This window comes from Sphingomonas sp., assembly GCF_042096255.1.
Taxonomy (GTDB): Bacteria; Pseudomonadota; Alphaproteobacteria; order Sphingomonadales; family Sphingomonadaceae; genus Sphingomonas.
Map to the genome: position 1 here is coordinate 1 of NZ_JBELLZ010000017.1, position 50,460 is coordinate 50,460.

The 50,460-nt window shown below is 68.4% G+C and carries 39 protein-coding genes and 1 pseudogene; 19 read left to right on the forward strand and 21 right to left on the reverse strand.

The features are described 5' to 3' along the window. On the reverse strand, positions 1-821 hold an 821-nt coding region (locus ACFDTH_RS05295), incomplete at its 3' end, for a sugar kinase (protein ID WP_375286465.1). Between the two features lie 106 nt (positions 822-927). On the opposite strand from ACFDTH_RS05295, the gene ACFDTH_RS05300 reads away from it, so the two are divergent. The 4 genes from ACFDTH_RS05300 to ACFDTH_RS05315 are packed head-to-tail and all read left to right on the forward strand — an operon-like array spanning position 928 to position 5,121. Then, a complete protein-coding gene (locus ACFDTH_RS05300) occupies positions 928-2,061 on the forward strand; it encodes a fumarylacetoacetate hydrolase family protein (RefSeq protein WP_375286466.1) in 1,134 nt (377 codons plus the stop codon). 5 nt (positions 2,062-2,066) lie between these two features. Next, positions 2,067-2,810, forward strand: a complete 744-nt coding sequence (locus tag ACFDTH_RS05305; RefSeq protein ID WP_375286504.1) for an SDR family NAD(P)-dependent oxidoreductase — start codon at positions 2,067-2,069, stop codon at positions 2,808-2,810. 1 nt (position 2,811) lies between these two features. Further along, positions 2,812-3,666, forward strand: coding sequence for an SMP-30/gluconolactonase/LRE family protein (locus tag ACFDTH_RS05310; RefSeq protein WP_375286467.1), 855 nt, complete (start codon positions 2,812-2,814; stop codon positions 3,664-3,666). A 33-nt stretch (positions 3,667-3,699) separates the two neighbouring features. Further along, entirely contained in the window at positions 3,700-5,121 is a 1,422-nt protein-coding gene (locus tag ACFDTH_RS05315) for a sugar porter family MFS transporter (protein ID WP_375286468.1), read from the forward strand. A gap of 4 nt (positions 5,122-5,125) precedes the next feature. Here ACFDTH_RS05315 and ACFDTH_RS05320 read toward each other — a convergent pair whose 3' ends face one another. Then, entirely contained in the window at positions 5,126-6,217 is a 1,092-nt protein-coding gene (locus ACFDTH_RS05320) for a LacI family DNA-binding transcriptional regulator (RefSeq protein ID WP_375286469.1), read from the reverse strand. A gap of 65 nt (positions 6,218-6,282) precedes the next feature. Between ACFDTH_RS05320 and ACFDTH_RS05325 the strand changes: the two genes are divergently transcribed. Continuing rightward, positions 6,283-7,092 carry a ThuA domain-containing protein gene (locus ACFDTH_RS05325; protein ID WP_375286470.1) on the forward strand — a complete coding sequence of 270 codons (810 nt, stop codon included), beginning with the start codon at positions 6,283-6,285 and terminating at the stop codon, positions 7,090-7,092. A gap of 3 nt (positions 7,093-7,095) precedes the next feature. Here ACFDTH_RS05325 and ACFDTH_RS05330 read toward each other — a convergent pair whose 3' ends face one another. Then, complete coding sequence (locus tag ACFDTH_RS05330) at positions 7,096-9,195, reverse strand: alpha-glucuronidase family glycosyl hydrolase (RefSeq protein WP_375286471.1); 2,100 nt, start codon at positions 9,193-9,195, stop codon at positions 7,096-7,098. A 129-nt stretch (positions 9,196-9,324) separates the two neighbouring features. On the opposite strand from ACFDTH_RS05330, the gene ACFDTH_RS05335 reads away from it, so the two are divergent. The 6 genes from ACFDTH_RS05335 to ACFDTH_RS05360 are packed head-to-tail and all read left to right on the forward strand — an operon-like array spanning position 9,325 to position 18,316. Continuing rightward, on the forward strand, positions 9,325-11,733 hold the full coding sequence (locus ACFDTH_RS05335) for a glycoside hydrolase family 3 N-terminal domain-containing protein (RefSeq protein WP_375286472.1): 2,409 nt from the start codon (positions 9,325-9,327) through the stop codon (positions 11,731-11,733). Positions 11,734-11,741: 8 nt separating this feature from the next. Next, entirely contained in the window at positions 11,742-12,953 is a 1,212-nt protein-coding gene (gene manD / locus ACFDTH_RS05340; RefSeq protein WP_375286473.1) for a D-mannonate dehydratase ManD, read from the forward strand. Next, positions 12,950-14,272: an MFS transporter gene (locus tag ACFDTH_RS05345; protein WP_375286474.1), complete on the forward strand. Its 1,323-nt coding sequence runs from the start codon at positions 12,950-12,952 to the stop codon at positions 14,270-14,272. Before manD ends, ACFDTH_RS05345 begins: the two co-directional genes overlap by 4 nt. Further along, positions 14,269-15,681 (forward strand): glucuronate isomerase, encoded by a 1,413-nt coding sequence (gene uxaC / locus ACFDTH_RS05350; RefSeq protein WP_375286475.1) that lies wholly within the window; start codon positions 14,269-14,271, stop codon positions 15,679-15,681. Before ACFDTH_RS05345 ends, uxaC begins: the two co-directional genes overlap by 4 nt. After that, a complete protein-coding gene (locus tag ACFDTH_RS05355; protein ID WP_375286505.1) occupies positions 15,669-17,114 on the forward strand; it encodes a mannitol dehydrogenase family protein in 1,446 nt (481 codons plus the stop codon). The genes uxaC and ACFDTH_RS05355 overlap by 13 nt, the downstream gene beginning before the upstream one ends. Beyond that, positions 17,111-18,316 carry an SGNH/GDSL hydrolase family protein gene (locus tag ACFDTH_RS05360; protein ID WP_375286476.1) on the forward strand — a complete coding sequence of 402 codons (1,206 nt, stop codon included), beginning with the start codon at positions 17,111-17,113 and terminating at the stop codon, positions 18,314-18,316. Before ACFDTH_RS05355 ends, ACFDTH_RS05360 begins: the two co-directional genes overlap by 4 nt. Positions 18,317-18,443: 127 nt before the next feature. On the opposite strand, the gene xylA is transcribed toward ACFDTH_RS05360, so the two are convergent. The 7 genes from xylA to ACFDTH_RS05395 form a co-directional block, all read right to left on the reverse strand. Then, entirely contained in the window at positions 18,444-19,754 is a 1,311-nt protein-coding gene (gene xylA, locus ACFDTH_RS05365) for a xylose isomerase (RefSeq protein WP_375286477.1), read from the reverse strand. Between the two features lie 14 nt (positions 19,755-19,768). Further along, positions 19,769-21,217: a xylulokinase gene (xylB, locus tag ACFDTH_RS05370; RefSeq protein WP_375286478.1), complete on the reverse strand. Its 1,449-nt coding sequence runs from the start codon at positions 21,215-21,217 to the stop codon at positions 19,769-19,771. Between the two features lie 6 nt (positions 21,218-21,223). Next, the gene (locus tag ACFDTH_RS05375) at positions 21,224-22,303 is read right to left on the reverse strand and encodes a glycoside hydrolase family 43 protein (protein WP_375286479.1); all 1,080 of its coding nucleotides are present in this window, start codon (positions 22,301-22,303) and stop codon (positions 21,224-21,226) included. An 82-nt stretch (positions 22,304-22,385) separates the two neighbouring features. Beyond that, positions 22,386-24,947 carry a glycosyl hydrolase 115 family protein gene (locus tag ACFDTH_RS05380; protein WP_375286480.1) on the reverse strand — a complete coding sequence of 854 codons (2,562 nt, stop codon included), beginning with the start codon at positions 24,945-24,947 and terminating at the stop codon, positions 22,386-22,388. 86 nt (positions 24,948-25,033) lie between these two features. Next, positions 25,034-28,213 (reverse strand): TonB-dependent receptor, encoded by a 3,180-nt coding sequence (locus tag ACFDTH_RS05385; RefSeq protein WP_375286481.1) that lies wholly within the window; start codon positions 28,211-28,213, stop codon positions 25,034-25,036. Between the two features lie 545 nt (positions 28,214-28,758). Beyond that, the gene (locus ACFDTH_RS05390; RefSeq protein ID WP_375286482.1) at positions 28,759-29,013 is read right to left on the reverse strand and encodes an SWIB/MDM2 domain-containing protein; all 255 of its coding nucleotides are present in this window, start codon (positions 29,011-29,013) and stop codon (positions 28,759-28,761) included. Between the two features lie 127 nt (positions 29,014-29,140). Then, the gene (locus ACFDTH_RS05395) at positions 29,141-32,107 is read right to left on the reverse strand and encodes a TonB-dependent receptor (RefSeq protein WP_375286483.1); all 2,967 of its coding nucleotides are present in this window, start codon (positions 32,105-32,107) and stop codon (positions 29,141-29,143) included. Between the two features lie 208 nt (positions 32,108-32,315). Here ACFDTH_RS05395 and folE point away from each other — a divergent pair, with 208 nt between their 5' ends. The 3 genes from folE to ACFDTH_RS05410 are packed head-to-tail and all read left to right on the forward strand — an operon-like array spanning position 32,316 to position 34,029. Beyond that, complete coding sequence (gene folE, locus ACFDTH_RS05400) at positions 32,316-32,948, forward strand: GTP cyclohydrolase I FolE (RefSeq protein ID WP_375286484.1); 633 nt, start codon at positions 32,316-32,318, stop codon at positions 32,946-32,948. Next, complete coding sequence (locus ACFDTH_RS05405) at positions 32,945-33,685, forward strand: SDR family oxidoreductase (RefSeq protein WP_375286485.1); 741 nt, start codon at positions 32,945-32,947, stop codon at positions 33,683-33,685. Before folE ends, ACFDTH_RS05405 begins: the two co-directional genes overlap by 4 nt. Continuing rightward, on the forward strand, positions 33,685-34,029 hold the full coding sequence (locus ACFDTH_RS05410) for a dihydroneopterin aldolase (protein WP_375286486.1): 345 nt from the start codon (positions 33,685-33,687) through the stop codon (positions 34,027-34,029). The genes ACFDTH_RS05405 and ACFDTH_RS05410 overlap by 1 nt, the downstream gene beginning before the upstream one ends. A 44-nt stretch (positions 34,030-34,073) precedes the next feature. On the opposite strand, the gene leuA is transcribed toward ACFDTH_RS05410, so the two are convergent. Further along, positions 34,074-35,729, reverse strand: coding sequence for a 2-isopropylmalate synthase (leuA, locus tag ACFDTH_RS05415; protein WP_375286487.1), 1,656 nt, complete (start codon positions 35,727-35,729; stop codon positions 34,074-34,076). Positions 35,730-35,957: 228 nt separating this feature from the next. Here leuA and ACFDTH_RS05420 point away from each other — a divergent pair, with 228 nt between their 5' ends. Further along, a complete protein-coding gene (locus ACFDTH_RS05420; protein ID WP_375286488.1) occupies positions 35,958-36,353 on the forward strand; it encodes a BLUF domain-containing protein in 396 nt (131 codons plus the stop codon). A gap of 265 nt (positions 36,354-36,618) precedes the next feature. Here ACFDTH_RS05420 and ACFDTH_RS05425 read toward each other — a convergent pair whose 3' ends face one another. From ACFDTH_RS05425 to miaA, 7 genes are all read right to left on the reverse strand, one after another. After that, positions 36,619-37,248, reverse strand: a complete 630-nt coding sequence (locus ACFDTH_RS05425; RefSeq protein WP_375286490.1) for a YceI family protein — start codon at positions 37,246-37,248, stop codon at positions 36,619-36,621. Positions 37,249-37,328: 80 nt separating this feature from the next. Next, positions 37,329-38,081, reverse strand: coding sequence for a hypothetical protein (locus ACFDTH_RS05430; RefSeq protein ID WP_375286491.1), 753 nt, complete (start codon positions 38,079-38,081; stop codon positions 37,329-37,331). A 38-nt stretch (positions 38,082-38,119) separates the two neighbouring features. Beyond that, on the reverse strand, positions 38,120-39,700 hold the full coding sequence (locus tag ACFDTH_RS05435; protein WP_375286493.1) for a calcium-binding protein: 1,581 nt from the start codon (positions 39,698-39,700) through the stop codon (positions 38,120-38,122). Positions 39,701-39,823: 123 nt separating this feature from the next. Beyond that, a complete protein-coding gene (gene ilvC, locus ACFDTH_RS05440) occupies positions 39,824-40,843 on the reverse strand; it encodes a ketol-acid reductoisomerase (RefSeq protein ID WP_375286494.1) in 1,020 nt (339 codons plus the stop codon). 78 nt (positions 40,844-40,921) lie between these two features. Continuing rightward, positions 40,922-41,437, reverse strand: coding sequence for an acetolactate synthase small subunit (gene ilvN / locus ACFDTH_RS05445; protein WP_375286495.1), 516 nt, complete (start codon positions 41,435-41,437; stop codon positions 40,922-40,924). Between the two features lie 142 nt (positions 41,438-41,579). Beyond that, positions 41,580-43,325, reverse strand: a complete 1,746-nt coding sequence (locus ACFDTH_RS05450) for an acetolactate synthase 3 large subunit (protein WP_375286496.1) — start codon at positions 43,323-43,325, stop codon at positions 41,580-41,582. A gap of 57 nt (positions 43,326-43,382) precedes the next feature. Beyond that, positions 43,383-44,291 (reverse strand): tRNA (adenosine(37)-N6)-dimethylallyltransferase MiaA, encoded by a 909-nt coding sequence (gene miaA / locus ACFDTH_RS05455; protein ID WP_375286498.1) that lies wholly within the window; start codon positions 44,289-44,291, stop codon positions 43,383-43,385. Positions 44,292-44,425: 134 nt separating this feature from the next. Here miaA and serB point away from each other — a divergent pair, with 134 nt between their 5' ends. Then, positions 44,426-45,304 (forward strand): phosphoserine phosphatase SerB, encoded by an 879-nt coding sequence (serB, locus tag ACFDTH_RS05460; RefSeq protein ID WP_375286499.1) that lies wholly within the window; start codon positions 44,426-44,428, stop codon positions 45,302-45,304. 128 nt (positions 45,305-45,432) lie between these two features. Here the strand turns inward: serB and ACFDTH_RS05465 are convergent, their stop codons facing one another. Then, positions 45,433-46,404, reverse strand: coding sequence for an SPOR domain-containing protein (locus ACFDTH_RS05465; protein WP_375286500.1), 972 nt, complete (start codon positions 46,402-46,404; stop codon positions 45,433-45,435). A gap of 133 nt (positions 46,405-46,537) precedes the next feature. On the opposite strand from ACFDTH_RS05465, the gene ACFDTH_RS05470 reads away from it, so the two are divergent. The 3 genes from ACFDTH_RS05470 to ACFDTH_RS05480 are packed head-to-tail and all read left to right on the forward strand — an operon-like array spanning position 46,538 to position 48,980. Beyond that, on the forward strand, positions 46,538-47,254 hold the full coding sequence (locus ACFDTH_RS05470) for an AAA family ATPase (protein WP_375286501.1): 717 nt from the start codon (positions 46,538-46,540) through the stop codon (positions 47,252-47,254). A gap of 2 nt (positions 47,255-47,256) precedes the next feature. After that, complete coding sequence (locus ACFDTH_RS05475; RefSeq protein ID WP_375286506.1) at positions 47,257-47,694, forward strand: hypothetical protein; 438 nt, start codon at positions 47,257-47,259, stop codon at positions 47,692-47,694. Positions 47,695-47,696: 2 nt separating this feature from the next. Beyond that, positions 47,697-48,980, forward strand: coding sequence for a tetratricopeptide repeat protein (locus ACFDTH_RS05480; protein WP_375286502.1), 1,284 nt, complete (start codon positions 47,697-47,699; stop codon positions 48,978-48,980). 19 nt (positions 48,981-48,999) lie between these two features. Here ACFDTH_RS05480 and ACFDTH_RS05485 read toward each other — a convergent pair whose 3' ends face one another. Together ACFDTH_RS05485 and pyrB are read right to left on the reverse strand one after the other, a co-directional pair. Further along, the gene (locus ACFDTH_RS05485; protein ID WP_375286503.1) at positions 49,000-50,196 is read right to left on the reverse strand and encodes a dihydroorotase family protein; all 1,197 of its coding nucleotides are present in this window, start codon (positions 50,194-50,196) and stop codon (positions 49,000-49,002) included. Then, positions 50,193-50,460: pseudogene (gene pyrB / locus ACFDTH_RS05490) on the reverse strand (aspartate carbamoyltransferase catalytic subunit); the annotation flags it as partial. The gene ACFDTH_RS05485 and the pseudogene pyrB, both read right to left, overlap by 4 nt.

A 50,460-nucleotide genomic window follows, 5' to 3' on the forward strand; every position in this document is an offset into this window, starting at 1 on the left:
ATCCGGTCGATGATGTCGGCAATGTCGAGCGCCTCGGTTTCGAAGGCCTGCTTGGGCATGTCGACCCGCGCCGACAGACTGTTGTGCCGCGCATGGATCGCCTGCCGCGCGGTGGAGGCGATGTGCGCCAGTTGCGGGAAGCGCGCGAACGCCGCTTCCGCCGCCTCCCGCCGCCGCTCGGGCCCGTCGCCGCCGAAGTCGCGGCCGAGCATCAGCGCGATGTCGCGATGGTTGCCGAACAGCAGGTCGGCGCCCGCGACATGGTCGCACAGGATTGGCGCCGGATCGGGGCACCAGCGCGCCCACATCGAGGCGCGGAAGTTGCCGTCGAACGACACCCGCACTCCCGCGGCGCGAGCCGCCGCGATCGCGGCGAGGCTCACCCGCGCCGCCTCCGGCCCGATCGCGGGGATGATCCCAGAAAGGTGCAGCCAGGACGCCCCTTCCAGCAGCGCCGGCCAGTCATAGGCCTCCGCCGGCATGCGCGCGAACAGGCTGTCCAGCCGGTCATAGACGATCGCCGACGCGCGCAGCCCCGCGCCGGGCGTGAGGTAATAGAGGCCCAGCCGCCCATCGCCGCGGACGATGCGGGACACGTCCACGCCGTGCCGCCGTAACCCGTCCCGCGCAGCATCGCCGACTTGGCCGTGAGGGAGGGCCGAGAGCATCGCGCTGGGCACGCCCAGCCGGGCGAGCGCCACCGCGACATTGGCTTCCGCTCCGCCGAAATTGGCATCGAGCCGGGGTTCGTGGAACAGCGGCGCGCCGCCGGGCGCCGAGAGCCTGAGCAGGATCTCACCAAAGCAAAGCACATGCCTCATGGCGATCCCGTCCTCCCCTGTTTCCGCTTTGTTGCGCGCGCCCTTGACAAGCGGCGCAGTTGCATGCTGGTAGCGCTATCAAACACGGTTGTCGAGGGGAGGGATCATGAAGGGCTCGCCAGGCGGGGCAGCATCGGCGCTGCCTGCCGATTGGGAGCGCGGCGCCTTTGTCGGCCGCCTGCGCACGAATGCGGGGCCGAGCCCGGTCCTGCTGGTCGGCGGCATCCTCCACGACATGACGGCGGTGGTACCCACGGTGTCGCACCTCGTCGAGCGCGGCGACTTCTCGGGCGCGGGCGGCACGCCGCTCGGCCGCTTCGATCCTGAAGCGCACCAGCTGCTCAGCCCGGTCGACCTGCAATGCGTCAAGGCCTGCGGCGTTACCTTTGCGGTGTCCGCAATCGAGCGGGTGATCGAGGAGCGCGCGCGCGGCGACTGGTCCGCGGCGGCGGCAATCCGCGAGCGGCTGGAAGATCGGATGGGCGGCTCGATCCGATCGGTGGTGCCCGGCTCGGCCGAGGCGGCGGCTCTCAAGGCGGCGTTGATCGAGGACGGGCTGTGGTCGCAATATCTGGAGGTCGCGATCGGTCCGGATGCGGAGGTGTTCACCAAGGCGCCGGTGCTGGCGACGATGGGACCGGATGCGGAGATCGGCATCCGCTCCGATTCGAGCTGGAACAATCCGGAGCCGGAAATCGCGCTGCTGGTCGACAGCCGCGGCAAGGCGGTCGGCGCCACCCTTGGCAACGACGTGAACCTGCGTGATTTCGAGGGTCGCTCGGCGCTGCTGCTCGGCAAGGCCAAGGACAACAATGCGTCCTGCTCGCTTGGCCCGTTGGTGCGGCTGTTCGACGACACGTTCACGATCGACGACGTGCGCCGCGCCGAGGTGTCGCTGACCATCCGCGGCGAGGACGGCTATCTGCTGGAAGGTGCCAGCAACATGGCGGAGATCAGCCGCGATCCGCTGGAGCTGGTCCGACAGACGCTGAGTGAGCATCAATATCCCGACGGCTTCGTGCTGTTCCTCGGCACCCTGTTCGCGCCGGTGCAGGATCGCGACGAGCCGGGGCGGGGATTCACCCACAAGATCGGCGACACCGTGGCGATCGCAAGCGAACGGCTCGGCACGCTCGCCAACCGCGTCGTCACCTCGCGAGACGCGGCGTCGTGGGAGACGGGCATCGCCGCGCTGATCGCAAATCTGGGCGGCCGCGGCCTGCTGGGAGCCACCAAGTGACCTCGATGCACGCGCGATACCCCAGCCTTGCCGGCAAGAGGGTGCTGATCACCGGTGGCGCGAGCGGCATCGGCGCCGGGCTGGTGGAGGCGTTCGCGGCTCAGGGCGCGCGCGTCGCCTTTCTCGACATTGATGGCGAGGCGGGTGAGGCGCTGGCCGCGCGGACCGAAGGCACGCGCTTCCTGCGCTGCGACCTGCGCGAGGTGGAGACGCTGCGGGGGTGCATCTCGACCGTTTCGAGCGAGCTCGGCGGGATCGACGTGCTGGTCAACAATGCCGCCAGCGACGATCGGCACACGATCGACGAGGTGACGCCCGATTATTGGGACGAGCGGATGGCGACCAACCTGCGCCACCTGTTCTTCGCCGCTCAGGCGGTGGCACCGGGCATGCGCGCCTCCGGTGGCGGGGCGATCATCAACCTCGGCTCGATCAGCTGGCATCTCGGCCTGCCCGAGCTGACCCTCTACCAGACCGCCAAGGCGGGCATCGAGGGGCTGACCCGCAGCCTGGCGCGCGAGTTGGGGCGGGACGCGATCCGCGTCACCACCATCGTCCCCGGCAACGTGCAGACGCCGCGGCAGCAGCAATGGTACACGCCCGAGGGCGAGGCGCAGATCGTCGCCGAGCAATGCCTGGACGGGCGCATCCAGCCGGCCGACATCGCCGCGATGGCGCTGTTCCTCGCCTCGGACGATGCGCAGATGTGCACCGGCCACGCCTATTTCGTCGATGCGGGCTGGCGCTGAGATGACCGCCGATCCGGTCCTCCCGGTCGGCGCGATGCTGGGCGAGGGGCCGGTGTGGACCGGCGACGCGCTGTGGTTCGTCGACATCAAGGGCCGGCTGGTCCACCGCTTCGATCCGGTCACCGGCGATGCCAGGCAGTGGAGCGCGCCGGACCAGGTCGGCTGGGTGCTGCCGTCAACGGCCGGGGACATGATCGCCGGCGTGAAGACGGGGCTGCACCGCTTCGATCCCGCGACGGGCGCCTTCACACCGTTCCACGATCCCGAGCCGTCACTGACCGGCAACCGGCTCAACGACGCCGCGACCGACCGGCACGGTCGCCTCTGGTTCGGCAGCATGGACGATGCCGAGACCGAGGCGACCGGGCGGCTCTACCGGCATGACGGCAGCTGCGAAGACAGCGGGCTGGCGCCGGTGGTCATCACCAACGGCCCGGCGATCGCCGCCGACGCGCGGACACTCTATCACACCGATACGCTCGGCAAGACGATCTGGCGTGTACCCGTGAACGACGACGGCAGTCTCGGCGCGCCTGAGCGACACATCGTCATCGACGGCGAGGGTTATCCCGACGGGTCGGTTACGGACGCGGAAGGCTGCCTCTGGGTGGCGCTGTTCGGCGGCTGGGGCGTGCGGCGCTACGATCCGGCGGGCACGCTGATGGTGACCGTCCGCTTCCCGGTGGCCAACGTCACCAAGATGGCGTTCGGCGGCGAGGGCCTGCGCACGGCCTATGCGACCACCGCGCGCAAGGGGCTCGATGCGGCGGCGCTGGCGGCCCAGCCGCATGCCGGCGACCTGTTCGCCTTCGATCCGGGCGTCGCGGGGCTGTCCGTCACGCCGGCAAGGGTCTAACGACAACAAACTACGATCGGGAGAAGGGTGGCAATGGCAACGGCGGCAACGGCCGGCAGCGATCAGGTCAACATGCGGTTCATCGCCGGCATCGTCAGCGTGGCGACGATCGGCGGCTTCATGTTCGGCTATGATTCGGGCGTGATCAACGGCACGCAGAAGGGGCTGGAAAGCGCGTTCGACCTCGGCAAGCTCGGCATCGGCGTCAATGTCGGCGCAATCCTGGTCGGCTCGGCGATCGGCGCGTTCGGCGCGGGGCGGCTGGCCGACATCATGGGCCGGCGCGGCGTGATGATGCTGGCGGCGGTGCTGTTCCTGGTAAGCGCCCTGCTGGCAGGCGCAGCGGGCTCCTCGGCGGTGTTCATCGTCGCGCGCATTCTGGGCGGCCTGGGCGTCGGCGCGGCGAGCGTGATCTCGCCGGTCTATATTTCCGAAGTCACCCCGGCCGGCATCCGCGGCCGCCTGTCGAGCATCCAGCAGGTGATGATCATCACCGGCCTGACCGGCGCGTTCGTGGCGAACTTCGTCCTCGCGCGTTTCGCTGGCGAATCGACCGCACCCTTGTGGCTCGATTTCCCTGCCTGGCGCTGGATGTTCTGGCTGCAGGCGATCCCCGCGGCGATCTACCTCATCGCCCTGCTCGGCATTCCGGAAAGCCCGCGCTACCTGGTCGCGCGCGGCCGGGACGAGGAGGCGCGCGGCGTGCTCCAGCGGCTGTTCGGCGCCGCCGCGGCCGACCGCAAGGTCGCGGAGATCCGCGCCAGCCTGGCGAGCGACCTGCATCGCCCCAAGCTGTCGGATCTGGTCGACAAGGTCTCGGGCAAAGTGCGCCCGATCGTCTGGGCGGGCATCGGCCTCGCCGTGTTCCAGCAACTCGTCGGCATCAACGTCGTCTTCTATTATGGCGCGACGCTCTGGGAGGCGGTTGGCTTCACCGAGGACAATGCGCTCCAGATCAACATCCTCTCGGGCGTGCTCTCGATCGGCGCCTGCCTCGTCACCATGGCGGTGGTGGACCGTGTCGGGCGCAAGCCGCTGCTGCTGATCGGCTCGGCGGGCATGGCGATGACGCTGGCGGTGGTCGCCTGGGCCTTCTCCACCGCGGTTACCGGTGTCGACGGCGGCGTCTCTCTGCCCGGCAACAACGGCCTGATCGCACTGGTCGCCGCCAACCTGTACGTCGTCTTCTTCAACGTGTCCTGGGGCCCGGTGATGTGGGTGATGCTGGGCGAGATGTTCCCCAACCAGATCCGCGGCTCCGGCCTGGCGGTGGCGGGCTTCGCGCAGTGGATCGCCAATGCGGCGGTGTCGGTGAGCTTCCCCGCGCTGGCGGTGTCGCCCGGCCTGGCGGTCACCTACACCGGCTATGCGGCGTTCGCGGCGATCTCGTTCTTCTTCGTCAAGGCGTTGGTCAACGAGACCAGCGGGCGCGAGCTGGAGGACATGCAGGGCTGATCGGTCAGCGCCCGTTCCGCGCCGGTGGCCGCCGGCGCGGGGCGGCGTCCGACTGGCGGCGGATCAGCTCGTAGTCGGCAAGGAGGTGCTTCTGCTCGACGCCCTCACCGGTCGCGTTATGCGCGCGGATCTGCCGCACCAGCAGGTCCACCGCGGTGCGCGACATCTCGGTCACCGGCTGGCGAATGGTCGTCAGCTCGGGCCAGATGGTGGTCGCCAGCGCAGTATCGTCGAAGCCGCAGACGGTGAGGTCGCCCGGCACGTCCAGCCCCTTGCGATGCGCCACCGCCACCGTTGCCGCCGCCATGTCGTCGTTGGAGGCGAAGATGGCGGACGGCGGGGCGGGAAGTTCGAGCAACCGGTCCGCGGCGTCGAGCCCGGAGCGATAGGTGAACAGCCCTTCCACCACCAGCTCGGCATCGAAGTCGATGCCCATGTCGTCCAGCGCCGCGCGATACCCCTCCACCCGCTCGCCGCTGGCGGTCTGGTTCGGGTTGCCGGTGATCAGCCCGATGCGGACATGGCCGAGCGCGCCGAGGTGCCGGGTCATGTCGTAGGCAGCGCGCCGGTCGTCGATGCTGACCGACAGGGCCCAGTCCGGCGCACGGCCGGTCGCCACCGCCACCACGGGCACGCCGCGTCCTTCCAGCGCCGCCAGGATGCGGGGCGAGTCGCTCAGCGGCGGCGGCAGGACGATGCCGTGGATGCGCCCGCGCAGCAGATGCTCGATCGCCGGCACGCCGTCTGCGTCGAGCACGTCTTCCTCGTCGCATTTCTCCACCACCAGCTGCACGTTGCTGCGGCTGGCCTGCTCCAGCCCGCCGACCAGGAACTCGCTAAGATAGGCGAACGACGGGTTGGCGTGGAGCAGCCCGATGCGGATCTCCTCGCCGCCCGCCAGCGTACGTGCGGCGGTGCTGGGCGCGTAATTGAGCTCGGCGATCGCCGCCTCGACGCGCAGCCGCGTTTCCTCGCGCACGGTGTTCTGGCCGTTGATCACGCGGCTGACCGTCATCGGCGACACGCCTGCGCGCTCCGCGACGTCGCTGATCGTGGGCATGTTGCGCTGGCGCCGCGCGCCGCGGGGATCCTTCATGCAAGTCCTTTCGCGCCGATGCTTAAGGCGCGGCACCGCGATGCGGCAAGATTGGGAGAGAGAAGATGATCACGTTGATGACGGTGGCGCTGATGGCGGCGCAGGCGGTGCCCTATGTCAAGAACCCGCGCAACTGGCCCACCCCGGTGATGGACCAGGTGGCGCCGGCGATTCCGCCGCTGCGCAAGGGGGCGGTGCTGGTCCTGTCGAAGACCAATGGCTTTCGCGATCCCGACCAGATCGTCGCCGCCACAAGCGCGGTGCAAGAGATCGCCCGCGAGGGCGGACGCGACGTCTTCGCCACCGAGAATGCGGCGGTGATGAACCCGCGCGATCTCGCCCGCTTCCGCGTGGTGGTGCTCAACTCCACCAGCGGCACGATCTTCACCGAGGCGCAGCGCGCCGCCCTCCGCGCCTGGATCGAGCGTGGCGGCGGCGTGGTGCTGCTCCACGGCGCGGGCGGGGACCATCGCTACGATTGGGCCTGGTATCGAGACACGTTGCTCGGCGCGCAGTTCATCGGCCACACCTCCACGCCCGATCAGTTCCAGCAGGGCGACATCCACGTCGAGGCGCCCGACCATCCCGCCATGCAGGGCCTGCCGAAGGTCTGGCAGCGCGTGGAGGAATGGTATGCCTTCGATCGCGTGCCGATTGGCGCCGGCACCCGCATCCTGGCGACGCTGGACGAGGGCAGCTACCGCCCCGCGCCCGAGCAGAGAATGGGCCGCCACCCGATCGTCTGGACGCGCTGCGTCGCCAAGGGCCGGGCGATCTTCTCCGCGCTCGGCCATCGCGCCGAAAGCTATGCCGAGCCGCTCCACCGCCGGCTGATCGGCAATGCGATCCGCTGGGCGGCGGGGCGGCATTGCTGAGGATCAGTGCGGGTTGCCGGGAGCGAAGGGGAAGCTCTGCGCCTTGTACCAGGCGAGATCGTGCCCGGGCGGCGCGACTCCGGCGGGCAGGGGCAGGCCGTTGACCGACATCCAATAGGCGAGGCTCGCGTCGCGCCACCAGCGCGCTTCGCGCTCCTGCACCGCCAGCAGCGACGCGGTCTTCTGCCAGCGCTCGGCATCCACCTTGGGTTTGAGCGCATCCCAGCGGCGGCGCAGGTCGCTCACCGTGGCGACACCGCGATCGTAACGCGCGACCAGCTCGGCCCAGAGCGTCCGGCCGGTCTTCAGGCGATAGTCCCAGGGAAGGTGGTGGAACCACAGCAATTCGGCGACCGGCGTCGTCTCCGGCCTCGCATAAAGCCGCGCCACCGCCGGCGCATATTGCGCGACCGCGTTGCTGCCGGTCTTCGTGCGGTCGAAGCCGATACCGTTCCTGTCGGCACGATGATAATAGACCGGGTTCCATTCGGGCCGCTGGAGATCGGCCACCCACGGCCCTGGCCCGTAATGATGCCCGGTCGCCATCAGATGGGCGAGGCCGAGCGGGCCGGTATAGTCCACCACCGCCTCGCGCGATTCCATCATCATCGCGGTGATCTGGTCGAGCAGCGCGGGATCGGTGCCGAAGGTCTGCGCCGCCCATTCGCGCGCCACCGCTTCGGCGGACAGCGCAGGGTCCCACGCCATCCGCCCGAACACGTACCAATTCGCCTGGTTGAAGGTCGATCCGCTCCAGTCGCGGTCGTCGCCGATGTTGGCGACGCCGGCCATGCCGCTCAATTTGTGCCGCTCGGCCGCGCCGGTGACCACGCCCGCCACCGTCTCCCGGCCGACCCCGGTCTTCGCGTCCAGCACCTCCTCGAACAAAGGCCCGAGATAGGCGAGGTGGCTGGCGAAACCGAGATATTCCTTGGTGATTTGGAACTCCATCATCAACGGTGTCTTGGGCATGGCGCCGAACAGCGGATGGAAGGGCTCGCGCGGCTGGAAGTCGATCGCGCCGTTCTTCACCTGGACGATGACATTGTCGGCGAAGCTGCCGTCGAGCGGCTTGAACTCGGTATAGGCCTGCTTGGCGCGATCGTCAGGGTCGGTGTCGGCATAGACGAAGGCGCGCCACATCACGATGCCGCCATGCGGCTTCACCGCGGCGGCGAGCATGTTGGCGCCGTCAGCATGGCTGGCGTTGTAATCGCGCGGGCCTGGCTGCCCCTCGCTGTTCGCCTTGACGAGAAAGCCGCCGAAGTCGGGGATGGCGCGGTAGATCTCGTCTGCCTTGGCCTTCCACCAGGCGGCGACCTGTGGATCGCGCGGGTCGGCGGTCTTGAGCCCGCCGATCTCGATGGGGGCGGAGAAGCGCGCGGAGAGATAAACCTTGATGCCATAGGGGCGCAGCACGTCCGCCACCGCCGCTGCCTTGGCGATATACGGCGCGGTCAGGCTGTCGGCCTTGGCGTTGACGTTGTTGAGCACGGTGCCGTTGATGCCGATCGAGGCATTGGCGCGGGCGTAATCGGTGTAGCGCGGGTCCCGGACGTCGGGCAGGTTCCACCAGTCCCAGATCGAATGGCCGGCATAGCCGCGCTCCACCCGGCCATCGAGGTTGTCCCAATGGTTGAGGACGCGCAGCTGCACCGCCGGCGCCGAGGTGAGGTCGACGCTGGCGGCGGTCCCGCCGGTTGCGAGGTGGCGCAGCAGCGCGAAGGCGCCGTAGAGCAGGCCGCGATCGCCGTTGCCGGTCACCAACGTGACGCTGCGCCCGCCGATCGTGGCGCGGCGCACCAGATAGCCTTCGTCGCCTAGCGTGGCGGTCGGCAGGCGCAGGCGCGCGACCTCGGGATCGGCCGCAGCGGCGAGCAGCACGGGGCCGGCGTCCGCCGGAAGCGCGCGGCGCAGTTCGGCGGCGGCGGTGGCGAGGACGGGTGTCTCGCCGCGAACGGTGACATCAACCGAAGACGCCGGCGCAGCCTGGCGCATCCACAGCGCATAGCCGTCTTCCGCCAGCGCCGCGGGCGTGGCCAGCACGCCGATCGAGACGCTCGCCAGCAGGGCCATGGCCCGGATCGCAACGCGCGCTTTCATCCTCTTCCCCTTATACCGTTCTGCGCTCGTCGGGTTGACAACCCGCAAGCCGCTTGTGCATGTTACCGCTATCACGACGACGGCATCGACAGCAATGCCGCGCACACTGTTTAGGCGGAGGAGCTGAGGATGCGCGACGATCGGGCTGCAAAGGGTGCAGCGAAACTGTCGCGCCGGCATCTGCTCCGCTCCGCCGGCATCGTCTCCACGCTCGCCTTCCTGCCCGCCGGTCTGCGCGCCGCGGCCGCTCCCGCCATCTACAAGGACGCGCGCGCGCCGATCGACCTGCGTGTCCGCGACCTGCTGGCGCGCATGACGCTGGACGAGAAGGTCGCGCAGCTTACCACGCTGTCGCGGCGCAAGCGCGAGGTGATGACCGACGCGCTCGCCTTCGATCCGGCCAAGGCGGATGCGGCGCACCCGCACGGCATCGGCCAGATCGCGCGGCCGTCCGATCGCGGCGGCGCGGCGACTGCCAACGATGCCGCCGCCGACAGCACCGGGCGCTGGCGCAAGCCGGCCGACACGATCGCCTTCGTCAACGCCGCACAGAAGTGGGCGCGCGAGCGCACCCGTCTCGGGATCCCGATCCTGTTCCACGAGGAGGCGCTCCACGGCTATATGGCGCCGGAGGCCACTAGTTTCCCGCAGGCGATCGCGCTCGCCGGCAGCTTCGATCGCGACCTGATGCAGCGGGTCAGCGCGGTGATCGGCCGCGAGGTGCGCGCGCACGGCACCGTGCTGGCGCTTTCGCCCGTGGTCGATATCGCCCGCGACCCGCGCTGGGGCCGGATCGAGGAGACGTTCGGCGAAGACAGCTATCTGTGCGGCGAGATGGGCGTCGCCGCCGTGCGCGGCCTCCAGGGCAACAGCAAGATGCTTCAGCCCGGCAAGGTCTTCGCCACGCTCAAGCACATGACCGGCCACGGCCAGCCCGAGAGCGGGGTCAACGTCGCCCCCGCACCGCTCGCCGAGCGCGAGCTGCGCGAGCGCTTCTTTCCGCCGTTCCGCAAGGTGGTGAAGGAAACCGGCATCGCTGCGGTGATGCCGTCCTACAATGAGATCGACGGCGTGCCGAGCCACGCCAACCGCTGGCTGCTGAGCGACGTGCTGCGCGGCGAATGGGGCTTCGACGGCGCAATCGTTAGCGACTATGCCGCGATCGGCGAACTGGCGACCTTCCACAAGATCGCGCCCGATCTGGGCGGCGCGGCGCATCTGGCGCTGCTCGCCGGTGTCGACTGCGACCTACCCGATGGCGAGGCTTATATGGGCCTCGCCGACCAGGTCCGTGCCGGCAAGGTGCCCGTTTCGCTGATTGATGCCGCCTGCGCGCGCATGCTTATCATGAAGTTCCGTGCCGGGCTGTTCGAGGCGGGGCCGGTCGACCCGCGCGCGGCGGCACGACTGACCGCCAATGCCGAGGCGCTGGCGCTGGCGCGCGACTCCGCGGCCAAGGCGATCACTTTGCTCACCAACGACGGCACGCTGCCGCTCGCGGCGGGCGCGCACAAAAGGGTGGCGGTGATCGGTCCGAACGCGGCGGTGGCGCGGCTGGGCGGCTATTCCTCGATCCCGAAGAACCCGGTGTCGCTGCTCGATGGCGTGCGCGCGCGCCTCGCCGGCAAGGCGGAGGTGGTGCATGCGCAGGGCGTGTTCATCACCCAGAGCGAGGATCGCGGCGCCAATGAGGTGCTGCTCGCCGATCCCGCCCGCAACCGCCAGCTGATCGCCGAGGCGGTGGATGTGGCCAAGGCCGCCGACCTGATCCTGCTGGCGATCGGCGATACCGAGCAGACCAGCCGCGAGGGCTATGCCAAGAACCACCTCGGCGACCGCGCGAGTCTCGATCTCCTCGGCGAGCAGAATGCGCTATTCGCCGCGATGAAGGCGACCGGCAAGCCGGTGGTGGTGGTGGCGATCAACGGCCGTCCGCCGTCCTGGCCCACCGTCGCGGCAGAGGCGAACGCGCTGCTGGAATGCTGGTACATGGGGCAGGAGGGCGGCCACGCCATGGCCGCCGCGCTGTTCGGCGACGTCAATCCCGGCGGCAAGCTGGCGGTCAGCGTCGCGCGGCATGTCGGCCAGCTGCCGGTGTTCTATGATGCCAAGCCTTCGGCGCGGCGCGGCTATCTGTTCGAGGGCACGGAACCGCTGTTCCCGTTCGGCTTCGGGCTCAGCTACACGAAGTTCGAGTTGGGCAAGCCGCGCCTGTCCGCGCCGAAGATCGGCGTCGCCGGCAGCGTCACGGTGGAGGTGGACGTCGCCAATGTCGGCCAGCGCGCCGGTGACGAGGTGGTCCAGCTCTACATCCGCGACCAGGTCGCCTCTGTGACTCAGCCGCTCAAGGCGCTCAGGGGGTTCGAACGGGTGACGCTTGCTCCGGGCGAGCGCCGCACTGTCAAGTTCACGCTCAACCCCGATGCCTTCACCATCTGGAACGATGAGATGCGCGAGGTAGTCGAGCCCGGCCTGTTCGACATCATGACCGGCGCGGACAGCCGCACCCTCCAGACCGCCACGCTAGAGATCGCCTGAGGAGCCCGATGCCCAAGATCGTTTCAGCCCGTGTCATCGTCACCTGCCCGGGGCGCAACTTCGTCACGCTCAAGATCGAGTGCGACGACGGCACCACCGGCATCGGCGATGCCACGCTCAACGGCCGCGAGCTGGCGGTGGCGAGCTACCTCTCCGATCATGTCGTGCCCTGTCTGATCGGACGCGACGCGCACCGGATCGAGGATATCTGGCAGTATCTCTACAAGGGCGCCTATTGGCGGCGCGGACCGGTGACGATGACCGCGATCGCCGCGGTCGATACCGCTTTGTGGGACATCAAGGGCAAGCTCGCCGGGCTGCCGGTCTATCAGTTGCTCGGCGGGGCGAGCCGCGAGGGCGTGATGGTCTATGGCCACGCCAATGGCGTCTCGATCCAGGATACGATCGACGTCGCGCTCGATTACCAGCAGCAGGGCTACAGGGCGATCCGCCTCCAGTGCGGCGTGCCCGGCATGGCCAGCACCTATGGCGTCGGCAAGGACCGCTATTTCTACGAGCCGGCCGACGCCAACCTGCCGACCGAGAATGTCTGGAACACGGCGAAGTATCTGCGCGTGGTGCCCGAGCTGTTCGCCGCCGCGCGCGAGGCGTTGGGCTGGGACGTCCATCTGCTCCACGACATCCACCATCGCTTGACCCCGATCGAGGCGGGGCGGCTGGGCCGTGATCTCGAACCCTATCGACCGTTCTGGCTGGAAGATGCGACGCCCGCGGAGAACCAGGAAGCCTTCCGCCTGATTCGCCAGCACACCACCGCGCCGCTGGCGGTGGGGGAGATCTTCAACTCGATCTGGGACGCCAAAGACCTGATCCAGAACCAGCTGATCGACTATATCCGCGCCACCGTGGTCCATGCCGGCGGCATCACCCACCTGCGCCGCATCGCCGCGCTGGCCGACCTCTACCAGATCCGCACCGGCTGCCATGGGGCAACCGACCTGTCCCCAGTGTGCATGGCCGCGGCGCTGCACTTCGACCTGTCGGTGCCCAACTTCGGCGTGCAGGAATATATGCGCCACACCGATGAGACCGACGCGGTCTTCCCGCACAGCTACACCTTCGCCGATGGTATGATGCACCCCGGCGACGCGCCCGGGCTGGGGGTCGACATCGACGAAGACCTCGCCGCCAAATACCCGTATCAACGCGCCTTCCTGCCGGTGAACCGGCTGGAAGACGGCACGATGTACAACTGGTGAGCCGGCTCGGAGACGTCGCGGCGGAGGCGAACGAGGCCGCCATCCATGCCGTGGAGAAGCCCCGCGGCCGTGTGCGCTGGATCGTCTGCGGGCTGCTGTTCGCTGCGGTGGTGCTGTCCTACATCGACCGGCTGGTGCTGGGCGTGCTCAAGCCGCAGCTCACCGCCCTCTATGGATGGACCAACCAGGGCTATGGCGACGTCACCGGCTATTTTCAGGTCTGCTACGGCCTGGGCTTTCTCGGCTTCGGCTGGCTGATCGACCGGTATGGCGCGCGCGTGGGTTACCTGATCGCGATGGGTACCTGGACCGCGGGTCATTTCGCGCAGACCCTGGTCACCAGCACCACCGGCTTCGCCATCGCCCGCATCCCGCTGGCGCTGGGCGAGGCGGGGACCTACCCTTCCGCGCTCGCCGCCGCCTCGCAATGGTTCCCCAAGAAAGAGCGCGCGCTGGCGATCGGCATCTTCAACGCCGGCGCCAATGTGGGTGCGATCGTCACGCCTTTGCTGGTGTCGTTCCTGGTCGCGGGACTGCTGCTCGACTGGCGCTGGGCGTTCATCATCACCGGTCTGTTCAACCTCGTCTGGCTGGCGGCGTGGTGGGTCTTCTACCGCAAGCCCGCAGAGCATCCGCGCCTCACCCCCGAGGAGCGCGCCTATATCGAGGCGGAGCCGGTGGAGGAGGTGGGCCGCGCCGGCTTCGGCCGCGTGCTCCGCTATCGACAGACCTGGGCATATATGGCGGCGCGCTTCCTGATCGACCCGGTGTGGTGGACCTTCCTGTTCTGGCTGCCGGATTTCTTCAGCAAGCAATATGGCTATGACCTCAAGAGCTTCGGTCCGCCGCTGGTGTTGATCTACATCCTGGCAGACGTGGGCGCGATCGTCGGCGGCTGGTACAGCTCGCACCTCTTGAAGCGCGGCGTTGCCACCGGCCGCGCCCGCAAGCGGGCGATGTTCTTCTGCGCGCTGTTCGCGCTGCCGGTGATGTTCGCCGGGCAGGCGAGCAACATCTGGATCGCGGTGGCGCTGATCGGCATGGCCTGCGCGGCGCACCAGGGCTTCTCGACCAACGTCTTCGCGCTGCCCGGCGACTCTTTCCCGCGCTATGCGCAAGGCACGCTGATCGGGCTGGGCGGGTTCGCTGGCGCCGTCGGGGGCTTCATCGCCTCCAAGTCGTTGGGCGTGCTGCTCGACACGGTGGGCAGCTACGGACCGTTCTTCGTCGCCTGCGGGCTCGCCTATCTGGTCGCGCTGCTCGTCACCCACCTGATCAACCCACGCTACGCCGACGTGAAGATGAGCCCCCCCGCATGACCAAACCGCTGACCCTCCACCCCGACCGGCTGTTCCCCGCCGATCCGGGTACGCGCGCGATCGCGCGGGCGCTGTATGCGGGGGTCAAGGACCTGCCGATCGTCAGCCCGCACGGCCACACCGATCCGGCCTGGTTCGCGCGCAACGAGCCGTTCAGCGATGCCGCCAGCCTGCTGATCGTCCCCGATCACTACGCCTTCCGCATGCTGATGAGCCAAAGCGTGCCGCTCGACGCGCTCGGCGTGCCGACGGTGAACGGCAGCCCGACCGAGACCGATCCGCGCGCGATCTGGCGTACCTTTGCCGCGCACTACCACCTGTTCCGCGGCACGCCGACGCGGATGTGGCTCGACTGGGTCTTCGCCGAGTGTTTCGGCATCGACGTGCGGCTGGAGACGGCGACCGCTGACCATTACTATGACGTGATCGAGGCGGCGCTGAAGACCGAGGCCTTCCGCCCGCGCGCTTTGTTCGAGCGGTTCGGCATCGAGGTGATCGCCACCACCGAAAGCCCGCTCGACCCGCTCGACCATCATCGCGCGATCCGCGAGAGCGGGTGGAGCGGCCGGGTGGTGACCGCCTATCGCCCCGATCCGGTGGTCGATCCCGAAACGGACGGCTTCGCGGCGAACGTCCGCCGCTTCGGCGACTCTGCGGGCACGGACGTGTCGACCTGGGACGGCTATCTCGCCGCGCATCGCTTCCACCGCGCGCGCTTCCGCGCGGCGGGGGCGACCTCGACCGACCACGGCCATCCCTCCGCCGCCACCGCCAATCTGTCGCGCGAGGATGCCGCGGCGCTCTACGCGCGCGTCCTCGCCGGCGCGACGCCCGCCGATGCCGAGCTGTTCCGCGCCCAGATGCTCACCGAGATGGCCGGCATGTCGGTGGAGGACGGGATGGTGATGCAGTTGCATCCCGCCGTCTACCGCAGCCACAATGCCGAGGTGCTGGCGCGCTTCGGCCGCGACAAGGGCGGCGACATCCCGCTGCCCGGCGAGTTCGTCCGCGCCTTGAAGCCGCTGCTCGATCGATACGGCAATGATCCCCGGCTGACCCTCATCCTCTTCACGCTCGACGAGGATGTCTATGCGCGCGAGCTGGCGCCGATGGCGGGACATTATCCGGCGTTGCGGCTGGGCCCGCCCTGGTGGTTCCACGACAGCCCGGAGGGCATGCGCCGCTTCCGCGAGCGGATGACCGAGACCGCCGGCTTCTACAACACGGTGGGGTTCAACGACGACACCCGCGCCTTCCTGTCGATCCCGGCGCGGCACGATGTGGCGCGGCGGATGGACTGTGCTTTCCTTGCCGGGCTGGTCGCCGACCATCGCCTCGAAGAGGACGAGGCGCATGAGGTGGCGCGCGCGCTGGCCTATGATCTCGTCAAGGCGGCATACCGGTTGTGAGACTCTCCGCCGCCACGCTCGACCGGCTGCCCGCCAATGTCGCGGTGCCGCGTTATGACCGCGACGCGGTGCGGCGCGGCGTCGTCCATCTCGGCATCGGCGCCTTTCACCGCGCCCACCAGGCGGCGATCTTCGAGGCGGCGCTCGCTTCGGGCGACCTGCGCTGGGGCGTCACCGGCGTGTCGCTGCGCTCGGCGGGCGTGCGCGACCAGATGGCGCCGCAGGACGGGCTCTACACGTTGCTGGTGCGCGACGGGGAGGGCGAGCGCACACAGGTGATCGGCGCGGTGAGGGAGGTGTTGGTCGCGCCCGAGGACCCTGCCGCGGTGGTCGCCGCGCTGGCCTCGCCGGACACGCACCTGGTCACGCTGACGATCACCGAGAAGGGCTACAAGCTCGATCGCGCCGGCGGCGGCCTGCTGCGCGATGATCCCGACGTGGCGCATGACCTTGCCTCGCTGGAGGCTCCGCGTACTGCCGCGGGCTTCCTTGTCCCCGGGCTTGCTGCACGCCGCGCCGCCGGGCTGGCGCCGTTCACCGCCTTGTCCTGCGACAACCTGCCGGACAACGGCGCCTTGCTGCGCGACGCGGTGCTGGCGATGGCGCAGGCGCATGATCCAGCGCTCGCGGAATGGATTGCGGCGGAGGGGGCGTTCCCGGCGACCATGGTCGACCGGATCGTCCCCGCCACCACCGACGCCGATGTCGCGGTGCTCGCCGCACGGCTGGGCGTCCAGGATCGCGCGATGGTGAAGACCGAGCCGTTCCTGCAATGGGTGGTCGAGAACCGCTTCTGCGGGCCGCGCCCGGACCTTGCCGCCTTCGGCGTCCAGCTCACCGATGCGGTCGCGCCCTGGGAGGATGCGAAGCTGCGCCTGCTCAACGGCGCGCATTCGGCGATCGCCTATCTCGGCGGGCTCGCCGGCGATACCTATGTGCATGAGTTCGTCGGGAGGCCGGAGGGCAGGGCGTTGGTCGAGGCGCTGTGGGAAGAGGCAGCGGAGACGCTCGATCCGCCCGCCGGGCTCGATGTGCCTGCCTATCGCCGCGCGCTGATGGCGCGCTTCGCCAATCCCGCGCTCCAGCACCGTACGCGCCAGATCGCCATGGATGGCTCGCAGAAGCTGCCCCAACGGCTGATCGCGCCGATGGCCGAGCGGCGCGCGCGGGGGCTCCCGGTCGAGGCGCTGGCGCTCGCGGTCGCCGCCTGGATGCGCTGGCAGGCAGGGGTGACCGATCTCGGTGAGCATTTCACCATCGACGATCCGATCGCCGCGCGGCTCGCCGAGGCAGGCGGCGTCGACGATTATCTTGCCCTGCTCGGCGCCGATCTCGACCGCCGCGCCCGCGGCACGATCGCCGAGCATTTCGCCGCGCTCGAACGCGGCAGCGCGCGCGCCGCGATCGAGCGGCTGATCGGGGTGCGGGCATGATCCGGTGGCTGCTCGTGAGCGCTGCCCTAATGTCGGCGACGCCGGTGCTGGCGCAGACCTGCCCGTGGCGCGCCGCTTGGGGTTCGTCGCAGTTGAAGCCCGACGCTGCCAATGCGCTGCCCGCCGGGGCGCTGACCGACACGACGCTGCGTCAGATCGTCCGCCTGTCGATCGCCGGCAAACGGCTGCGGGTGCGCGTCTCCAATGCGTTTGGCGATACGCCACTCCATATCACCGCCGCGACCCTGGCCCGTTCCGCCAGCAACAGCACCGCGCGGATTGCGGACGGCAGCCTGCGCTCGCTGCGCTTCGCCGGCCAAGCGGGGGCGGTGATCCCGTCGGGCGCGGATTGGCTGAGCGATCCGGTCGACCTGCCGGTCGCCGCGTTCGGCGACATGGCGGTCAGCCTCCATGTCGCGCAGGTGCCCGCTTCGCAAACCGCGCACCCGGGTTCGCGCGCCACCTCCTGGGTCGTCCGCGGCGATGCGACCGCCGCGGCGGATCTGCCCGCCGCGACTCCGATCGAACGTTGGTACCTCCTCTCCGGCATCGAGGTGGAGAGCTGTGCCGCCCGCGACGGCGTGGTCGTGCTCGGCGACTCGATCACCGACGGCCGCGGTTCGACCACCGATGGCAATGATCGCTGGACTGACGTGCTCGCGCGCCGGCTGGGCGGGCGGGCGGCGGTGATCAACCAGGGGATCGGCGGCAATCGCGTGCTGCTCGACGGGCTGGGCCCGAGCGCGATGGCGCGGCTCGACCGCGACGTGCTGGCGCTGCCCGGCGTCGGCCACCTCATCGTGCTGGAGGGCGTCAACGACCTCGGCACGCTCGGCCGCGACCGGCAGCCGAGCGCGGCCGAGTATCGCGACCTCGTGGCGCGGCTGACCGGTGCCTATGCCCAGATCGTCGCCCGCGCGCGTGCCCGCGGCCTCAAGGTGCATGGCGCGACGATCCTGCCCTTCGCCAGCAACGAATATTACCATCCCGGTGCTGATGCCGAGGCGGCGCGGCAGGCGATCAACGCCTGGATCCGCACGCCGGGGCATTTCGATAGCGTGATCGATCTCGATCGGGTGACGCGCGATCCGAAGCGGCCGGATCGCCTGCTGCCGGCGTACGATACCGGCGACGGGTTGCATCCGAACCCGGCGGGATTCCGCGCGATGGCCGAAGCGGTGCCGCTCGAAGCGTTGCGATAGAAATCGCCGGACGCCCCTCACCCGTTCACCCTGAGCGAAGTCGAAGGGCAAGCGCAACGCGTGCCAGGTGCTTCGACTTCGCTCAGCACGAACGGTTGAGGTGAGCCGCGCTGGAGTAGCGGCTCGCTCAGATGAACCGGTTGATCAGATTCTCCAGCCGCTCCTGCCGGCCCGAGCGCGGCTTGGGATCGATCGCCTGCTCCACCGCCAGATCGGCGATCCCGGCCAGGTCGAGCCCGGCCAGCTTGCCGCCGAAGTCGCCCGTCCAGCCCGCGTAACGCTCGCTCCGCGCCGCATCCAGCCGGCCGTCCTCGATCAGCGCCGCGGCGTTGAGCAGGCCCTTCGCCACCACGTCGATGCCGCCGACATGGCCGTGGAACAGGTCCACCGCGTCCATGGACTGGCGGCGCACCTTGGCGTCGAAGTTGAACCCGCCGGTGGTGAAGCCGCCCGCGCGCAGGATCTCCAGCATCGCCAGCGTCAGTTCCTCGACCGAGTTGGGGAATTGGTCGGTGTCCCAGCCGTTCTGCGGGTCGCCGCGGTTCGCGTCGATCGAGCCGAAGATGCCGAGCGCGCCGGCGGTGGCGATCTCATGCTCGAAGGTGTGGCCCGACAAGGTGGCGTGGTTCGCCTCGATGTTGACGCGCACGTCGTCCTCGAGGCCGTAGCGCTTGAGGAAGCCGTACACCGTCGCGGTGTCGAAGTCGTACTGGTGCTTGGTCGGCTCGTGCGGCTTCGGCTCGATCAGGATGGTGCCGGTGAAGCCGATCTTGTGCTTGTGCTCGACCACCAGGCTCAGGAAGCGGCCGAAATTGTCGAGTTCGCGCTTGAGGTCGGTGTTGAGCAGGGTCTCATAGCCCTCGCGGCCGCCCCACAGCACGTAGTTCGCGCCGCCCAGCCGGTGGGTCGCCTCCAGCGCGTCGCGGACCTGCATCGCGGCAAAGGCATAGACTTCGGGATCGGGGTTGGTCGCGGCGCCGGCGGCGTAGCGCGGGTGGCTGAACGCGTTGGCGGTGCCCCACAGCAATTTGCGGCCCGAGGAGGCCTGCAGCTTCTCCAGATGCTCCACCGCCTCGGCGAAGAAGCGGCGATGTTCGGCGACCGAGGTCGCGTCGGCCATCACGTCGACGTCGTGGAAGGTGTAGAAGGGGATATCGAGCTTCTGGAAGAAGTCGAACGCGACCTCACGCTTGCTCGCCGCCGCGGCGCTGTCGTTCGCGCCCTGGTGCCACGGGCGATTGAAGGTGCCGCCGCCGAAGACGTCGCTGCCCGGCCAGACGAAGGTGTGCCAGAAGCAGGCGGCGAAGCGGAGGTGGTCCTCCATGCGCTTGCCCAGCACCACCCGGTCCTTGTCGTAGAACCGGTAAGCGAGTTCGTTGTCGGTTTCGGGCCCCTCGTAGCGGATTGTGGGAATGTCGGCGAAGAAGTCGGCGGACATGGGAATGGTCCTTCTTACAGGGTCTTGGGGGTGATGCGGGGATAGAAGTTCCGGAAGGCGGCGAGCTTGGGGGCGAGGCGTGCGGCCACCTGCGCATCCGGTGCGATCCGGTGCGACACGGGTGGGGCGACGCAGACCTCGGCGGGCGTGCCGCCATCAACGGCGAGTTGCGCCAGCCGCGCGGCGCCTAGCGCGGGGCCGACCTCGCCGCCTTGCAGATAGACCAGTTCGGCATCGAGCGCCGCCGCCAGCGTCTCGCCCCAATAGCGGGACCGCGCCCCGCCGCCGATCACTGAGAGTGAGGACACGGACGTGCCCGCCTCGCGCAGCACCGCCAGCCCGTCGGCCAGCGCGAAGGCGACGCCCTCCAGCACCGCCTGCGCCAGCCGCTCGGGCGTCGTGTCATTGTCGAGCCGCAGGAAACCGGCGCGGACCTCGGCGTCGTTGTGCGGCGTCCGCTCGCCGGAGAGATAGGGCAGGAAGATCTCCGGCCCGCTCGCCGGCCCGGCGCTTTCCGCCTTGGCGAACAGCTCCGCCGGCCCGCTGGCGCCGATCAGCCGCGCGACCCAGTCGATGCAAGCGGCGGCAGACAGGTGGACCGCCATCTGGTGCCACAGGCCGGGCACACAATGGCAGAAGGCGTGCACCGCGCGGGCCGGATTGGGCCGGAAGTCCTGCGTCGCGACGAAGATCACGCCCGAGGTGCCGAGCGACAGCAAGGCATTGCCGTCGCGGACCACGCCGATGCCCGCGGCGCCCGCGGCATTGTCGCCGCCGCCGCCCGCGACCGGCACGCGCGCCATGCCCCAGGCTTCCGCCACTTCGGCGCGCAGCGTGCCGGTGACGTCGGTGCCCTCAACCGCGCGCGGCATGTGGTCGCGGGTCAGCCCGGTGGCAGCGAGCAGCGTGTCGCTCCAGTCGCGCGCGCCGGTGTCGAGCCACAGGGTGCCCGCGGCGTCCGACACGTCCGAGGCCTTCTCGCCGGTCATCCGCAGCCGGACATGGTCCTTGGGCAGCAGCACGGTGCGGGTGGCGGCGAACACTTTCGGCTCGTGCTTGCGGACCCACAACAGCTTCGGCGCGGTGAAGCCGGGCATGGCGATATTGCCGGAAACGCCGCGCAGCTCGGGCGCCGCCCCCTCCAGCTCAGCGCATTCCACATGCGAGCGCCCGTCGTTCCACAAGATCGCCGGGCGGAGCGGGCGATCGTCGGCGCCGAGAAGGGTGGCGCCGTGCATCTGCCCGGCGACGCCGATCCCGCGCACGGCGCGGCGCACAGCCGGGTCGATCGCCTGCACCGCAGCGTTCGTGGCGGTCCACCACGCTTCGGGCTCCTGCTCGGACCAGAGCGGGTACGGGCGCTGCACGGTGAGGGCGGCGGTGCCCTGCGCCACCACCGCGCCATGCTCGTCCAGGACGACCGCCTTGACGCCAGAGGTGCCGATATCGATGCCGAGGAACATGCGCGCCTACTTCACGAACGGGTCAATGGTGCGGATCGTGCCGTCCGGGTTGTAGAACAGCTCGGTCACCTTCACGTTGCGCAGCCGCGTGTTGCCTTTGGAGAGCTGACTGTCCGCATAGAACAGCCACCAGCGGCCGTTATGCTCGACGATTGAATGGTGCGTCGTCCAGCCCAAGACCGGCAGCAGCACATGCCCTTTGTAGGTAAATGGGCCGTAGGGGCTTTCGCCGATCGCATAGTTCAGAAAGTGCGTGTCGCCCGTGGAATAGCTGAAATAGTACTTGCCCTTGTACTTGTGCATCCAAGCTGCTTCGAAGAACCGGCGCTCGGTGTCGCCACCCAGGATCGGCTTGCCTGCCTCGTCGAGGATCACGACGTCACGCGGCGTCTCGGCGAACTCCAGCATGTCGCCCGTCATCGCCGCCACCTTGGGCATCAGCGCCGGCTTGTCGGGGGCCTGAAGATCGGTTTTCGAACCGTTCGGATCATAGGTGCCGGTCACATTGCGCTGGAGCTGCCCACCCCAGATGCCGCCGAAATACATGTAGCTCTTGCCGTCGGTGTCGGTGAACACCGCCGGGTCGATCGAGAAGCTGCCCTTGATCGGCTGCGGCTGCGCCTTGAACGGGCCGACCGGCGACTTGGAAGTGGCGACGCCGATGCGGAACGCGCCCTGGCGATCCTTGGCGGGGAAGTAGAGATAATAGGTGCCGTTCTTGTAGGCCGCATCGGGCGCCCACATCTGCCGGTCGGCCCAGGGCACGTCCTTCACGTCGAGCGCGACCGGGTGGAGCGTCACTTTGCCGCCGACCTTGTCCATGCTGATCACCCGATAATCGCGCATCTCGAAATGCGCGCCCAGATCGTCTTCGGGGGTTGGTCCGTCGATGTCATGGCTGGGATAGACGTAGATTTTGCCGTTGAAGACGTGTGCGGACGGGTCTGCAGTGTAGATCTCCGTCACCAGCGGCTGGGACAGGAAGCGGCGGCCATCGGGCGCGCGGGGCTCTTCCTTCACAGGTGCGGTGGCGCCGGTCAGCGCCACAAGGGCTGTGCCAAGGGCAAAGGTGGCGATCCGTTTCATGTGCCTCTCCTGCGTATCGCGGTTCGTCGCCGCCATCATAAGGGAGCGCTACCATCCCGGGATGGGGGAGCACAAGCGCTCGCTAGCGGCGTGCGGGCGCGCCGAGATAGGCTTTCGGCAACGCCCCGGTGCCGATCGCCAGTCGTTGCAGCACGACATTGTCGTCGATCCGCCAGACCTTGAGGACGTGCCGGCCCGCCGGAGTGCCGGGGAAGCGCGCCTGAAGGACGCGGGCATTGTCTTCCACCGCCCGGTTCCAGTCCTTCTGCGCCTGGAGCGGGCTGTCGGTCGGCGCGGGGATCAGGCTGTCGGTCAGCACCTGCACCGGGCCATCGTCGAGCGACACGCCGATGCGAAGCTGGTTCTTGCCCGACACGTCGAGCGTCGGCACCAGGGTCAACCAGGCGGAGACATCGCCGCCGGCGGGAAGCGTCACATCATATTCGAGCCGCACGGCGTCGCGTTCGGTGGTGGCGGGACGGCCCTGCGGCAATGCGGTGACCGCGCCCTTGGTCCGGCCGAGATTGGGGATTACGCGCCAGTGCAGCCCGGCGCCGTCCACCGCGCGCGCATAATCCGGCGCCTCGATGCCGACGATCGTCGATGCCGGCGCGGCCGTGGGCACCGGCCTGGCGACCGCCGTGGCGGGCACGCGCGTCACCGGCGGCATCACCTGCGCCTCGGGCTGCTGCCAGTTAGTGTAGCCGATGTGGATCTGGCTCATCATGCCATCCCACTTGCCTCCGTTCGCGGCGTGATAGGCGGCGGTGAGCTCCGCATCGCGCCGGAACGCCGCTTCGGCCTGGTCGGCATAGCCGTTGGCGCGCGGATCGTTGGCCGCGGCGAGACGACGGTTCCAGGCGACCGCCCGGTGCAGCCGATACAGGTTCGCCATCGCCGCGATCGGATGTTCGACCAGCTGGAGATAGGCGTCGCGGCCGTCGGCTGGCAGCGCCGCCTTGACGCGGGCCATGTCACCTTCCAGCCTCGACCATTCGCCGACGAAGGCATCGAACTCCTCGGGCGTAAACGTAGCAGCGTCGATCAGCTCCGGCTTCCGCCGTGCGGCATATTGGCTGTAGCGTGTGACCAACTCGGCGATCGCATTCGCCTGCGCCGGCCCGAAGGTCGCGCCCGCCCAGTCGGCGGGAAAGCGCGTCATCGCCTCCAGCGTCATCGCCTCCGGGTCCCAGGCCTGCTTCATGAAAAAACTGAGCGGGAACTCCATCGGCTTGATGTCGCCGACGTTGACGATCCACAGCGCCCGCGCGCCCTTCGCCCAGGCGAGGTCCATCTGCTGCCAGGTCTTTTCCATTTGGCTGGTGTTGAGCCACTTGTAGTTGCGCGGGCCGCCGACATAGTCAAAGTGGTAATAGACGCCGTAACCGCCTCTGCGATCGAGGTCGGCGGTTGGCAGGCGGCGGATCTGGCCCCAATTGTCGTCGGAGAACAGCAGGGTAACGTCGTCCGGCACGCGCATGCCGTGGTCGTAATAGTCCTGCACTTCCTTGTAGAGCGCCCAGACTTGCGGCGTCTGCTCGGCGGGCCTGCCGGTGACATCGGCGATGATCTTGCGCTGGTCGGCAACGATCCGCTCCAGCAGCTCGGTCGCGGTACCCTCCGCCATCGCCTCGTCGCCGTCGCCGCGCATGCCGAGTGTGACGACGTTCTCGTACGGCGTGCCGTCGCCTTTGCCCATCATCCGCTCGATCCCGCCGCGCCAGAAGGTGCGCAGGTTGGCGGCGTTGCTGGCGTAATCCCACTTGCCGCCGGTCACCCCCTTGTCGGTATTGCGGTGCCATTCGGCATGCGCGCGGGTCATCGGCTCATGGTGGGAGGTGCCCATGACTACGCCCGTCGCATCGGCAAGCACCATGTTCTGCGGGTCGTCGGCGTTGAACGCCTGCGGCTCCCACATCGCGGGCCACAGGTAATTGCCCTTCATCCGCAGCAGCAGGTCGAAGACGTGGGCGTACATCTGGTGGTTGAAGCCGCCGAACCGCTTCTTGGCCCAGCTGTTGAGGGCAGGGGCCTCGTCGTTGATGAAGAAGCCGCGGTATTTCACCTTGGGCTGGTCGCGGCGCGCTCCGGCGGTGACGAACAGGTCTGTGCGGCGTGTGACCGGCACGTCGGCGAACCAGTGCCAGGGGGAGACGCCCATCTTCTCGGACAGGTCATAGGCACCGAATACCGCGCCGCGGCGATCCGCGCCGACGATCACCAGCGCGCGCTCGACGCCGGGATAGGGACGGTCGACGACGATCTGGCGATAGGCCTCCCACTGGCCGGCGAGGTCGGCGACCGCGATCTTGCCGCGGCGGACGAGATCATCGATCGCGGCGCTATGGCCTGCGACGCCGATCACGACCAGCGGTCCCGATGGCGCGGTGATGGCTGTCGCGCGGGAAGCGGGCTGGCCGCTGATCCGCGCGAGGTCAGCCGCAAAGCCGTCCGCGGCATGGCGCACCGCCGGATCGGCCTCTTCATCCACCAGCACCGTGGCGGGGCGGCCGGAGCGGACCAGCGCGAAGCTGCCGGGCTGTTCCGACGAACACATAGTCACCGCGCCCGGACAGGTCGGCGCAGCATAAGCAGCAGCAGGAAGCGTGAGCACGAGTGCGGCAGCGATGCGGAAGATGTTCATGTCCGTCCCCTTCGGGCAAAAAAAGGGGGCCGGCCGTAAAACGACCAGCCCCGTTAAGAGGACCCACGAAAGGCCCCAGAGGGACTTTAGAACCGACCCCGGATGCCGACCAGGACGGTACGGCCGGGATTATATTCGTTGAAGGTCGCGTTCTCGAACTGGAAGTAGCTGCTCTGCGCTTCCTTGGTGATGTTGATCACGTTCACCACCAGGGTCGGCAGGTAATCATTCTTGAAAATCTTCGCGAGATCGACGTTGCCGGAGAAATCGAGCTGGTTGTAGTCGCGTCCGAAGATCGCCGCCTGCGGGATGCCGTTCTGGTTCAGGCCCGACCCCTGCGAACCTTCATTGAAGGTCTGGGTCAGCCGCAGCGAAAGGCCGTTACCCTCGTAGTAGCCGGTCAGCGTGTAGGTGGTCGGCGCGACGCCGATCGCCACAGCCGGCGCACCCTGGCCCTCGCCCTTCTGGTCGATCAGCGTCAGGTTACCCTGGAAGCCGAATCCCTCGACGCCGATATACTTGGTGATGAAGTCGAGTGGCTGGGTCAGCTGGAACTCGAGACCGTTCACCTTGAGCTTGCCGTCCGCGTTCACCTGCTGCTGAATGACGATCGGCACAGCGGTGAGCGGACCGCCGTTAGCGCGACTGGCCAGCGCGTCGCGCTGCGCCGCGGTCAGCGAGTCGATGGTGATGCCGTAGGGCTCCAGGAAGGAGAAGGGCACCGTCTGGAGGCCGTTCACCGTAAAGCCGGTGATCGACTTGCGGAACGCCGCCACCGCGATCACACCCTCGCGCCCGGTGTAATATTCGAAGCCGACGTCGATATTGTCCGAGATGTACGGGTTAAGCGCGCTGTTGCCCACCGTGCCGACGTCCGCCGACGGCTGGACGAAGCTGGCGCCCGGCAGCATCGCGTTCGGATCGGGCCGCGTCATCGTCCGCGACAGCGAGCCGCGCGCGACCGCCTTGCCGCCCAGATCGAGGGCGATGTTCAGCGACGGCAGGAAGTTGGAGTACAGCGTGGTAGTGGTCGGAAATGTGACTTGGTTCGGGTAGCGGCCGCCGTCCGGGATGGTGGCGTTACGCGGATCGGGCACACTGACGCGGCCGCCGACGATCTGCTCGGTGCGGACGTAACGGATGCCGCCGTTCAGTCGCAGCGTGTTGTCGCCGAACTCGATCACACCGTTCGTCTCAGCGAAGATGCCGGTGACCTTTTCCTGGATCAAACCGCCATTGGCACCGCTGCTGCCCGAGCCGGTCTCGTCGGCATTGGCGAGCAACTGGTCGTAGTTGGTCGCGCTCTTGAACTTGTTCCAATCGACGGTGATGAAGCCGTTGCTGCCCGGCAGCAGGTAGCTCGGCACTGCCGCGGTGGGGATCACCGAGCCACCATAACTGATCGGCGCGCCGCCCGCAGTGAAGTTGGTGCCATAGCCCGGATAGGTCGGGAAGCCGGCGGGCGGCACCGTGCCGGGCTCGTTCAGGCCGGTGCAGGGGGTAGTGGCGGTGTTCGGCGTGGGCAGGTTCACGCTGGGATTGTTGCCGCAGATCAGGTTCTGCCACGGGTTCGTGGCATCGAACGGCGTGATCCGGCGCTTGGTGTCGTCATAGGCACCGCCGATGCGAACGCTGAAACGCTGGGCATCGCCGAACAGAAGGCTGCCGCGGACCCCCTTGGTCTCGGTCTCGCGCTCCTCACCATTTAGGTTGACGCGGCCACCGCCCGCCCAACCGAAGTTGTTCGGATCGTTTAGGTCGATGTTAGTCGAGATCTGCGGGATGCCGCCGTCGTTCTTGTAGTCGACGGTGACGCCGCTCGATGGCGGGGTAATCACCAGCACGGTCGGGCTCTCGCGCCGGAAGGTGCTCTTGGTATAGTTCGCCTGGATGTCGCCGCTGATCCAGTCGTTGACCGTGAACTCGGCACCTGGGTTTACGCCCCAGAAGTCCTGCTTGTCCTTGTAGGGCCGGTATTCGAGGAAGAACTGCGCATTGGCATAGGTGCCGCCGGTCACCACACAGCCGGTGGCGCAGTCGGTGCGATCATAGGTGGTGTTGAGCGGGATGGCGGCGCCGTTGCGGCCCACCCAGTTCATCGCGGTGCGGGTGAACTCGGTATCACGCCGGCCGTACATGCCGTCGAGGTAGAAGCGCAGCGAGTCGCTCGGCCGCCATTCCAGCGAGCCGATGAAGTTCTGCCGCTCGCGGAACCCGCGCTCGGTACGGGGGCGGCTGAGGCGTGGGATCAGGCCGTTGTCGATCTGGTCGATCGTCGCGCCGGGATTGTTGGCGAGCAGGAACGCCTGATCGATCACCGTCCCCGGGGTTAGGCCATTCCCTGCGTTCGCCGGCACGACGCCGGGGATCGAGAAGTTGCCGCCGCCGGTCGGGTTGGCGCCGGTCGGGCGCTGCGTCGCGGACAGGTTCGGATTGGTCCAGCCGATCGTCTCATAGCCATCAACCGCAAACTCGTTGCGCACCGCGGCGGCGCCGACCAGCACGCCGAATTCACCGAAGGTGGCGCTGGCGAGGACGTGGCCGCGATAGCCCCATTTGTCCGCGCCGCTGACCTTGGATCCCTGGAGCCCGTAGCTGATGTACGGCTTGGGATTGTCGAATGGCCGCGCGGTGCGCAGGTTGACGGTGCCGGCGGCGCCGCCTTCCACCTGGCTCGCGACGGGCGACTTGCTGACGGTCAGCTGGGTGAACAGCTCGGTGGGCAGCAGGTCGAGATCGACCTCGCGATTGGTGCTCTGCGCGTCGAAGCGGACGGAAGCGATCGCCACCGGCGCGCCGTTCAGCAACACGCGCGTGAAGTTCGTGCCCAGTCCGCGGATCGCGACGTTGGCGCCTTCGCCAGTGACCTCGCGGCTGATGGTGACGCCGGGGATGCGGTTCACCGACTCGGCGATGTTGGTGTCGGGGAATTTGCCGATGTCCTCGGCGAAAATGGTATCGGTAAACCCGACCGAGTTCCTCTTGGCGTTGGTCTGGCTCTGCAGCGAGGCCCGGTAGCCGGTGACGACAATGTCCTCGCCTTCGCCTGCGGCCGGATCGGCCGGCGGCTGATCGGGCGAGGAGGAGTCCATCTCGGTTGGCTGGGTGTTGGTGGCGCCCTGCTGCTCAGGGGCGGTGACCGGCGGCGCGCTCTCGACCGCGGTCGTGCCGGCGTCCTGCGCCACGGCGATCGCGGGATAGGCGAAGCCGGAAATCGCGGCCGCACCGAGCAGGCCGCAACGCAACGCACGAATACCTGAAACCATTCGATCCTCCCCTTTCTTCACCCCTGCTGATGCAGGTCGCGGCGCCATGTGGTAGCGCTATCACCATCAGGCCTAGTCTTGCGGCCATTTGCTGTCAAGCGGGAGTCTGAGCGCCAGTGGAAGAGTGGCGGGGTGATGGCCTGGCTGTGCTTCTCAACTGTGCTTGAAACACGCGAAAGGCGGCGAACTCATCGGTGGGGAAGTCCGTTAGCGACTCACCCGCCATTCGCTTCGAAATTCGGCGTGCGTCTCAGCACCTGCATCGCATCATGTTGCGACTTCGGGGCACGGCCTTGGTGCCGATCGCGAACGCCTGCCGGGTCAGGCAGCCGCGGCCGAAACGCGGACCGGTCAAGCCGCCGCTCCGCTTCGGGTGAGATGATGGTGTGTTCCCGCGCGACCAGCAGGTCGCATGCGGACCGGATCCGGGGGGACGGCTGCCTGGATCGGTGCCGTCCGCAGTCGCTGGCCCTGCCGACGGTCCATGGCGTCGAGAGCCCGACGCCGTCCGAAAGCGACCCCGCCGCAGCGGGATCGCCCGGGCCTTATGCCTTCACGTGCTGCGAGATGTACTTGTTCATCTCAAACATGGTGACCTTGTCCTTGCCGAAGACCTTCTTCAGCTTGTCGTCCGCCAGGATTTCGCGCTTGTTCTCGGGATTCTGAAGGTTGTTGGATTTGATATATTCCCACACCTTGCTGATCACCTCGCTGCGCGGCAGCCGGTCGGTGCCGACAACGGCCCCGAGCTCTTCCGAGGGTTGCACGGGGGCGTGAATGCCGCCGGTCTTGGTAGCCATGTCCTTCCTTCCTGTTACGCCGAACACTCGACGGGAATGCATACGCCCGAGGGAGAGCGTGCCGACCCTTGTGCGCCGTGGCGGGCCGCTTGTCACCTCCCCCGTGGAGGAGCGGCCCTGCGCACCCTCAGAACTTGAATCCGGCCGACAGGCCGTAACGCCGCGGCTCAAGTGTGAACACGTTGGTGAACAGGCCCGAGGACTGATCCGTCAGGTACAGGCCGGTCAGCGCGTTGTTGTCGAAGATGTTCTGGACAAAGGCGCGCACGAACCACCGATCGCTGGCGCCATTGAGCTGGATCTGCGCGTTGGCGACTTCATAGCCGGGCACTTTGTTGATCGCGCCGTTGAAGATATTGCCGTAGCTTTCGCCGGTATAGGCCAGGTCCATGCGGGGGACCAGCGACCAGCCGTTGGCGAAGTCGAACGTCTTCTGGATGCCGGCCGAAACCTTGACCACCGGCGCCTGCGGCAGCGCGTTGCCCTTGATGCTGACTCCTACGCCGTCGAGCACGCTGATCGCGCCGCCGGTTGTCGCCGCTGCGGTTTGCAGCACGCTGCACAGGCCAAAGGCACCGCTGCGCGCGCCCAGATTGGCGTCTGATGGGTAAGGGGAGGGGCCGCGCAACCCGAGGTTGGCGTTCACCGCGGTGACGAAACCTTCGGCGGCAGCCACGCCGCCGGCATTGGCCCGCACCACGCAATTGAAGGCGGCGCCGATGTCCTTGACGATCACGGTGTTCGGGTCGCCGCCGGACGGATCGCGCTGATTGATGAACGGATCGTTGGTTGTCACCTCGGTTTTCAGATAGCTGGCGCCGATGTTGACGACGACACTCGGATCGGGCCGGACCACCGCCTCCGCCTCGACGCCCCAGATGTTGGCATCGACATTGTCGTTGATCGAGGACCGCGCAACGATGCGGCTGAGTTGGAGGCCCTTGTACTTGTAGTAGAAGCCGGTGAGGTTCAGCATCAGCTTGCCGCCGGCGAACGTGTTCTTCGACCCGACCTCGAAGGCGTCGATCTGCTCGGGCTCGAAGGCGTCGGCGATGGTGAGGCCGGGCACCTGCACCGCGGGATTGAAGCCGCCGGACTTGTAGCCGCGCGAATAGGACAGATAGAGCAGGTTGTCGTCGGTGACCTTGTAGTCGAGTACGGCGCGGCCGGTGATCTTGTCGAAGGTCCGATTGCGGATCTGGACGGGCTGTATACCGGGCGTCACCGGATCGGCATCATAGCTGCCGTAATATGGCGAGTCGTAGGCGCTGCCGGTCTGTCCATAGGGGACCAAAAAGCTGGCGAGCGTAGAGCGCGCGCGCAGCGACTTCTTGTCGTTGTTGTAGCGCAGGCCTAGCGTCAGCTTGAGACGATCGTTGAAGTCGAAGTAGGTTTCCCCAAAGATGCCATAGGACTTGAGCCCGAAGCGTGGCGTGGCATTATGGAAATAGGGCGTGCCCAGAAACGAGGGCGGCAGCCCCGCGCTGAGCGACTGGAAGCTGCCCAGGATGCCCGTGACATAGTCGATGGCGAAGGCGTTGACGTAATAGTCGCCGTCGCTGATCCGGCCATCGACATAAATGCCACCGAGCAGGAAGTTGAACATCCCGTCGAAGTCCGACGAGACGATCGCCTCGGCGGACCAAAGCCGCGTCTTCTGGGTGGAACGGTCGAAGGCGGCTGGCACGGTGGCGCAGCGCTTCGCACCGCCATAGGAGCCGAGCCCATTCAACTGCGGCAGCGAGGTGCAGACCTGCCCTCCCGGCCCGTCCGGGATCAGCGCCGCGGCGATCGGCGCGAAATAGGCGCCGGGGACGCCCGGCACGGCGCCTGCGGCCAGGGCGGCCAGGCCGTTCAGTGCCGGCTGGATCAGCGACCGATTGGACACGCCCAGGTTGTAGTCCTGCGACGAATCGACGCTGGTTTCCTGGTAGATGCCGGTCAATTGCGCGCGGATCGGCCCGAAGTTGTGGTCGATTCGCCCCTGGATCTGGAGCTCGTCGGTTTTGTAGGTGGGTGTGAAGTCGGTGTTCACCTCGCGCGGGTCCTGCGGGTTGACCGATCCGGTGTAGCTGTCCGGTCCGTACAGGCTGTTAAGCCCCAATAGCTGGCCCAGCGCCGGATTGGCGAAGGTGATGCCCAGGAACTCGCGGCTGCCCAACGTGCCGGTGAAGCTGGAGTTGGTGTTGGTCCGGCCCGCGTCACGTCGCGCATTGAGGCAGCCGAGCGTGCCGGTTGGATCGCGCTGGCACAGCTGCTTCTGAATGCGCAGCCGGTCGTCATCCTCCTTGAAGTAATAGCCCATCAGGTCGATCGTGGTATCGATCGAGGGTTCCCACCGCAGCGAGCCGCGCACCGCCCACATATTGCGCCCATCGATATTGGTGTCGCGGTAGAGGTTGCGGGTGTAGCCGTCGCGCTTGAGGTAGAAGCCGGCGACGCGAACCGCCAGAGTCTCGGTCAGCGGCAGGTTGATCATTGCCTTGCCGCGGATCGATTCATAGTTGCCGATCTCAGCCTCACCCGATGCGGCGAACTTGTCGGTGCGCGGCTTGGCGGTGATCAGATTGACCACGCCGGACGTGGCGTTGCGGCCGAACAGGGTGCCCTGCGGACCGCGTAGCACCTCGATCCCATCGAGATCGAAATATTCGGTTTCGAAGATGCGTGTGGCGAGCAAGGGCGAGCCGTTGGTGTGGATAGCGGTCGCCTGGTCGCAGGAGATGCCCACGCACAGGTCGCCGATGCCGCGGATGGTGAAGGTGGAGGCGGTGAAGTTGCCCTTGGAGAAGGTGATGTTGGGCAGCGTCAGCTGCAGGTCGGACGCATTGTCGATCTGCTGCTTGTCGAGCGATTCGGCGTTGAAGGCGGACACGGCGATCGGCACGTCCTGCAGACGCTGCGACTGGCGCTGGGCGGTGACGATGATGTCGCCGGCATAGGCGCCCTGGCCGGCTGGAACGCCGCCACTCTCCTCTGGCGCGTTCGGAGTTGCGGTATTGCCCACCGGCGAAGTCCCGGCAGTCTGGGCAACGGCCGGAGCGGCCGCAACCAGCGCAATTGCCGACGCGGCAAGCAGTTCGAACTTGCTCATCATCCCCTCCTCCATGTCGCCGGTCTTCGCCGGCCTCGTGGTCTTCCACGATTGGGTATGGAGAGTAACGACCGAACTTTTGTTACGTCAATCCAGATAATCGCGCCATTCTTGCGTGTCCGCACCATTGTGGCCAAAGGGGAACATCTGCGTTTTCGAAGAATTGTTCTGCTGCATCGCAGCGGATGAACCATGGACAAGGATGACGATGACGATCGTGGCTGGCGAACCCGAGGACGGTGACCTGATCGGCCCCGATGGCAAGATCACGGTGCCGCAGGACGTCGCCGATGCGGTGCGCACGCTGATCCGCTGGGCAGGCGACGATCCCGAACGGGAGGGGCTGGCCGATACGCCGCAGCGCGTGGCGCGCGCATGGCGGGAATATTGCGCCGGCTATAGAGAGGATCCCGCGCATCATCTTTCGCGCGTGTTCGAGGAAGTCGGCGGCTATGACGAGATCGTGCTGCTGCGCGACATTCCTTTCCAGTCACATTGCGAGCACCACATGGCGCCGATCATCGGCCGGGCGCATATCGCCTATCTCCCCAAGGATCATGTCGTCGGCATCTCGAAACTTGCCCGAGTTCTCCACGCCTTCGCGCGGCGCTTGCAGGTGCAGGAACGGCTGACCGCCGAGGTCGCCGACTGCATCTGGCACGGCCTCCAGCCGCAGGGCGTGGCGGTGGTGATCGAGGCGAGCCACGCGTGCATGACTGCGCGCGGCGTACGCACCCCCGGCGTGTCGATGGTGACCAGCCGGATGATGGGCGTGTTCCGCGAGGATGAGCGCAGCCGGGCGGAGGTGTTGCGGCTGATGGGCATGCAGGGCCGCGCGTGACTGCGGCGGTGCTGGTCACCGGCGGCGCCAAGCGGCTGGGCGCGGCGATCGCGCGCCGGCTGGCGGCGGACGGGCACCGGGTGGTGATCCATTACCGGAGTTCCGCTGACGAGGCGCACGCAACCGCAGCGGAGATCGGCGCATCGACCGTGCAAGGGGACCTTTCCGATCTTGCCGCACTGCCGCGCCTGTTCGCTGCGGCGCGGGAGGCGGCGGGCATGCCGATCGCCGGTCTGGTCAACTCCGCCTCACGTTTCGAGTTCGACCGGCCCGAGCGGTTCGACGCAGCCCTGCTCCAGTCGCTGGTCGCCACCAATATCGCTGCTCCGGTCGCGCTGGCCGCCGAACTCGCCCGCCAGCCTGATCTGGCCGAGGGCGTGGTGATCAACCTCCTCGACCAGAAGCTCGCGAATCCTAACCCGGATTTCTTCTCCTACACCCTCACCAAGACGGCACTGGAGGGGGCGACCATCATGCTCGCTCAGGCGCTCGCGCCGCGGGTCCGCGTCAACGCGGTTGCCCCCGGCCTCACGCTGCCGAGCGGCGGCCAGTCGGCGAAGGAGTTCGAGCAGGTCGCCCGCCGCAACCTGCTGGAGCGTCCGGTCGGGGCGGAATCGGTGGCTGACGCGGTTGCTTGGCTGATCGGCGCGCGCAGCGTCACCGGCCAGACCATCTTCGTCGACAGCGGCCAGCGCTTCTGCAAGCGCGACGGCGACGTGATGTTCGCGGCGGACTGATGCCCGACTACACGATCCTGCTCGACGACCTCGACGTGGCGATGCGCCTCGGCATCCACCCGCACGAGGCCGAGCCGCAGCGCATCCGCGTGTCCGTACACCTCACCGTGGAGTATCCCGCGGTGCCGGAGGACCGGATCGATGCGGTGCTCGACTACGACTTCCTGCGGCAGAGTATCCACGCTCTGGCGACGAAAGGGTTCGCGCTCCAGGAAACTTTGGTGGAGTCGATAGCCGACCTGTGCCTCACCGATCTACGTGTCCGAAAGGTGCGAGTCCGCTCGGTCAAGCTGGACGTGTATCCGGATGCGACGGTCGGATGCGAGATCGTGCGTACACGCTAACTTCCCTCGCGTCATCCCCGCCCCTGCGGGGATGACGGTGGAGGTCACGCCCGGTTTGCCGCGCTCAGCACCGCGCGGACGCTGGCGGTGGCGATGTCGGTGTCGATGCCGACGCCCCAGACCGTTCGCCCGTCACTGGTGCGGCATTCGACATACGCCGCCGCCTGCGCGTCGGCGCCATGGCCGATGGCATGTTCGGCATAGTCGATGACGGAGAGGTCGGGTCCGGTCGACTCGGCCAAAGCCGCGATCACGCCGGAGATCAGCCCGTTGCCGCGCCCCGACAAAGAGCGCTCCTCGCCGTCGATCGCCACCCGGCCGACGAACAGCCGGTCGCCCGGCCCGCCGCTTTCGTCATAGTCGCGCAGCACGAAGCGATCGTCAGCCGAGGGGAGGTACGCCTGCTCGAAGGCGCCCCAGATGTCGGCGGCGTTGAGCTCGCGGCTGGTCTCGTCGGCGAGCGCCTGGATGTGGCGGCTGAAGTCCGCCTGCATGCGCTTGGGCAGCTTCAGCCCCTTGTCCTGCTCGATCACCCAGGCGACGCCGCCCTTGCCCGACTGCGAGTTGACCCGGATCACCGCTTCGTAGCTGCGGCCGAGGTCTGCCGGGTCGATCGGCAGGTAGGGCACTTCCCACAGATCGTCGTTGCGCGCGGCCTGCGCCGCGAAGCCCTTTTTGATCGCGTCCTGATGCGAGCCGGAGAAGGCGGTGAAGACGAGGTCGCCGGCATAGGGCGTGCGCGGGTGGACGGGGATGCGGGTGCAATATTCCACCGTCTTCACGATCGCGTCGATGTCGGACAGGTCCAGCCCGGGATCGACCCCCTGCGTGTACATGTTGAGCGCGACGGTCACGAGATCGCAATTACCGGTGCGCTCGCCGTTGCCGAGCAGGCAGCCCTCGACCCGATCGGCGCCCGCCATCAGCCCCAGTTCGGCCGCGGCAACGCCGGTGCCGCGATCGTTGTGGGTGTGCAGCGAGATCACCGCCGCGTCGCGATTCGGCAGGTTGCGGCAGAACCACTCGATCTGGTCGGCATAGACGTTGGGCGTTGCACATTCGACCGTCGCAGGCAGGTTGAGGATGATCGGCGCCTCGGGCGTTGGGCACAGCACCTCCATCACCGCAGCGCAGACCTCGACCGAGAAGTCGAGCTCGGCGGTGGAGAAGGTTTCCGGGCTGTATTCGAACTGCCAGCGCGTGTTCGGGCGCTTGGCCGCCTCGTCGCGGAGCACCTTGGCGCCCTCGACCGCGATCGCCTTCACCTCGGCGCGGTCCATGCCGAAGACGATGCGGCGCCAGGCGGGGCTGACCGCATTGTAGAGGTGGACGATTGCCGAATGCGCGCCGTCCAGGCTGGCGAAGCTGGTCTCGATCAGGTCGCGGCGCGCCTGGGTGAGCACCTGCACCGTCACGTCCTCGGGCACGCCGGCACGGACCAGGCCGGAGATGAAGTCGAACTCGGTCGCGCCCGCGCTGGGGAAGCCGACCTCGATCTCCTTGATCCCCACCTTGACCAGCAGGTCGAAGAAGCGCTGCTTCTTCTCGGCGTCCATCGGGTCGATCAGCGCCTGGTTGCCGTCGCGCATGTCGGTGGAGAGCCAGCGCGGCGCGCGGGTGATGGTGCGTGAGGGCCATTGCCGGTCGGGCAGGTCGATTGCGGGAAAGGGTCGGTATTTGGTCGAAGGATCGCGCAGCATGAAGGTCAGCCTCGTGGCCAGAGAGACCGGCGGGTCAGTGGACAGCCCTCAGGAGCGCGTGCCGGGTTGCGTCGCCCCTAAGGGCGGATAAGTCGAAGCGCGCGCTGCATTGCGGGACGATGCATGGCGGGGGGCGGCGCGCTTGTCCAGCCCGACGCGTTGAGTGTTTGGCAAGAGCTTGAACCTATTGGCTTCTTTCACGCCGGGGAGGCTCGAAGGAAAGCTAACATGCGTCAATTGCTCTACATCAGTTCGGCGGTGCGCGGAGCGGCAGTCGATATGGCCGCAATCGTCGGCCAATCGATCCGCAACAACCGGCGGGTCGGCGTCACCGGGCTGCTCTGGGGCGATGGCAAGCGCTTCCTCCAGGTGCTTGAGGGCGAGGATGCCGCGGTGCAGACGACCTTCGACCGAATCGCCGCGGACCCGCGCCACCGCGGCATCGTGGTGCTGCACGACCGGACGATCGGCGGGCGTGAGTTCGGAGAATGGTCGATGGTGTCGCGTGGGCCGCTCGACAGCGCCGATGCGTTCGACGATCGTATGCGGGCGGTGCTGGCAGGCGCGTCGCCGGCGGTGCGTGGCACATTCGAGGGGCTGGTCGCGGCGCGCCGAGCGGCGTGATCGCAAGCGAGAAGGGCGGCCGTCCGCTCGAAGGTCACCCTAAGTTGACACTAAGTTGACAACATCGACGACGTTCCCAGCCTGATGCGTCAGACTAGCGGGTCCGTGTGCCACCGCCCATGGCGGGTCAGAGCGAGTCAACGAAGTCAAAGAGCGCGGCGAAACCTTACCACACAGCGGCCTTGTAGGAAACGGTCCGGTCGCGACCGCAGCGCCGACAAACACCCGGTGGGGAGGTGACGACGCCGCGGTACGAACCGGGCGCTTACTTCTGGAACGCGGCGGCGATGTCGAGCTTCACTGCGTCGCCGACCATCGGCACGCCGAAGCCCAGGCCAAACTGGCTGCGCTGGATGGTGCCGGTGGCGTGGAAACCGACATTCTCCTTGCCGCCCATCTGCGCGGGCGCCTTGCCCGCGCCATAAAAGGTCGCGTCCAGCGTCACCGGCTTGGTGACGCCGTTGAGGGTCAGGTTGCCGGTCACCTTGGCAGACTGGCCGGACACCTGCACGCTGGTGGAAACGAAGCGTGCGTCGGCTGGGCTGGCGCCGAAGAAATCGGGTTTGCCGCCGTCCTTGCCGGCGCGCAGCAGGTGCGCGGTGAGGCCACTGCTCGCCGTGGTGACCTTCGAAACCGGGATGGTCATGTCTACCTTTGCGGCGGAGGGGTTCTTCGGATCGAGGGTCAGCGTGCCGGAGACGTCGCCGAAAATCCCGGTGTAGGGCGAGAAGCCGAGGTGATCGAGCGTCCAGGTCACCAAAGTGTGGCCCGGATCGGCGGTGTAGGTGCCGCCGGTGATCGCGGCGGCGTTCTTGCTGCCTGGCGCGGCGGCGGGCGCCTGCGCCAGTGCAGCGGTGGAGGCGAGGGCGAGGGCGGCGGCGAAGACGAGGCGCATGGCGAGACTCCCTGTTATCTGCCCGTGATTGAACCACAGAGCGCGCGTCGCGCAAAGCCCGTGCGGGCGAAACGGTCCGTTTAGGGCTCCACCCCGCGTACGAGATCGAAGCGGATTCGCACCCAGGTGCCCAGCATCGGCCGGCCATTCTCGCGCGGGGGGATCACCAGGAACTGCCACGCCGCCTGACGCAGCCCTTGGCCGATGCGAGACCCGGGCGTCTCGCCGATCACCCGGCAATCCTCGACATGGAAACGCTCGACCGTGCGGCACGCGATCATCCCCCAGCCTTGTGAGGCGCCCGCGGGCATGTAGGGCGCGATTTCGGCGCGGCTCGGCTCGCGATACCAGTCCGCGGCGTAGAGCGTCTTGCCGCCGGGCGCGAGGCTCGGGCCAGCGACGGCGCGGCCGGTCGAGGCGGTGCCCGCGTCCGCCTCACCGCGGGCCGGCGCGGTACCGCGGATGCGGCCGATGTCGGTGGCGGCGAAATCGGACGGGGACAGTTCGATCATGCCGGAGGGCGCCGTCTGTTCCTCGGGCACGGCGGTAGGCCTTGGCGGCGGCGGTGCCTTCGCCGGGGCGCTCGCCGCCTTTGGCTTGGCGGTCGCACGCTGCCGCTCGCGCGGCGCGACGGTGGCGGCGGGCGCCTCCTCCCCGGCCACATCGAAGGTCGAGAGGCCGCGACCGCCGAACGGCACGAACACCTTCGGCATCAGCCCCGCCAGGATCAGCAGCGCGATGATGCCGGCGGCGATCGCGACCGACAGCAGCGCCGAAACGGCGCGGCTGCCCGCTCCGCCCTGCGACCGATAGGAAGAGGCGGAGCCGGCCATCGGCCTGCCTCTAGCCGCTTTGCTTCAGCCGGGTGAGATCAGAGAACGAAGTCGCGTGCGGTCAGCACGATCTCCCCGGCGAGATGGATGGTCATGTCGGCGATGCCGTCGCCATCGACATGGAAATCCGCGATCGTCATGCCTGCGGCAGCGTCGAAGTGGACGATGATGTCGCCGGTGTGGTCTGCGGTCGCGCCGAAGTGGAACGCCTGATTGCCCCGCTCGGACGTGTCGGCGTCGATGTGGGCGACATGGATGCGGTCGCCGCGGCCGAAATCCAGGATCGTGTCGATCCCCTTGCCGCGGCTGTCGCCAATCCCGTGGTAGTAGAAGATGTCCTTGCCCAATCCCCCGGTCAGCTCGTCCGCGCCGCGGTCGCCGATCAGCAGGTCGTCGCCGGCATGGCCGAACAGCCGATCGTTTCCGGCACCGCCGTAGAGCGCGTCATCGCCCCCCGTCCGAGCCGTGGCGAGCCGCGGTGCGATGTAGTGCACGCCGTCCTTCGTCCCGGCCATCGACTGGTCGCCCAGCAGCAGATCGTTTCCGTCACCGCCCCTCAGCGTGTCGCCGCCACCCCCGCCGTAAAGCGCGTTCGCGCCCCGACCGCCGGTGAGATAATCGTCGAAGGCGGTGCCGGAGATGTTTTCGACGGAGGTGATCTGCATGGTGCCGCCGCCGCGGGTGTCCTGAAAGCCCGTCTTGCCGAGATCGACGACGACATAGCCGGTGGCGCGGCCGAGATCGTCGAAGTCGAGCAGATCGATGCCGGTGCCGCCATCCACCACCGTGCGTGGTTCGGCGGAGTAGCCGAGGCCGCGCCCGACCGTGAACGCGTCATCGCCGCCGAGCCCGACCAGGCGATCGTCGAAGCCGTTGGACACGAACCAATTGTCGGCCGCCGATCCGGTCAGGGTGTCGCTGAAGCCGGTGCCGACGATGTTCTCGATGCCGACCAGCCGGTAGGTCGCGCCGGGCGTGCCGGCCGGACGCAGGTCAACGGTTCTGCCGCTCACCGCTGCGGCAAAGGATACCGTGTCCTCACCTGCACCGCCGTTGAAGGTGTTGCCGGCCATGTAATAGGCATCGGCGACGAACAGGTCGTCGCCGCTTCCGCCGATCAGCACATTGTGCCGGCTGCGGCTGGTGAAGACGAGATTCGCGGTCAAGGCCGAGGCATCGATCCTGACGCTGCCTTCGTCTTCATAGACCCAGGTGCTGAACGCCCGAAACGAGACACCGTCCGCCAGCGTGATGTTCGCCTTCCCCTGGCTGTTGCTGACGGTCAATGCTTCGATGCGGAACGCCATCGCCCTCGTGATCGTCAGCGATCCGGCCACGTCGCGCGTCGACAGAGTGTCGTAGCCGCTGCTGCCGGACAGCCGGTCGAGTGCGTCGAATGCATTGTTCAGGTTGAACAGGTCGTCACCGGCGCCGCCCTTGGCTGAGTCATGCCCGCCGGCCGACAGATCAAAGACGTCGTCGTTCGCGGTGCCCTTGAAGCGATCGTCCTCGGTGCTGCCCACGTAGAGCTCGCCCTCCGTGCCAGCGGCGCGGGGCAGGCGGACCGACGGATCCTCGCTCGGCACGCGACGACGACCGGACACGTGAGTTTCAGGCATAAATTTCCCCCAGCGCCGGCGGGCCGCCGCATGCCCCCCGCATGCCTATCCGGTCCGCGTCTGCACGGTGCCACGATACAATCGAGCACGGCAGCCGGGCAAGCGCGGACCGGGTCGAGGGCCTCAGTTCTTCGCCTTGTCGACCAGCTTGTTGGCGCCGATCCACGGCATCATCGCGCGCAGTTCCGCGCCGACCTGCTCGATCGGATGCGCCGCCGCGGCCTTGCGCGCGGCCTTCAGCTCGGGTTGGCCGGCGCGGTTGTCGAGGACGAAGTTCTTGACGAAGCGGCCGGACTGGATGTCGGCCAGCACGCGCTTCATCTCCTTCTTGGTCTCCTCGGTGATCATCCGCGGGCCGGTGGTGATGTCGCCGTACTCCGCGGTGTTGCTGATCGAGTAGCGCATGTTGGCGATGCCGCCCTCGTAGAGCAGGTCGACGATCAGCTTGGTCTCGTGCAGGCACTCGAAATAGGCCATCTCGGGGGCGTAGCCGGCCTCGACCAGCGTCTCGAACCCGGCCTGGATCAGGTGGGTGATGCCGCCGCACAGCACCGCCTGCTCGCCGAACAGGTCGGTCTCGCATTCTTCCTTGAAGTTGGTCTCGATGATGCCCGAGCGGCCGCCGCCGACGCCCGAGGCATAGGCCAGCGCGATGTCGTGCGCGTTGCCGCTGGCGTCCTGGTGGATCGCGATCAGGCAGGGCACGCCGCCGCCGCGGACATATTCGCTACGCACGGTGTGGCCGGGACCCTTGGGCGCGATCATGATCACGTCGATGTCCGCGGGCGGCTCGATCAGGCCGAAGTGGACGTTGAGGCCGTGCGCGAAGGCGATCGCGCTGCCCGGCTTCATGTTGCCCTTGAGGTCCTGCTCCCAGATCGCCGCCTGATGCTCGTCGGGCGCGAGGATCATCAGGATGTCCGCCCAGGCCGCCGCGTCCTTGTTGCTCAGCACCTTGAAGCCGGCCTCCTCAGCCTTCTTCGCGGTGGCCGAGCCCTCGCGCAGCGCGATCGCGACCTCGGCGACGCCCGAGTCGCGCAGGTTCTGCGCATGGGCATGGCCCTGCGAGCCATAGCCCAGGATAGCGATCTTCTTGCCGGTGATCAGGTTCAGATCGGCATCGCGATCGTAATAGACACGCATTGTTGTTCCCCTTGGATGTGCCCCCGCGAAGGCGGGAGCCCAGGCTGAGTCCCCGCCTTCGCGGGGACACACGAAAACTCAGGCCGCCTCGCGTCCTCTTGCGATGGCGACGATGCCGGTGCGGGCGACCTCGATCAGGCCGACCTCGCCCATCAGCTCGACGAATTTGTCGATCTTCTCGATGCCGCCGGTCACCTCGAACACGAAGGAGGTGGTGGTCGCATCGACCACACGGGCGCGATAGACGTCGGCGAGGCGGAGCGCCTCGATCCGGTGGTCGCCGGTGCCCTGCACCTTGACCAGCGCCAGCTCGCGTTCGACATGCGCGCCCTCCGCGGTGAGGTCGCGCACCTTGTGGACGGGCACCAGCCGATCGAGCTGTGCGACGATCTGCTCCAGCGTCGCGGGGCTGGCGCTGGTGACGATGGTGATCCGGCTCACTGCCTTGTCGGCGGTGATCTCGGACACCGTCAGGCTCTCGATATTGTAGCCGCGCGCGGTGAACAGGCCGGCGATCCGGGCGAGGATGCCCGGCTCGTTATCGACGATCACCGCCAAGGTGTGGCGTTCGGCCTTTTCTTCTCGGATGTGCATCTGAACCTCACTCCCCTCCCTTTCAGGGAGGGGTCGGGGGTGGGTATGGTCCTGGCGGTACGGTGAGGCAGGCGCGGCCGGAGCCGTAGCGCCAGGCCTCCACCCTCCCCCAGCCCCTCCCTGAAAGGGAGGGGAGAGGAGGTCACACCAGCGCCTTGGCCTCGTCGTCCATGGTGCCGCTGACCTCGTTGGCCTGGAGGATCATCTCCGTATGCGCGGCGCCCGAGGGGATCATCGGGAAGCAGTTGGCGAGCTTCGCCACCATGCAGTCGACGATCACCGGGCCGTCATGCGCCAGCATCTCGGCGATGCCCGCGTCCAGCTGGTCGGGCCGCTCGATCTTGATGCCCTTCCAGCCATAGGCCTCGGCCAGCTTGACGAAATCGGGCAGCGAGTCCGAATAGCTTTCGGCATAGCGGCTTTCATAGGTCAGCTCCTGCCACTGGCGGACCATCCCCATATATTCGTTGTTGAGGATGAACACCTTGACCGGCAGGCGATACTGGGTGGCGGTCGCCAGCTCCTGAATGTTCATCTGGATGCTGGCCTCGCCGGCGATGTCGATCACCAGCGCATTGGGATTGCCCAGCTGCGCGCCGATCGCCGCGGGCAGGCCATAGCCCATCGTGCCGAGGCCGCCGCTGGTGAGCCACTTGTTGGGCGCCTCGAAGCCGAAATGCTGCGCGGCCCACATCTGGTGCTGACCCACTTCGGTGGTGATGATCGGGCTCTTCGCCGCGGTCGCCTCATAGAGGGCGCGGATCGCGCGCTGCGGCATGATCGCCTCGCCGCCATCCGGGAAGGCGAGGCAGGCGACCGCGCGCCACTCCTCGATCCGCTTCCACCAGTCGGCGAGGTCGGGCTTCTGGTGTTGGCGCGCCTTCCAGATGCGCAGCATGTCCTCCATCGCATGGCCGGCATCGGCGACGATGGCGTGATCGATCCGCACCGTCTTGTTGATGCTGGAGCGGTCGATGTCGATGTGGACCTTGCGGCTCAAAGGGCTGAACGCATCCAGCCGCCCGGTGACGCGATCGTCGAACCGCGCGCCGATCGCGACGATCAGGTCGGCCTGGTTCATCGCGTGATTGGCCTCATAGGTGCCGTGCATGCCGAGCATGCCCAGCCACTGCGGCCCGCTCGCCGGATACGCACCCAGGCCCATCAGCGTCGAGGTGACGGGCGCGCCGGTGACCCTCGCCAGTTCGCGCAGCAGTTGCGATGCCGCAGGCCCGGCGTTGATCACGCCGCCGCCGGTATAGAGGATCGGGCGCTCCGCCGCCGCGAGCATGTCGACGACCTGCTCGATGTCCTCGCGTGGCGCCTTGAGCGCAGGGCGATAGGTCTTGTGCTGGATCGGGCCGGGCTTGCTGTAGCGCGCGGTGGCGACCTGCACGTCCTTGGGGATGTCCACCACGACCGGGCCGGGGCGGCCGGAGGTGGCGATGTGGAACGCCTCGTGGATCACCGCGCCGAGCCGCGCGGGATCCTTCACCAGATAATTATGCTTGGTGCAGTGGCGCGTGATGCCGACGGTGTCGGCTTCCTGGAACGCGTCCGAGCCGATCAGCGCGGTGGGGACCTGCCCGGTGATGACGACCATCGGGATCGAATCGAGCAGAGCATCGGTGATGCCGGTGACGGCATTGGTCGCGCCGGGGCCGCTGGTCACCAGCACCACGCCGGGCTTGCCGGTGGAGCGGGCATAGCCCTCCGCGGCGTGGGTGGCGGCCTGTTCGTGGCGGACCAGGACGTGCTTGATCCGGCCGCTGCGGAACATGGCGTCGTAGATCGGCAGCACCGCGCCGCCGGGGTAGCCGAAGACGATCTCCACGCCGAGATCGCACAGCGCCTCGACCAGGATATCGGCTCCACTCTTCTCGGTCACGTGTCTTACTCCGTTGCGGTGCAGCGCCGCTAACGAGGGCAAGGGCAGGGGTCAAGCTTAAAACAAGAAAGTTTCCCGCAAAGCACCGATAGAGAAACAAAGTTGCGAGGCTCTCGGCCATGCAACAGGTGGCTGATTGCGGAACCAGGTATATTGCCGCTTGGCATATTGGCGGGTGGCGAGAGCAAGCGACTCGCCCGTTTCCGCCCGATCCGCTTCGCCGACGAGCAGCCGGGCGATCTCCGGAACGCCGATGGCGCGGCGCACTGGCGCGTCGGCGGGGAGCGGACGGGCGAGCAGCGCGGCGACCTCCTCGATCGCGCCCTCGTTCAGCATCGCGCTGGCGCGCGTGTCGATCCGCGCGTTGAGCACACCGCGTTCGGGCAACAGGATCAACGGGCGGAGCGACACGGCGTCACCGATCCCACCGTGCCGTTCGGCCTGCCATGCCGAGAGCGGGCGACCGGTCGATCGGACCACTTCCAGCGCGCGGGTGACCCGCGTCGTGTCGGCGGGGGCGAGCCGGGCGGTGGCGAGCGGGTCCTCGCGCGCGAGCGCCGCATGCGCCTCGGCGACCGGCATCGCGCGCACGGCCGCGCGCACCGCCGGATCAATCTCGGGCACGGGCGCGATCCCGTCGAGCAGGGTGCGGATGTAGAGGCCGGTGCCGCCGACCAGCACCGGCAGCCGCCCGCGCGCGTGGATCGCCGCGATCGTGTCCCGCGCCTCCGCCGCCCAGCGCGCCGCGCTCATCGCCTCGGCGCCGTCAATGTGGCCGAACAGGTGGTGCGGCGCCTGCGCCTCCTCTTGCCGTGAGGGTCGGGCGGAGAGGATGCTGAGGTCGCGATAGACCTGGCTCGCGTCGGCATTGACGATCTCGCCGCCGGCAAGCGCCGCCAGCCGCAGCGCGAGCGCGGACTTGCCGCTGGCGGTAGGCCCGGCGATCAGGGCGAGGGGCGGGTGCATGCGCCAGCCCTACCGTTCGCCCTGAGCGAAGTCGAAGGGCATGGGGCGCGGTTCGCGCGGGTGCTTCGACTTCGCTCAGCACGAACGGAACGGAAGGGGGGACAATGGCAGACACGGCAGCTAGAGGCGCGCGCATGTTCACTGCCACCCTGATAGCAGCCGGGCGCCTGACGCCAACGATCCTCGCCGAAGCGAACGACCGCCTTGCCGCCGCGGGCTGCGTGCCGACCACACTCGGCTGGCTCGACGAGGGCGATGCCGCCGACATCCATTTCGGCCTCGCCGCTGCCGATGCGCGCACGGCCCTGGAGGGCGGGTTCGAAGGCGTGGACGTCGTGGTGCAGTCGATGACCGGGCGCGAGAAGAAATTGCTGGTCGCCGACATGGATTCGACGATGATCACCGTCGAATGCATCGACGAGCTCGCGGACTATGCTGGGCTGAAGCCGAAGATCGCGGCGATCACCGAGGCGGCGATGCGCGGCGAGCTGGATTTCGCGGGCGCGCTCGACGCGCGGGTGGCGCTGCTCAAGGGGCTGGAGGCCTCCGCGATCGATCGGTGCCGGGCCGAGCGGGTGACGCTGATGCCCGGCGCGCGCACCCTGGTGCAGACGATGCGCGCGCGGGGCGCCGCCAGCGTGCTGGTGTCGGGCGGGTTCACCGCCTTCGCCGAGCCGGTGGGCAAGGAGATCGGCTTCGACCGGGTGATCGCCAACCGGCTCGACATTGTCGACGCCGCACTGGCGGGCACGGTCGCCAAGCCGATCGTCGACGCCGCCACCAAACTGGAGACGCTGCGCGGGGTTCGCGCCGAACTCGGCCTCGCCGACGAGGCGACACTGGCGGTGGGCGATGGTGCCAACGACCTGGCGATGATCGGCGAGGCGGGGCTGGGCGTCGCCTATCGCGCCAAGCCGGTGGTCGCCGCCGCGGCGATGGCGCGGATCGACCATGGGGACCTCACCGCCTTGCTGTGGGCGCAGGGGATCGCGCGGGCGGATTGGGTGGAGTGAAGCGGCTTGACGCCTAATCCGGCTTGTTCGGATTGCGCCTCCCCGGCGAACGCCGGAGCCCAGTTGCGAGCGTTCCGTAACTGGACCCCGGCGTTCGCCGGAGGCGCTAAAGCCGTTCGGATCGGTAGTTACGGCGCCACCACCACGCAGCTGACGCCCGACTTGCGGCAGGCGGCCTGCGCCGCGGCCTTGCTGGCGAAGCCGGTCGCCTGGAGGCGCGTGATGCCGCCGCCGCGGACGTAGGAGACGCTGCCGCCGGTGCGGCCGCCGACGCGCGACCATAAAGTCTGCGCGTTGCCCTCGTCCTTGAAGGCGCCGAGCTGGATTCGCCACGCGCCGCCACGCGCCGGCTTTGGCGCTGCCGCCTTCACCGGAGCCGGCTTTGGCGCGGGCGGGGCCGGGCGCGGTGCGGGTGCGTCGGGCGCCGCATAGGTAGCGCCCGCTGACGAAGGCGCGACAGGCGTGGTGCGGACCGGGCGGCTCGTCGCCGGACGGCTTGCGGGAGGTGGCGCAGGCGGCGGCGCGGCCACCGCCGCCATTTTCGCATTCTGCGCGATCTCCCCGGCCATGATCGTGCCCTGCTGGCGCTGCTCGGGCGAGATATACTGGTCCATCTGCGCCAGCGTCTGGCCGGCCTGGGGCAGCCCCTGCTGCGAGGAGCGGGTCATCAGCGCATAGGCGCGCGGCCAGTCGCGCGTGATGCCGTCGCCATTGAACAGCATGGTGCCTAGCACCAGCTGCGCGCGCTTCTCGTCGCGCGCGGCGGACTTCTCCAGATAGGGCAGGGCCTCGGCCTTCTTGCCATCCTGGAACAGCGTCAGACCCAACGCGTCCTCGGCCTGGGCGTGACCCTTCGCCGCGGCCCTGCGGTACCAGCTCTGCGCCATGGCGAGGTCCAGCGGCACGCCGCGACCGAGCTTGTACGCCTGCCCCAGGTTGAACTGCGCGTCCGGGTCCCCCGCCTCGGCCAGCGGCCGCCATTCGCGCACCGCGGCGACGAACTCGCCCTTCGCCCAGGAGTCCACGCCCGTCTTCACGTCCGCCGCGGCGGGTGCCGCCACCAGAAGCAGCGCCGCCGCGCCGATGCCGATCCTCTTCACGCGAACACCCCCACCGATAGCTCCGTCGCCGCTATGGCGCAGTTCCGCGCCTGCGAAAAGCGCGCGTTAACCGCTCCTTGAGGGATGACGTGCCATTCCGGCACCTGAAATGGTCGGGGGACAGACGGGGCACATGCGGGTTCTGGCGTTGGCATCGCAGAAGGGCGGGTCGGGGAAGACGACGCTCTCCGGGCACCTTGCGGTGCAGGCGCAGCTCTCGGGTGCCGGCCCGGTGGTGCTGATCGACATCGATCCGCAGGGTTCGCTGTCCGACTGGTGGAACGAGCGGACCGACGAATTTCCCGCCTTCGCGCAAACCACGGTGGCGCGGCTCGCCGCCGACCTGGAGGTGCTGCGCCAGCAGGGCTTCAAGCTGGCGGTAATCGACACCCCGCCCGCGATCACCATGGCGATCCAGAGCGTGATCCAGGTGGCCGAGCTGATCGTGATCCCGACCCGGCCGAGCCCGCATGACCTGCGTGCAGTGGGGGCCACCGTCGACCTGTGCGAGCGCGCCGGCAAGCCGCTGATCTTCGTGGTCAATGCTGCCACCCCCAAGGCGCGGATCACCAGCGAGGCCGCGGTGGCATTGTCACAGCACGGCACCGTCGCCCCGATCACGCTGCACCAGCGCACCGACTTCGCCGCCTCGATGATCGACGGGCGCACGGTGATGGAAGTCGACCCGAACGGCCGATCCGCCCAGGAGGTGATCGCCTTGTGGACCTATCTGGCCGACCGGCTGGAAAAGAATTTCCGCCGCACCGTCTTCGCGGTGCCCGGGGCGAGCGCAGGCTTCGCCGGTGCGCGGCCCGCAGGCGGCGGCTTCGGCCGCCGGGTGGTGGCATGATGATCGCGACTTCCAAACCCTTCGCCAGCCTTTCCTCCGGGCTGCTGGCCCGCAAGGGACAGGCGCGGCCGGCGATGCGCCGGCAGGCGACCCTCGCCGAGGCCGGCGACGCGCTCGGCTGGAATGACATGGGCGAGCCCGCGCCGCTGCCGGAGCCCGAAGCGCAGCCGGAAGCGGTTGCGGCCGAGCCGCCTGTGCCGACCCAGCGCGAATCGCTCGTCAGCGCGGTGCCGGTGCTCACCGCCGCAAAGAGCCGCAAGGCGTTCACTTTGCGGCTCGACGCTGAGCGCCATGCGCGGCTTCGCCTTGCGGTGGCCGGGCAGGGCCGCTCCGCCCAACAGCTGGTGACCGAAGCACTGGACGCTTTTCTCGCCACGGTGCCGGCAGGGCAGGAGCGGGCGCGCGACACCGCGGGCAAGACGGTTCGTTCGGGGGAATGAGGATGAAGTCTCACACGCTGTTCGGGATCGGCGCGACCGCGCTGCTGCTCGGCGGCTTCGCCGCGGGCGGGGTGACCCTCGCCGGTGCTCCCGAGGTCGGCAAGCAGGCCGAAAAGGCTGCCAGGAAGGCGACCAAGGCCCTGAACAAGGGACAAGGCGCCGGCGCGATCACGCTCGCCGAGGCTGCGGTGGCCCTGGCGCCGCAGGAGGCGCGCTACCGCCTGCTGCTCGCGCAGGCGTATCTGAAGGCGGGGCGGTTCGCGTCGGCGCAGGCGACCTTCGCCGATGTGCTCGCACTGGAGCCGGGCAATGGCCGCGCCGCGCTGAACCTCGCGCTCACGAAAATCGCCGGGGGCGACTGGGGCGCAGCCCGCACGCTGCTGACCCAGCATGCCGGCGCGATCCCCGCCCGTGATCGCGGGCTCGCCTGGGCGCTGTCCGGGGATCCGATCGGTGGCGTCCAGATCCTGATGGCGGCGGCGCGCGAACCGGGCGCAGACGCCCGCACGCGGCAGAACCTGGCACTGGCGCTGGCCCTCGCCGGTCAGTGGCGCGAAGCCAAGATGGTCGTGCTCAGAGACATGGCCGAAAAGGATGCGACCCGCCGCCTCATGCAATGGATGGCGTTCGCCCGGCCAAGTCACGCCTCGGACCAGGTCGCTGCGCTGCTTGGGGTCCGTGTCGTCGAGGATGCGGGGCAGCCGGCCGCACTGGCCCTGAGCCAGCCGGCACCTGCCGAGCCGTCGTCGCCGCCGGTGGCGGTGGCTGCGGTCGATCCGGCCGAAGCGCACGTGGCCGCGGAAGTGCCTGCCGCTGGGGGTGCGGTGCGGATCGTCTTCGCCGAGCGGCGCGAGGTGGTGCAGCCGCTGCCCAGCACCGCGCCGCGGATCGCCGCCGCTGGGGGCGCTTTCAAGACCCGCCTGTCGGTCGCCGTCCCGCCACGGGCACCGGCGGCGGGCCAATGGTATGTCCAGCTTGGCGCCTTCGACAGCGCCGGTGTCGCCCGCAACGCCTGGGCGCGTGCGACCCGCCGCTATGCGGCGCTCGCGGATCACACACCCGCCGGCACCGAATTCCACGGGCGTCGCGGCAGCTTCTACCGCCTCGCGGTCGGTGGGTTCGCTCGCGGCGATGCCGTTTCGCTGTGCCGCACCCTTCGCGCCGAAGGCGGCGCGTGCTTCGTCCGTCAGGCGGCAGGGGACCGGGTCGCCGCGTGGGCGAAGCCGTCGCGCGCGCTCGAGGTTGCCGCCAATGGGGGCGGACGCGGCGGGGTAGCCGCGCGCTGAGGCCCTCGGGCCTGTCCGCCTAGAGTTCGCGGCCGCCCTTGAAGAGGCGCAGCACGCGGCCCTGAACCGGCAGGCCGTCGAACGGGGTGTTGCCGGCGCTGCCGGGCATCGCCTCGGCGGTCACCTGCCAGGGCGCGTGTTCGTCCAGAACCACCAGGTCCGCGGGCCGCCCGGGTGCGAGCACCCCGGCGTCAAGCCCGAGAAGCCGGGCGGGGTTGGCGGCGATCAGCTCAAACAGCCGCTCGATCGTGATGCAACCATCCCGCACCAAGCCCAGGCCCAACGGCAGCAGGGTTTGCGCGCCGGCGGCGCCGGGTTCCGCATCGGCGAAGGGCAAGCGCTTCTCCTCCGGGCCGCGCGGGTCGTGGCCGGAGCACAGGATATCGATGGTGCCGTCCGCCAGGGCCGCCAGGGCCGCCTGCCGATCGCTCTCGTCGCGAAGGGGCGGGGACAGCCGCGTGAAGGTGCGGAAGCTGGAAACCGCGATGTCGGACAGCAGCAGGTGTGCGGGCGTGATCCCGCAGCTGACCGGAACCCCGCGGCGCTTGGCGCTGCGCACCAGATCAAACGCGGCGGCAGTGGTGACCTGCCGCACGTGCAACCGGGCGCCGGTTTCCTCCGCCAGCATCAGGTCGCGCGACACCGCCAGCGCCTCGGCAACGGCGGGTGCGGAAGGAAGGCCCAGCAGCGATGCGGTGAGCCCGTCGGTGGCAACCGCGTCGCCGGCAAGGCCGCCGTCCTCGGCATGGCTGATCACCGGCATGCCCAGGTCCCGCGCGTAGAGCAAAACCCGGCGCATCACCGCCGAATCGGCGATCCAGCCGCGGCCGGTGGCGACGGCGCGGGCGCCTGCCGAGCGGCAATAAGCGAGCTCCGCGATCTCGCGCCCGTCGAGGCCCCGGGTCGCCGCGGCGATGGGATGGATCCACAGGTCCGGTCGTCCGATCAGGCTGGCGCGCTGGACGATGCCCGGCTCGTCGAGCACGGGGGCCTGGTCCGGCATCAGCCCGACGCGGACGATCCCGCCGAAATGAAACGCTTCCCGGTCGATCTTCTGCACGCAAGGGTCGATCACTGCCGGTGCCAGCAGCCGGCCGCCGCAGTCGATCACCGCGGCACCGTCCGCCCGTTCTACGATCATGCTGTCGCGGACGCAGAGTTCACGGCCTCCACCGAGCACCCGCGCGTTGACGAACCGGATCGAACCCGGAGTCATGCCCAGCCCTCGATCCCGCGCGCCCGGCGGGTCAGCACGTCCAAGCAAGCCATCCGCACGGCCACGCCGGTGGCGACCTGTTCGGTGATCGCCGACCGGGTGGGATGGTCTGCGACGCTGGAGGCGATCTCCACGCCGCGGTTCATCGGGCCCGGGTGCATCACCAGCGCATCGGGCCGCGCGCGGGCGAGACGTTCGGGCGTGAGGCCGTATTGGAGATGGAACTCGCGCGGGGAGGGGATGTAGCCGCCCGCCATCCGCTCG

Coding starts and splice junctions, on each gene's coding strand:
- ACFDTH_RS05385 (WP_375286481.1), bottom strand. CDS start 28,213: ATGGTTTCAGGTATTCGTGCGTTGCGTTGCGGCCTGCTCGGTGCGGCC.
- serB (WP_375286499.1), top strand. CDS start 44,426: ATGTTCACTGCCACCCTGATAGCAGCCGGGCGCCTGACGCCAACGATC.
- xylB (WP_375286478.1), bottom strand. CDS start 21,217: ATGTTCCTCGGCATCGATATCGGCACCTCTGGCGTCAAGGCGGTCGTC.
- leuA (WP_375286487.1), bottom strand. CDS start 35,729: ATGCTGCGCGATCCTTCGACCAAATACCGACCCTTTCCCGCAATCGAC.
- ACFDTH_RS05360 (WP_375286476.1), top strand. CDS start 17,111: ATGATCCGGTGGCTGCTCGTGAGCGCTGCCCTAATGTCGGCGACGCCG.
- ACFDTH_RS05390 (WP_375286482.1), bottom strand. CDS start 29,013: ATGGCTACCAAGACCGGCGGCATTCACGCCCCCGTGCAACCCTCGGAA.
- ACFDTH_RS05320 (WP_375286469.1), bottom strand. CDS start 6,217: ATGAAGGATCCCCGCGGCGCGCGGCGCCAGCGCAACATGCCCACGATC.
- manD (WP_375286473.1), top strand. CDS start 11,742: ATGCCCAAGATCGTTTCAGCCCGTGTCATCGTCACCTGCCCGGGGCGC.
- ACFDTH_RS05420 (WP_375286488.1), top strand. CDS start 35,958: ATGCGTCAATTGCTCTACATCAGTTCGGCGGTGCGCGGAGCGGCAGTC.
- ACFDTH_RS05305 (WP_375286504.1), top strand. CDS start 2,067: ATGCACGCGCGATACCCCAGCCTTGCCGGCAAGAGGGTGCTGATCACC.
- ACFDTH_RS05310 (WP_375286467.1), top strand. CDS start 2,812: ATGACCGCCGATCCGGTCCTCCCGGTCGGCGCGATGCTGGGCGAGGGG.
- ACFDTH_RS05410 (WP_375286486.1), top strand. CDS start 33,685: ATGCCCGACTACACGATCCTGCTCGACGACCTCGACGTGGCGATGCGC.
- ACFDTH_RS05435 (WP_375286493.1), bottom strand. CDS start 39,700: ATGCCTGAAACTCACGTGTCCGGTCGTCGTCGCGTGCCGAGCGAGGAT.
- ACFDTH_RS05300 (WP_375286466.1), top strand. CDS start 928: ATGAAGGGCTCGCCAGGCGGGGCAGCATCGGCGCTGCCTGCCGATTGG.
- ACFDTH_RS05425 (WP_375286490.1), bottom strand. CDS start 37,248: ATGCGCCTCGTCTTCGCCGCCGCCCTCGCCCTCGCCTCCACCGCTGCA.
- ACFDTH_RS05380 (WP_375286480.1), bottom strand. CDS start 24,947: ATGAACATCTTCCGCATCGCTGCCGCACTCGTGCTCACGCTTCCTGCT.
- folE (WP_375286484.1), top strand. CDS start 32,316: ATGACGATCGTGGCTGGCGAACCCGAGGACGGTGACCTGATCGGCCCC.
- ACFDTH_RS05315 (WP_375286468.1), top strand. CDS start 3,700: ATGGCAACGGCGGCAACGGCCGGCAGCGATCAGGTCAACATGCGGTTC.
- miaA (WP_375286498.1), bottom strand. CDS start 44,291: ATGCACCCGCCCCTCGCCCTGATCGCCGGGCCTACCGCCAGCGGCAAG.
- ilvC (WP_375286494.1), bottom strand. CDS start 40,843: ATGCGTGTCTATTACGATCGCGATGCCGATCTGAACCTGATCACCGGC.
- ACFDTH_RS05330 (WP_375286471.1), bottom strand. CDS start 9,195: ATGAAAGCGCGCGTTGCGATCCGGGCCATGGCCCTGCTGGCGAGCGTC.
- ACFDTH_RS05335 (WP_375286472.1), top strand. CDS start 9,325: ATGCGCGACGATCGGGCTGCAAAGGGTGCAGCGAAACTGTCGCGCCGG.
- ACFDTH_RS05325 (WP_375286470.1), top strand. CDS start 6,283: ATGATCACGTTGATGACGGTGGCGCTGATGGCGGCGCAGGCGGTGCCC.
- ACFDTH_RS05375 (WP_375286479.1), bottom strand. CDS start 22,303: ATGAAACGGATCGCCACCTTTGCCCTTGGCACAGCCCTTGTGGCGCTG.
- ACFDTH_RS05480 (WP_375286502.1), top strand. CDS start 47,697: ATGAAGTCTCACACGCTGTTCGGGATCGGCGCGACCGCGCTGCTGCTC.
- uxaC (WP_375286475.1), top strand. CDS start 14,269: ATGACCAAACCGCTGACCCTCCACCCCGACCGGCTGTTCCCCGCCGAT.
- ACFDTH_RS05430 (WP_375286491.1), bottom strand. CDS start 38,081: ATGGCCGGCTCCGCCTCTTCCTATCGGTCGCAGGGCGGAGCGGGCAGC.
- ACFDTH_RS05485 (WP_375286503.1), bottom strand. CDS start 50,196: ATGACTCCGGGTTCGATCCGGTTCGTCAACGCGCGGGTGCTCGGTGGA.
- xylA (WP_375286477.1), bottom strand. CDS start 19,754: ATGTCCGCCGACTTCTTCGCCGACATTCCCACAATCCGCTACGAGGGG.
- ilvN (WP_375286495.1), bottom strand. CDS start 41,437: ATGCACATCCGAGAAGAAAAGGCCGAACGCCACACCTTGGCGGTGATC.
- ACFDTH_RS05395 (WP_375286483.1), bottom strand. CDS start 32,107: ATGAGCAAGTTCGAACTGCTTGCCGCGTCGGCAATTGCGCTGGTTGCG.
- ACFDTH_RS05470 (WP_375286501.1), top strand. CDS start 46,538: ATGCGGGTTCTGGCGTTGGCATCGCAGAAGGGCGGGTCGGGGAAGACG.